The following is a 49,803-nucleotide window of genomic DNA, read 5'->3' as shown; positions in this document are numbered from 1 at the left end:
TGAATCATCTTCTGATAATAAACATAAATAACCGACATCCCGACAATAATAAGGGCCAACAAAATAGAAAGTGTTAAAATAATAACCCATGAATTTGTATCGATGGGGTGCTTATCCTCCAACTTATATTTAAGGACAAACTGAGTCATGGCATCTTGAAAACGTAGATAACTATCAAGATAAAGATAGTAACTAACTCCAAGGGCCACAATAGTAAGAATAAGAATAAATAACGGTCGGTTAAACCACTTTAATTTTTGCATGAAACCTCTTTCATTAAGCTATCACTAAATGGCCCTTTTCACAAAATTTGAACTTTGATATGGTTTTAGGCAGTTGGAGGAACAATGCAACAAATTAATAAAATGATCGACCATACTCTTTTAAAACCGGAAGCTTCGACAGAGCAAATTATTAAATTATGCGAAGAAGCAAAAAAATATGACTTTGCCTCTGTTTGTATCAACCCAGGACAGGTCAAGCTAGCAAAAGAACAACTTCAAGGCTCAACGGTTATGGTCTGTACAGTAATTGGTTTTCCTCTCGGCGCCAATACCTCTTCAGTAAAAGCATTTGAAACAACTGAGGCCATAAAAGATGGGGCCGATGAAATTGATATGGTCATCAATATTGGTGCATTGAAAGAAGGACTTGATGAGTTAGTCTTCAACGATATTTTGGCCGTTACAAAGGCCGCCGAGGGAAAAACAGTTAAAGTTATTTTTGAAACTTGCCTTTTAACAAAAGAAGAAATTGTCAAAGCGTGCCAGTTAAGTGAAAAAGCTGGTGCCCATTTTGTTAAAACATCAACAGGCTTCTCAACAGGTGGAGCAACTGTAGAAGATGTAAAGCTGATGAAAGAAAGTGTGAGTCGTCACATTGAAGTAAAGGCCTCTGGTGGAGTTCGTTCACTAAATGACGCTCAACAGATGATCAGTGTTGGGGCCACACGTCTTGGAACAAGTAGTGGTGTGGCCATTATGAATGGTCTCGTCTCTAATAGCTCTTATTAATTACTAAAAAATGCTAAGGGCAGACCACCAGCTTTATGGAGTCTGTCCATTTTCTGAGGAGAAAGTCCTGTCATCGCAAGCTTACCATCTTCGTAGCGTCCTATGACTTGGCTTGTGATATTTTCTCCTTCCATCCCAGTGATTTCTCTAATTTCGCCAACAACTCGATTGCCTTCGCGATCACGAGTAAGCTGAATAACAAAATCAACTGCGCTAACAAGCTGTCTTCTGATTACGGGAATAGGAACTTCAAATCCGGCCATTAGAAATAGTGTTTCTACTCGTTGAAAGCATTCAGCAGGAGAGCTTGCGTGAATAGAAGTCATAGAACCGTCGTGACCAGTATTCATGGCCTGCATAAGATCGAATAATTCGCCACCGCGAACCTCTCCGATAATGACGCGATCAGGGCGCATTCTCAAAGTGTTTTTAACGAGATCTCGTGTGGAGATATTAGCAGAAGAGCCGACTCTTGAGCCCGCTTCTAAACGGACAACATTAGGCCTATTAATCGATAACTCTAATGTATCTTCAATTGTTACCACACGCTCGGCCGTATTCAACTCACCCAGAAGAAGATTCATAAATGTTGTCTTTCCAACCCCTGTTCCTCCAGAGATAAGAAGATTCATTTTTGAAGAAATAATGGCCTTCATAAACTCAACCCATTTTGGACCTAGGCCAAAAACATTGGGATCATTTTGAAATGAAGCGATATGCTTTAAATACTTTCTAATAGAAATCGCAGGAGCACCATAGCTAAAAGGTTCAACAATGGCATTTATCCTACTTCCATCAGGTAGGTTTCCATCGAGAATAGGATTGTCTTGATTGCATTGTCTTTTGTTAAATCTTGCGACTTCGTCAATGAAGTCGTACATGTCTTTCTTGGTTAAGCGAACATTTAATTGAATAAACTGCCCTGCTCTTTCGACAAAAACAGTAGAGGGTCCGTTGATGACAATCTCTGTGATTCCTTTTTTATTTTCTAAATCTTTAACCAACTGCCACACAGAGTTTTGCGCTTCCATAATGCCTCATACATTAAGTGGAGATAGAAAATCCACTTCGTTAATTGAAGAACTATAAGACAATAAACTGTCTACCAGATTCTTTCTTTGATTAAGTTCTAAATGTGTGTAAATCTCGATGAGATCATGACCTTGATCGAGAAGAAACCCAAGTTTGTCTGATCCGATAAATGAAATCAGATGTTGCAATGTAATGAATAAATAATCTATTTGTAGTACGCGTGAGCGCACCTTTTTAATTAAAACCAATGTTTCATCTAAATTAGTAAGAGCATTACCATTCATCGAAATATGTGATCTCGCGGCCTCAATACTCCACATTTTATAATAAAACCCCAGCAAGAAAGCACGACCATGACCAGCTATAAAAAAGCTGCTTAAATGATCTTCAAAAGCTTGAATTTCTCCAGTTAACTTAACATCACCATTAAGCGGATACTCTCCCCTAAGAGCTCTTTCTATATACATTGAAGCAAGTTTTGAAATATAGACTTTCCATCCTTGGGCCTTAATCTCACGCTCTAAAATAAATTGATTATCATCTTTACCACTCATTCTCTTTGCAAGGGCCAAGAGTCCTGGTCTGTCATAAAAAAACTTTTGAACTATTCCCAAGTCTTTTTGTGACATTTGAAAATTTAGCTTTAAAAGATAACTAAATTCATCGGGTAAATTTATAAACGGATAAGATATCACGACTGTCCTTGGTTTTTAAAACTTCTTTAATTTTAATGAATTTCGCCACTAGGAACAAGTAGATAGAATTGGTGCTACAGGAAAATCGTATTATAATTAAGCTATGAAAGTACCAAGTATAGAAGAACTGAAAATTGAAAAATTTGAACTAACTGACCTTATAGCTCAACTAAAAAAGAAAGTGGGGACAGGTCCTTTATTCATCAAGCTCGATAGAAAAACTTATAATGAAGCGACTAAGATTGTAGATCAACTCTCAAAGGCCTTAAGTGCCCTGCGAGTAGACCCACACTTTCCTTATCCAATATACATCATTACGGAACATGATATTATCATGAGCCCTTTTTCAATTTTCTCTGATGAAGAGCAATTACCCAATCACTTTAAGATCAAAAGTAATCGCCTAAAAAATAAAGAAATTTCACTGCTTCAAAAAAGTACGATTCTTGCAAAAAGAGTGAGTAATCACAATATTGAAGACATAACAAATGATCTCAATATCGCCGTAAATAATCAAAGGGCATTAAGAGATCTGGTAAAAGAAAATCTCTACTATGAAAAGATGTTAAAGAACCTCGAAAAAGAGAAAAGAAAATGAATAAAAAAGTTGTTAAAAGACTTGATTCAGACAAAATGGCAGAACTCAAAGGCTTTGAAGATGTAATGGATCTCATTCTTGATGAAAATGAAAAAGTCGAAGAGAAAAAAAGAAAAAGAGAAAGCGACAAACTTGGCGAAGACCATGAGATTTTCAACTTTCTCGAATTTGAAGTAGAAAGACAAAAAAGAATTGATCGCTTTTATGCAGTCAAGGCCCCCAATAAAATTAAACATGATCAAAGTGATAAGATGGTAGAAAAGGAAGTGGAGCATCGCTTTCACTTAAAAAATAAACTCGTACTTGCCATGATGGAAACAGACTCAAATCTTATCCAAAATTTATCTCTACTTTTCAAGCACGGGTTTGGGCTAAAAAAATAATATTAGTCCCATCCAATAACATCTAGCCCTTTTTCTCTTAAACACCTATTCACATAGGCCTGTTTTAGACGATCAGGGGCCACAGCTCCAGAAGCAGCACCAGCTGCACCACCAATGGCAGCACCACTTAATAAACCTTCTAACCAATCTCCCCTAATAATCCCAGAAACGACACCAACGGCGCCTCCAACAGCAGCTCCTTTGGAAGCAGTTCCTAAAATCTTTTTAGCTTTAGGGGATTCCATAAAGTCATCTCCTTCTTTCATACAATTTTCAATTTGCTGATTCGCACTCTCTTTGCCCATGGCCTTGTAGCGTGCATTTGGATAGAGCACTGGTTTTGAAGAACAGCCACTCAAATGGAAAAGTGTCATCAATAAAAGAAGTTTTTTCATTCTTTTATTATGATGACACTTTGAATTTTAATCAATCTTAAAGGACATTCAATATAATTGGACCACCTACGTGACGGTACTCATTTTGGTCAAGTTCATGATAATCATAGCCCTCTAAGTGATCCTTAAGGATATCTTTTAGATAAAGATCAAATCCCTCAACAGTATCAAGGCCATATGTTTTTGAGAAAGTCACTATAGTCTGCCCAAGCTTATCAGTAAGCATCAGCTCACCTTCTTTAGAGATAACTTCATTAACAAATTTTTTGAATTCATCAATAGTCAGCCCCATTTTTTGACCTGAAGTTTTTTCGTAAGTACCTAAAAGGTGATTTGCAAAACTTGAAATAATCACGGCCTCAAAGTCGATACTATCAACAGTGTAATTTAGATAGAACCCATCTGATAACTTCCCTTCGTTTACGAGAATTTTGAAGGCCTCATTAAATTTGGAGATAAAAGGTGCCATTGCGCAGAATAACTTTGCCGTATGATGCCATTTATCAAAACTATCATAAGTTGTTAGGGCCACAGGTTTTTCATTTCTTCCGTATTTTGAAAAAAGAATTTGTTCCCCAAAAGTATTGTCAAGGAAATCAGAAAAAAATGGTCCAACGAAATTTTCATTATCGTTTTCAAGATTATTTCTATGAAGGGACTTTTTAATTTCTTTTAGGACAAGAGATTGAAGTGAATTACCAATTTTATAGATATCTGTGAATTCAAAATAATCAAATAAAGACTCTTCACCTGAAACACTTAAAAGGCCATTAGGCTTGGCAAAGTCTTGAAGATAAGAAAATCCAAGAAGAATCTTATTGCGAGTTTTAGTTCCAACCTTTGACATGGCCACAGAACCATTTTTGAGAGCATTATCAAGAGTTGTCGTAGCATTCACTAGTTTTACAAAGTTGAAGTGTAAAAATTGAAATCTCTTATCTGAAACAACTTTATTAAGCTCACTTTGTAAGCTCTCCATACCTTTTTCAAAGGCCACAATTGAAGTGCTGTGAAGAGTTTGCTCTTTTGCAACTGAGTCAACTTCACCAGTAAATGATTTTTTTGATTTTACGTAATGTTCAATGTGAGAATAGCTTGGAAAGGCGTTTTCAACTTCTAGAGCATCGTAGTAATCGACAAAACCATAATCAATGAGAAATTGTTTTTTGAAGTTGTACTCTTCTTCTTGCAATACAAGATAATCTTCTGAAATAAATTTCAGAAGATGCGCATAGGCCTTCTCTACTCCATAATCAGTATAAAGGTCGCGTACGAGTTTTCTCACTTCATTTACATAAGTGCACTCATCATCAAATTCAAACAATAGAAGATTATCTTCAGTTAAAAAGTAATTATCGTGATCAGGATATTGAGGGTCTTCAGTATCAAAAGTCCAAACATTGAACCTTGCCTTTAGAAAAAGTCCAAACTCCATGCTTTTTGCGAATTCAAAACGAATCTCATCATCTTCACTAAGCGCGTGCGCCACAACCCATTGGGGAAAGTGTGCAAGATCGATATCATCTTTTTGCCACAGATCGATGTCGCAAAAGACTTTGCGCTGCTCACTTGAGAGTAGAGATAAACTCGTTGAAACTTTATCGAGGGGAAGTCCCTTCATAACAAGATACAGAGGCTGTAAAGGAAAGTGCTTCAGATCTTGACCTGTCGTAAGCGCATTCTCGATTAGCTCAATAGAGGTATACGCCTTAGACTCAGCGAGTATATTTTCAATAACATTTAATGCTTTCTTATTCATTATATCCCTTTTGCAGAAACCGATTATTTATCACTTTTTACTAGGTAATAAAATGGGGTCATTTTTTGAAATGACAACCCTAAAGTAATTTCAAACACTTAAAAACACACACAAGATTCATTTACTTCACGGTGCAGCAATGATAAATACCCCGCACAACACAAACAGGAAACAATTCATGAAACTTTCAACTCTTGCGGCCGTAGCAATGATCTACGCTTCACAATCCTTAGCTTTTTGGAATTCGCATAAAGTTAAACTCTCTTGCGAACAACTGGCCCTAAGTGCCCAATGCATTATCGAAAATTTAGTGGAAAAAGAAGTCCAGTGCGAAATTCAATTGAGGGTAACGACAGTCCTTGGTCATAAACTCGTTAAGAAAAAAACTATGCAGCTTGAGTCATTAGGATCGCAGTCGATATCAATTCTCTCTGATCATGCAGATCCCATTCTCACTATAAGAACTAAAGTGAACTGCCAATAGAATTTCTCAAAAATTAGTTTTGACCCATTTTCTTTGCGAATGAGTCCGAATATCATAGAGAAATCTTAATAATTATAATAATCTTCATAAGAAGGTGACATAGGTCATGTTTTATTCAATGACCTATGTTACATTGATAGTACGTAAAATTTAGAATATCTTGGGCCAATTGCCCTTATATTTAGGAACAAAAGAGTATGAAACATTCTAGAGAGAGTAATGCTTGTCAAAATTGTCCTTCTCGTGGAGAGGGGATCTTCTGTGATCTTGAGAATATGGAACTTCAAGATATTTCAGAGCACAAAGTAACGAACCTTTATAAAAAAGGACAAACTCTCTTCGTGCAAGGTAACCACCCATTTGGTCTTTATTGCATCAGTAGTGGGAATATCAAAGTCACAAAAACAGGACCTGATGGAAAAGAATCAATCGTTCGTATTGTTACGGGCGGAGATGTGCTTGGGCACAGAAGTCTTTTCACAAATGAATACTACACTGCAACTGCGACTGCTTTAGAAGACAGTAGAGTTTGCTTTATCGACAAGAAGTATATTCTTAAAGTCATTCAAGATAAGCCTTCAGTTGCTTTAAACGTCATCAACAAACTAAGCCGAGACATGGGTGCTGCTGAATCAAAGTTAACTTCACTACACCAAAAAAATGTTCGTGAAAGACTGGCCGAACTTCTCCTTCTTCTTAAAGAAAGCCATGGCATCGATCTTGGTGGTGGACGCTTTAAGCTAGATATCAAACTAACTCGTGAAGAAATGGCCACAATGATCGGAACGGCCAACGAGACTCTCATTCGCTTTATTTCAGAGTTCAAAGATGAGCAAATGATTGAACAAGATGGTAAAACTATTATCATTTCAGACGAAGAAAAGCTTATCGAATGGGCCAATCTCAACTACTAATATCTAAGAAAAAATTTTAAAAAAGCTTACTTAGATCATATTTGTATTAGAACATTTCCATTAAATTGAAAGCATGAGAAAGCTTGAAAATGGAAATGTTCTTACCCTTGATAAAAACACCGTTGATGAAATTTCATCACATGCGGATGTTCATACCTACCCTCTTCAATCGAACCTCTACTATGAAGGCCAGATTCCAGTTGTAGGATATCTCTTACTAGAGGGTCACATTCAACTTCTAAAAAATAAAAAAGTTAAATCAGTTCTAAGCAAAGGAACATTGCTAGGTGTTCACGAGCTTATGACAAATTCACCTGCACAGTATAGCGCTCAGATTCTTCCAAATACTAAAGTTTGCTTCCTAGACAAGTCGACTATTCTTGAGTTTATCCACGAACATGACACTGAAGACGTAGGAGACCTCTTTAAGAAATTAATGATATCTTAAGAGCTTCTTAACCAATATCTCTGAGAAAATTGATCTAAGTCATGTTTTTTCGACTCCCGAAATTCTAAAATAAACACATATTTATTAACAAAGGAATGTGCCATGAAAAACATTGTAATCTGTGCCTCTTTGAACGATGACAGTTTAAATTTATTAAAACTATTAAAAGGAAATGATCTCTTAAAAGATGCGAAACTCCATTTCGTACATTGCTTTGAAATTCAAATTTATACTTCAGACTTTTCTCCCTATATTTTTCCAACAGAAGATACTTACCCTGAAATTGAAAAATCAACTGAAGCTATTTTGAAAAATGTTGCAAAAGAAGTTTGTACTGAAACTCAGTTTAAAAATGCTGACTTCAAGTGCTTTTTCTCTCACTCTCCAAAAGAAAAAATTAGAGAATATTTAAAAGAAGAAAAGGCCGATCTTGTCGTTGTTGCGACAAGAGGAAAACATGGAATCGAAGGACTTTTCTCAAGCTCTTTCGCAGAACATTTACTAAAATATTCTCCATGTGACATTCACGTTCTAAGACCTGTGGAGAAGTAATTGGAAAAGACAATGGCCTTGCAAAAAATTCACTGTACTCACTGTGATGAATTGACTGCTAACCCTATCTTCAATGTTGAAGATTCCGAGCGAGGCACACCATTTTGCTGTAATGGGTGCAAGGCCGTGTATAATCTTTTGAACGAAAAAGGATTAGAAGAGTATTATGAAATAAAAGATAATTCTGATTCTAAAAAACGCTCATCTCCGGTCAAAGAAGTAGATGATAAGTTTACTTACTTAGATGATCCGGAATTTCAAAAAGATTTTTGTAAAAATGAAAATGGCCAAGTCAGTGCTTCTTTCTACCTAGAAGGAGTTCACTGCTTGGCCTGTCTTTGGCTCGTAGAAAAAACACCAGAATTTATTGATGGAGTAAATAAGGCCCGACTCGATCTAGGAAAAAGTGTTGCCGACTTTGTTGTAAGCGACAAAGTTAAACTCTCTCAAGTGGCCAGTGAAATTTCACGTTTTGGCTATACTCCTCACCCACTAAAAAAAGGTGAAGAAGTCGAAAAACTAAAACAAAAAGAAGAAAGAACAAATCTATTAAAAATTGGGATTGCAGGAGCGTGTGCAGGGAACACGATGCTCTACTCAGTAGGCTTATATGCTGGTGCAGATGGACTTTTCGCAAAATCTTTCGAATATATTGCCTTTATTTTTACTATCCCTGTGATGTTTTATAGTGCATCTCCATTTTATAAAGGAACAATCCACTCTTTAAAACGTAAACTCTTATCAATTGATGTCCCCATTGCATTTGCCTTGTGGGTTGCATTTGTTGCAAGTGTTTATCACCTCATTATTGGCTCGGGAAAAGTATATTTTGATCTCATCAATACTCTTGTATTTCTAATGCTCCTTTCACGCTATTTTATGAAAAAAGCATCTGAGAGTGGTTTGTCATCTGATGGACTTTCACACTTTTTTCAAAGCACTAATGTCCTTAGAAAAAAAGAAAGCGGTGAATTTGAAACTATTCATGCCAAGTATATTAAAAAAGGCGACATTCTAAAAATTATGCCTGGTGAAACATTCTGTGTTGATGGAGAAATTATTGAAGGCTCTAGCTATATCAACACATCTGTCTTAACTGGTGAGTCCCACCCCGTAAAGGCCAATATTTCACATAAAGTCTACTCAGGCTCTGTAAATCAAGAGCACCCCCTTCTGATAAAAGTCGAAAAAATGGGCAATGAAACTCGTATGGGAGAAATTCTTAATAATGTAGAAAAATCTCGCAATGAGCGTGCCCCTATCGTGACAAAAGTCGATTTACTTACTAAGTACTTTGTTGGAATCGTACTAGTCCTTGCCATTGCAGTACTTGTCTATTTTGCCATTGCAGGTGAGCTGACTACGGGCTTTAATCGTGCTCTTGCTCTAATTATTATCAGTTGCCCTTGTGCCCTAGGACTAGCCACTCCTTTGGCCATGACAAGATCACTTTCTAAGGCCACAAAGCTTGGGGTAATTGTTAAAAACGAAGCAATTCTAGAGAGCATGTCGCATTTGAACAACCTCGTTATAGATAAAACAGGGACTTTGACTCATGGTCAATTTGAAGTGATTGATGCCAAAGAACTCTCTCAGAAGAGGGCCAGTATTGTTCACTCTCTTGAAAAGAAATCCCACCATCCCATTGCCCAGGCCCTGTGCCGCTATTTGGAAGGTCAATACAATCTCGTAGAAATCGCTTTTGATGATTTCAAAGAACAATTAGGAAAAGGCGTTGTAGGTCAAGTAAACGGCTTTAAATACGAAGTTTGCACAATCAAAGATGAAGATCGCAACAGTAACCAAAAAGTTTTCACCCAAATAGGTCTGTATGAAAATGATGAACTCATTGGCCATTTTATCCTAAGAGATACTCTCAGAGAAGATGCTAAGGCTTCATTAACTGCCCTTCAAAAAATGGGTCTAAGAACAATTATGGCCTCAGGTGACAATCAAGATGTTGTGGCCTATGTGGCCCAAGAATTATCACTTTCGCACGATAATGCTCTAAGTAATATGACTCCAGAAAAAAAGGCCGAACTCATTAATTCATTGGATTCAACAATAATGATTGGTGATGGAGCAAATGATGCCTTGGCCATCAGTCGTGCAGATCTTGGAATTGCTGTAAAAGGAAGCGTTACAGTGAGCCTTAGAGCGGCGGAAGCCTATCTTACGATTTCTGGACTAAAACCTGTTGTTAATCTTGTTGAACTTTCGAAAGAGACCATTAAACTAGTACACAGAAATCTCTTCTTTTCATTGTTGTACAACTTAATCGGAGCTTACGCTGCGGTATTTGGTTACGTCACTCCACTATGGGCGGCGATCTTTATGCCAGCGAGTTCCGTGACGGTATTAATATCGACATTAATTGCAACTAGAAAGATGAGAAAAATGGGTGGAGAGAACTGATGGAGATCATATATTTATTGCTCCCAATTGCATTAATCTTAGGGTGTGTTTTCATAGGGATGTTTGTTTGGGCGACCAAAGAAGGACAGTATGATGACCTTGAAACTCCTGCTCACAGAATGTTGTTAGAAGATAAAAAGTTAGTTGTTAATAAGAACGTAAAATCAGTTAACCGCAAAAAGGAAGATCTATGAGTACTGATGCCTTAGAACAAACAAAGATGGAGAAATTCTCTTACGATGACTCCCTTGTTAAAATGTTTCTAGGTGCGACTGTATTGTGGGGAATCGTTGCACTACTTCTTGGTGTAACTATTGCTTTTCAATTAGCGTACTGGAAACTGAACCTCGACTTGCCGTGGACGACATTCGGTCGACTTCGCCCACTGCACACAAACGCCGCAATTTTCGCCTTTGTTGGGAACGCGATCTTTGCTGGTATTTACTACTCGACTCAAAGACTATGTAAAGCACGTCTTTGGAGTCACATCCTTGGTCGTTTCCATTTTTGGGGATGGCAATTAATTATCGTGGCCGCAGCGCTTACACTTCCATTGGGTTTCACTCAAGGTAAAGAGTATGCCGAACTAATCTGGCCAATTGACGTAGCGATTGCTCTAGTATGGGTTGCCTTTGGTGCAAACTTTCTAGGAACAGTGCTTAAGAGAAGAGAGAAGCATATTTATGTTGCTCTTTGGTTCTACATTGCAACTATCGTTACAGTAGCTGTTCTACACATTGTGAACTCAATTTCACTTCCAGTAGACTTTATGCAATCTTACCCAGTTTATGCTGGTGTTCAAGATGCTCTAGTTCAGTGGTGGTATGGTCACAACGCAGTAGCCTTTTTCCTAACAACTCCATTTCTTGGAATTATGTATTACTTCATTCCAAAAGCGGCCAATAGACCAGTATATTCATATAGACTATCTATCATCCACTTTTGGTCACTAGTATTCATCTATATCTGGGCCGGACCTCACCACTTATTATACTCAGCAGTGCCTGAATGGGTTCAAACAACAGGGATGGTTTTCTCTGTAATGCTTTGGATGCCTTCTTGGGGTGGTATGATCAACGGTCTTCTAACTCTTCGTGGAGTTTGGGATAAAGTTAGAAAAGATCCAGTTCTTAAATTCTTTGCTACTTCTGTAACTTTCTACGGGATGGCAACTTTTGAAGGTCCGCTTCTATCTGTTAAATCAGTAAACTATCTTGGTCACTTCACAGACTGGATTGTTGGACACGTTCACGCAGGAACTATCGGTTGGAACTATATGATGATCGCCGGTATGCTTTATTACCTAGTTCCAAAAATGTACAAGACTGAACTTTACTCGAACAAACTTGCCAATATGCAATTTTGGTCAGCAACAATCGGTCTTCTTCTTTATATGATGTCAATGTGGGTTGCAGGGATCACTCAAGGTCTTATGTGGCGTGCAATTGATGAGACAGGAAAGCTAGTTTACCCGAATTTCATTGAAACAGTTATCAGAATTGTTCCTATGTACTGGGTAAGAGCGATCGGTGGTACATTTGTTCTACTTGGTTTCTTTATCATGGTTTATAACCTTTATAAGACAATCAAGAATGCACCTAAAAATGTAGAAGAAGATGTTTATTTAGCTCCTGTTGCAAATCACGCAGAAGAGCCAAATGCAACAGCTCACAGAAAACTAGAAGGACTACCAGTTCTTTTCACAATCCTAACTACACTTGCAATTCTTGTTGGTGGTGCTGTAGAGATTATCCCTTCACTTGTTTCTAACAAGTTTGTTGAGGCGAATCCTGACATTAAACCATACACTTCTCTAGAAATTGCTGGTCGTGATATTTATATCAAAGAAGGATGTTATGTATGTCACTCACAACATATTCGTCCAACTCCTGAAGAATATCTACGTTATGGTAAACCATCTGAAGCAGCTGATTCAGTTTACGACCGTCCATTCCAGTGGGGTTCAAGAAGAATTGGTCCAGATTTAGCTCGCGTAGGTGGAAAATATAATAATATGTGGCACTACCGTCACATGATTAATCCGCGCGACGTAACTGCTGGCTCAATTATGCCTAACTACCCATGGTTAGTAGCTAATAAAACTCAGTACGACACTCTGACTCGTAAACTTAAAGTAATGAAGGCCCTAGGTGTTCCTTACTCTGAAGAAGAAATTAACAACGCTGCTGAAAACGCAATGAAACAGGCCAATGTTATCGCAAAAGACCTGTCAGCATCTGGTGTTGATATGAGTGTTGAGAATAAAGAAATCGTAGCATTGATTGCTTATCTCCAACGTCTTGGTGTTGATTCTGCACAGAAAAAAGACGACAGCGTTGCTAAGGAGTAATTATGTTTAAGGAAATAATGGGAAATATCGGGGCCATCTGGCCAACACTTGGACTCTTTCTTTTCTTTGGCGTCTTTTTAGGCGCCCTCTTCTGGACTCTTAGAAAAGGAAGCTCTGAGATTTACTCCGAGGCCCAGGCTTTACCTTTAGAAGATGGAAAAACTGAAAAAGTAAGTAGCAAGGGAGCATAGTTTTATGAGTGACAGCAAAAAAGATCTTCATCTTCTTGAAGATGAAAAACATCTGGTTCTTGACCACGATTACGATGGTATCCATGAACTAAACCACCCCCTACCAAGCTGGTGGGTTGGTATTTGGATCATCTCAATCGTTTTTAGTATTCCTTATTTCATGTACTACCACATTGCTGGTGGAGATGGATTAAGAGCAACTTATGTAAAAGATATGGATAAACTAAGTGTCATTAAAGCTGAACAGGCCAAACTTCTTGGAGTTTTTGATGTGGAAGACTACAAGACTTGGCTATCAAACAATGATGGTGTGAAGCTAGGTGCAACAGTTTATGAAGAAAACTGTCTATCATGCCACGCTGAAGGCGGAGGTGGTGATATTGGTCCAAACTTAACAGATAAATTCTGGATCAATGCTAAAGACAGAACTCCAGAAGAGATTTACCCAGTAATCAACAAAGGTGTTGAAGAAAATGGTATGCCTGCCTGGGGAGAGGTTCTTTCGAAAGAAGATATGTACGCTGCCATGGCATATGTTATTTCACTTAAGGGGTCTACTCCTCCTAAGGCCAAAGAACCACAAGGTGAAAATATAGAACACGAGTAGAAGTTAAAGCCAAAAAAAAGGGAAGATTAAAAATGGCCAGTAATAAATTTGAACTACACGAATCCAGACTTGCAACGACTGGAGAACACGGAGAGAGGGTTTATATACACCCTGAAGATGTAAAAGGTGTATGGAGAAATCGCAGAACTGTTTTTTACTGGTTTTTAATCTTCCTCTATATGGTACTGCCATGGATTAATATCGGGGGGAAACAATCAATTCTCCTCGATATACCAGGAAGAGAATTCACTTTCTTTGGAAATACATTCCTTGCCCACAATGCCCCACTACTTATCTTTGTCTTCTTGGGCTTTGTTTTCACAATTGGATTTATCACTAGTATCTGGGGTCGAGTATGGTGTGGTTGGGCCTGCCCGCAAACTGTATTCATCGATACTATTTACAGAAAAATTGAGAGCTTCATCGAAGGGAATGCCAGACAAAGACAAAAGTTGTCTGCAGCTCCAATGTCATTTGAAAAACTCTGGAAAAAATCTATTAAATGGGTTCTTTTCCTAATTGTTTCCCTTCATATTACACACTCATTCTTAGGATATTTTGTAGGGGCCAGAAAATTATTTTGGATCACAATGGGTCCTCCTACTGAACATATGACACTCTTTATTTTCATGTGTCTAATCACTCTCCTATTCCTTCTTGATTTTGGATGGTTTAGAGAACAATTTTGTATCATTGCTTGTCCTTATGGCAGAATCCAATCAGTTATGATGGATGAACACTCTAAGGCCATTATTTATGATGAAAAACGTGGTGAACCTCGTCGTCAGCCAGGTATGAAAAAAGACGAGCACGGGGCCTGTATTAATTGTTATGCATGTGTTAAGGCCTGTCCAACAGGAATTGACATTAGACGTGGTGTTCAACTTGAATGTATTGCTTGTACAAATTGTATTGATGCTTGTGATGAAATAATGGATCACGTTGGTAGCCCACGCGGACTTATCCGCTACGACACTCAATCAAACCTTGAGGGAAAACCAACAAAATACTTGCGTCCACGCAACCTCATTTACTTAGCAGCAATGATTGGTATTTTCGTTACATTCATCTTCTCTCTAAAACTTTCGCAAGAATTTAGAGCAACACTAGTGCGTGGGTCTAACACAACTTTTAGTGAAGCTGTAAAAAGTGATGGTTCTATTGAAGTCGTTAACCACTACAAAGTTAACATGGAAAATGAATCGTTAACAAATTACAACATCAGCTTAAGATTTAAAGACAAGTCACTTGAAGATAAGATCACTATCGTTATGCCAAGAAATCCTGTAACTGTGGATAAGGCGTATTTTAAAACGAATGTCTTCTTCAAATTTGAACCTTCTGTTTTAACAAATGGTTCTAAATCAATAATCATTGAATTTTTTGATACTAATTCAAATAATGTAGTACTTGAAAAGGAGGTTAAGCTTGCAGGACCTCTCAAATAGCATTGCTACAACATCGATCTATCTTCTCCCATGGGTTGCCCTACTTGCAGGGCTTGGGGGCTCCGTTCACTGTGTGGGTATGTGTGGTGGCCTAGTCACAGCATGTGCCCCAACTAAAAAAAGTGTTTTCACTTATCAGTTAGGACGCCTTGGGGGTTATTCTCTTCTTGCTCTACTTGGCGGATTCATTGGTGAGTTTTTACGACTGCGCTTAAGCACAGGGGCCTTATCTATTGTTCCGGCCTTGATGATTGGAACTATTCTGATTTTCTTTGGACTACAATCCCTTAGAGGAAAATCGGCCCATGTCAAATTGCCGAATTTTGTAGAATCAACTCACAGAAGTTTATGGAAAAAGGCCATGGTTGTTTTCAAAGATCAATATTCTGCCAAATCATTCACAGTGGGTCTTCTTTCAATCATGCTACCTTGTGGTCTTTTATATGGTGTGGTGATTAGCTTGAGTGCCCTTCAAAACCCTCTTCTGAGTGTTTTGATGATGTTCTTTTTCTGGTTAGGTACATTGCCGGCCATGGGCGTAGCACCAACCCTATTTAAAAAATTAATTTCTCCAATGCTACAGAAAATGCCAAAAGCTGGCGCCATTTTATTAATTTGCATAGGACTTATGACTATTTCATATCGTGTCTATGCCCTCTATCAAGTGCATAGTTGCCATTAGGATTGAACATGAGTGAAAAGAAAAAAGAAGAACGTGATCTCGATGGTTTTATGTTTGATGCATTATTAGTAACTGTAATCATCATCTTTCCTGCACTACTATTTTTTCTAACTTGGAAATTTTGGTAAAAAAAAGGCCACTATAAAGTGGCCATTTTTTTATTATCTCAAAGTCAGAAGATTTGCGGCCGAAAATTTATTCAAAAAACTAGTAAATGATCCTTCGAATACACCCTTAAGACCTTCTCTTTCTTTAGCAGCAGCAACAATCAATTCAACACCCTTATCCTCAGAGTACTGTAGGAAATCTTGCTTTGCATTTGGAGAGATCATACATTTAAGCTTAACGTTTTTGAAATCACCCAATCCGATATCTTTTTGAAGTTTAGCTAACTCATCTTGTACATTTTTTTCAATTTGTGAAATCTCATCAGCTGAAGGACGAAGAGAAGGTACAAAGTGCTCGGCCAAACTCATTTCAACAACATGAACTAAATGAATTTCAGTATCTGTTGGAAGAGAAAGTTTGCTTATTTTAGATAGAAGCGGCAGGGCCTTTTTATCAAAATCCACTGCAATCATAACCTTTTTAAAACTCATAAAAACCTCACTGGTGTTAAATACATTGTGATTATAGGCCGTAAATATTAAAAATGACATGATCTGCATCATTTTCCTGTGGATTTTCATCCAGAATTTCAATCACTTAGCACTGCACAATGACTAGACGGTCCACGTATTTATTTCACGCCAAGGGGCGCTCTCTTAAGAAATCTAATAAAATTGCCTGAAATGAAAATAATTAAATCCCTGCTCTTCATTCTCGCGCTCTCGTTTAATTCGCTCACATTTGCCAATGAGTGCTTTACCCTTATTAGTAAGGTCTTCAAAGAAACTGAACAAATGACCAAAGTTCTCACATTTAAACCAGGCCAAACTCTTGGAATGGAGTTTGAGGGTACGGTTAGCGAAGGACTATCAAATTTCGATATCGCAATCATCATCAAAGACCTTTATAGAAACTCAGGTTTAGATGCCATTGTTGTTAAAGATACAGAAGAAGAATCAGCTTACAAAGTAGTCTTCACTCAAAATAATAGGGAAAGAAGTTTAACTGTTTTAGATGATGTCTCACTAAATAACACGAAGTCTGGAAAAGGCATTGAGATCACTTCCCCCGTCATGACAAGTGAAGAAGATGTTCTTTTGTATACCTCTACACTACAGCAATTGAAACACGCTAATATTTTAAAAACAGAAGATGAGCTCGGCGGTATTCATCTGCACTATGGTGTTCCGAATTTAACAATAGGCCAATTAAAAACAGTGATGAAATTCTTCTATCTCAACTCACAAACAGTGAAGAGTGCCTTTAAAATGAAACCATCTAGAATGCAAATCGATGCGATGAGTATGGTGGCGCCAATTGATAATTTAGAAAATTATCAATCGAAAAATCTTGTAAGCGAAACAGATTTAAAAGTCTTTTTCCCAAAAAGTATTATTCGCTATAAAGAAGAAATTGGCACACTTGAACTTCGTGTGTTCAATAGTTCTCTCGATCTAAATGAGCAGTTAAAAGATATTAATTTTACCTTAAGAGTCTTTGATACAATACTTGCTGCCGATGAAGAATTGTCGCAAAAAATCACTGAAGTTTATAAGTATGCGCGCCTTAGAATGGACCCAGAGCAAGTAAAGTTCTATTCAGGACTTCATGATAATGAAATTGATAGTGAGGGCGATCCCTACTTACAATCACTCTTTGCGTTAATTTCAGAACAATGACAAAGAGCAAATAACAAGTTATGATTTTCATGTTGGAGATAACATGAGACATGACTTTACTTACACAACAGAAAGTAACCCCCATGGCATTCGTTCAAAGGCCATATTAAAAAAGTACCCGCATATTAGGGACCTCATTCGGCCATACCCTCTTTCTGCTCTTTATATCATTCTTATCACCTTAGGGCAGATTACCATTGCTTATTATGTTAATGATAAAAGTATTTGGGTCATGCTTAGTTTCGCATTTATTGTTGGCGCTATTGCAAACCACGCTCTTTTTGTCATGATTCACGAGGCCTGTCACAATGCAATTTTCAAGGGAAATACCGCAAATAAAGTCATTGGTATCGTATGCAATTTAGCACAAGGATTTCCAAGTGCTATTGGTTTTAGAACATTCCATCTTGTTCATCATTCCAATTTAAATGAACTTGATTATGATGCCGATCTTGCTTTTCATTTTGAGGCCAAGCTCGTTAAAAATATTTGGTGGCGTAAAGTTATTTGGTATCTCCTTTTTATGTTCATTGAGGCAGTAAGGCCTATGAAACTTAAAAACACGAAACTTTTTGATGGCTGGGTGTTTTTAAATATTGTCATCGTCATTGCTTTTAATATTCTGATTTATCTAATGATTGGACCCATGGCGCTTTATTACATTCTAATTTCGACCTTCTTCAGTGTTGGTCTTCATCCTGTTGGTGCAAGATGGATACAAGAACACTACACATACAAAGAAGGACAAGAGACCTACAGCTACTATGGACCTTTAAATAAACTTAGCTTTAATATTGGCTACCATAATGAACACCATGATTTCTTAAAAATACCATGGGTCTACTTACCAAAGGTTCGTGCTATTGCACCTGAGTACTACAACGACCTCTACTATCATACATCATGGACAAAAGTTCTTTTTGACTTTATCTTTAATAAGAATATTGATTTATACATGAGAATTGTAAGAAAAAAGAGAAGTCACGCGTAATATGGATACTAAATTAACTCTAGAAAATTTTGATGCTCAAATAAGCTCCCAACGAAAACCCTTTGCCATAAAATTTGGTTCAACAACATGTGGACCATGTAATACAATGGCGCCAGTTCTCGACAAAGTCAGAACTGAAAATCCTCATTTCATGGTTTTTGAAGTTGATACCGATGAAGAACCAGAGCTTGCTTCTCACTTTGGAATCAGGGCAGTTCCAACGATTCATATTTGTGAGGACAGAGAGATTCTCTATAGTTTCCATGGAATTACGCCGTATCGTGATATTCAATACCTAATAGATAATATCAATGATCCACATTTCAGAACTCATGGATCATTTAAAACTAGCGATCAAAAAAAGAGTTATACATTCGAACTTATTGTTCTTGTACTTATTGCTCTTTTTGCATCTTTATTTATTTTCCTATGATTTAGGCCACGAGGCGCTCAATTCTATTGCGATAGAAAAGAGCGACATTTTTCATTTTCAATTTATTATAGGCAAATTCTAAAACTTCATAATAAGCACGTGGAGCACTCGTAACTTTTGATGCACGGCTTATGTGCCATATGGCCTTCTCAACCTCTCCTAGGGCCGCTTGATAAAGTGTGTGGTATAAATCCGTAATTTCTTTTGCATCAAAATATAAAGAAGCTTCGTGTAAATAATGTTCTGCAATTTTTAATTCTTTTCTTTGTTTTGAAATATCTCCCGACTCAAGAGAGCTTTCAAAATGGCAAATAGAAAGGCCTAAATAGGCCAAGTAGATCTGATCTTGCTTATCTTTTTTATGTTCATTTTGAACAATACAATTGTAAAAATACTTAGAAATTTTTTTAGTATTTTCAATCTGAGAAAAGTCATTTTTTCGTCCTAGCGAAATGGCAACGGCCAGACATTCGAGGCCAGAGAGAAATTCTATATTTGTATGAACCCAAAGTTCGCAATCACGTGCAGAGAATTTTTCGAGTAGATTAAATGCTTCTATGTCAAAAAGACTAAAAGCAGGTAGTTTTGATAAATAACGATGAAGATTCTTAGTGTAAAAACTTAAAAAAACATTAACTGGTTTTTTTGTCATAGACAACCCTCTTATATTCTTCCCCTTTTAGATCCTTGCCTATTATCTCTATCTGAAGAGTAGGATCAAATTCAAAGAAATAAGAAAAAATTAAAACGAATCTTTAAGTACTTAAAGAATTCACGCCAACAAAAAACGCCAATTTTGAATAATTACTTCGGGCAATCGCGCATTAAGCGCAAAAGCTCAGGATCTTCTTTTTCGATAAGTGGTCGCAAAAAACGCACAACGGACCCATTTTGACTAATGATACTTACCAAACGACATAGGCCCTGATTATCATCACCTACGGGGTTAACAATCTTTGCACTAAGAATATCGAATTTAGTATTATAAAAGAATTTGAATAAAATCTCTCTATACTCTACTGAGACATATTTTCCAGACATGGATTCAACCTGATTTCCTAGCTCATCATCATGAATTGAAAATTCCCAAGTCAAATTTTCACCACTACCAAGATCAAGGATCCCTTCGTAAGTTTTGAATAGATAACCTTTTCTCTTAAGCTCGACAATCTTACCTGAGCGCATTCCACTAGAGATAGGATAATGAAGAACGCCGTATCCTAGTCCCACGAAAATAACGACAAGAATGAGTAAGTAAAAAAAGATTTTCTTTTTCATGAATTCCCCAATGTATTGATCAAGTTAAGTCTAATGAACTTCACATGAAATGAGTATAAAAAAGATGACTCACAGGGCATTTTTGGTAAAATAATGGCAACCAAGGTGAAAACATGACAGTAACTCCCAGGCAACTTGACTTAATTGTTCCAGCATTAGGTGTGGCACTTTTTCTGTGTCTCGTCGGTAGAAATTTTGCAAAGCAATTTCATATTCCAAAAGTATCTGTTTTCATACTTATTGGCCTACTCTTAGGCCCAACTGGTCTCAATCTTATAAAAGAAGAAATGGTCTCCTCGTTGAATATCTTCTCAGAGGCCGCACTGGGGATGATTTTATTCAATATTGGTGGAGCATTTAATAAAGATTTAGTTGCAAAAATAGATCGCCATAGACTGACCTATACAGTGCTTATGGCCCACCTTGTTTTCTTCTTTGTCTTTATCTTCTTCTTTTTATTAAGTTCATTCGTTCCAAGCTTGGCGCTTGTTGATAGACTTATTATAGGCGTATTTCTCTCAGTCATCTCAATTGAAGCAGCACCTCCGACAACACTGTTAGTGATGAAAGAATTTAATGCCAAAGGGCCTGTAACAGAGATTATTATGTCCTACCTGGCCATTGGAACCTTCATGGCCATCATTGGAGCAAAGGTCCTCACATTTATACTTGAAGCTTCGGGCCTTTGGGCAAGTACTGGGAATGATCTTTGGTTGCAATTTATATCTGTTGTTTGGAGTATCTTTGGGTCACTAATTTCTGGTGTAATCATGGGAATTGCTATTAGCTATTGGGAAAGAAAAGAAAACAACTTTGGTGATATCTTTTTTGTAATTGTGACTGCCATTGTCTTTGGTCAAAGCTTGGCGCATTTTCTAAAATTTGACCCCCTACTGATTTCTTTAACTCTTGGATTCACTCTCGTAAACACAAGTAATGTTGGCCAAAAGATACATGCTTCTTTCCAAAATATGGGACTATCCATTTATGCGCTTTTTTTCGTAATTGCTGGTGCCCATATTCATTTACAAGAACAAATCCCGCAGATGGGAATCATTGGAGTCAGCTACATTATTGCAAGAGTACTTGCAGTACAAATTTCAGCAAGATTAAGTAATAAAATAGCCTTGAAAGAATTGAATATAGGAAAATATGTTGGAACAAGTGTACTCTCCCATGCAGGGGCGGCCATTGCCATTGTAACAGCACTGGCGCCAAGAGAAGAGAAAACGGCAAATTCAATTGTTCTCATAATTATGACATCAATCTTTGTTTTTGAAATCATTGGTCCCCTTCTATTAAGGAAATCACTGTTTGAGGCAAAAGAAGCTATTCCAGAAAATACAGGAGACAATAAACAAACTCTTAAAACAAGTATTTCAGTACGTGGACTCATTAAAAATCTTCTTACAAACACGGGTTTGATTACACAGGCGCAAAAAGAAGAAACATTCAATACCATAAAATCTCTTGTGGCCACAGATGTCGTGGCCATCAAAAAAAATGCTCCTCTCCAAACAGTAAAGAAATACGTCGATCAAAACTATAACTTCTATCCAGTCGTCGATGATGACCAACGCTTTATAGGGCTCATTAGTATTGATGTTTTAAAAAGCTATTTGAATGAAGAAAACACAAGTTTTATTTTGGCCGAAACACTTGTAAAGGAAACTTTCGCATTGAACGATAATACAACCTTCAATGAGGCCCTTCAGGCCTTTGAAAATGAGAAGGCCTCTCGCTTACCTGTTATTCATAATGCGACGAAAAAGTTTCTCGGAATCCTTTACTATAAAGACTTATTACTCCATATTGATAAAATGAAAAAAGACCCTAAACTCATAGGAAATTAAAATGGATGAAGGAAAAAAAGTAGTTGCCACAAGAAGCGACCTCCATCTGCCAAGACGCATGTTTCACCTTACGATGGGTGTATCGTGTGGGACAATATATGCCCTTTTTCTGACACATAATCAGGCCGTTTATATTCTAGGTATCTGCGCCTCTTTACTTTATATCTTTGAACAAGTTCGATTGAATTACCCAGAATATAGTGGTCAATTTGCAAAAGTAACTCACTACTTTTTAAGAGCAGAAGAACAACTAAAAGAATCTGCCAGCGTTCCCTTTGTTATGGGTATGCTTCTTACAATCCTTACTTTTCCTAAGGCCGTATCACTAATTGCGATTTACACCTTGGCCATCTCTGATCCTTTATCAGCAATTGTGGGAATTAAGTATGGGCGAACAAAAATAGTCCCCCACAAGTCTCTTGAAGGTTCTGCCGCCTTTTTCATTTCATGTTTTATAATTATTTGTGCCGTCTATAGCGAAGAGTTCAACAATGGCCCTATCACAGTATTATTTGTGGCCTTTGCTGTATCATTTTGTGTGACCGTTTTTGAGATGCTACCTATCAAGCTAGATGATAATTTAACAATTCCTATTTTCACAGCAATAGCAACTTGGATTGCCTCTGCACTATTTGTTATATGAGTAGAGAAATTGATCAAAAAATAACAATGGAAATCCCTATGAAAATACAACTTCATGGGAATGAAAAGAATCCAAAGAGAGTCTATCTCCTGTTGCATGGTTTTTCTTTAACTGGAAAATTCATGTTGGATTTTTTCAAATCAATTGCCCATGAAGACGATTTAATCATTTCTCCCAATGCTCCCTTTCCTTCTCCCGTTCGATCAAAAGGTGAATTCCTAGAGGGCTACTCTTGGTTTTTCTATGATGTAAAAAAAGATCAATTCTTTATTGAATACGAAACAGCTGCGAAGGCCGTTGTTGATGGCGTTGAAAAATACATACCAAAAAATAGCGAAGTCATTATTGTTGGCTACTCACAAGGTGGATACCTTAGTCCATTTGTTGCTAACAAATTAGCACAGACCAAAGCGATAATCTGCGTGGCGTCCTCATCACGTGTAGAGCTTCTTGAGAAAAAACTGAATTTTGAGATTTATACGATAAATGGAAGTTTAGATACCATTGTCGATTTTGAAAAGGCCATTAAACGTATGGAAGAACTCGTTTCCAGAGGTACTAAAGGCCAAAGTTACATCATCGAAAATAATCATCGCCTAGACCCTGAATACTTAAGAACTGTCAAAAACATCCTGAAAGAGCATCTTTCATAGGAAATTTCATTGCTCATATTAGGCAGTTACAAAGCTGTGCCACTGCATTTGGGCGGAAATTAAAAACACCCCCTCTCTAAACAAATTCACAATTACCTGACATTTTAGGGTATTTAACTAGCGAAAAATAAAAAGATTGTTAGAGATTTTTAAAAAACAATTTTGCCAATTCGTTTACTTAAATTACAGATTTGCTAATCTTGCCTTGAAGTAGAAAAGGATTTCAAACTGCTCTGATTTTGTTGTTGTCCGTAAGTGGTAATTGTACGTCCGTCGTTCACAAAATCTGAGAGTTGCCGGAAAGTGTGAATTAAATTTCACCAAGCCGCGTAAAGAGGAAGATCCTCATGAACGGCAATAAAGTAAACTCTCTTGTCTTAGGCCTATGTGCCACTTTTGTATTAGCTTCTTGTAATCAACAAGAGTTTTATGAAAAAGAAATTTTAAATGGTGCTGCTGTTGAAAAACCATCAGTAAATCTTCCAACAGACAATGGAAACATTGATGTGCCGGAAACTAATGGTTCAACTGGAGACAATGGCACAATTGATAACGGTGGTACTAACGGTGACGGTAGTATCAACGGAGATGGTGGAACTAACGGAGACGGTAGTACAAACGGTAGCGGTGGGACTAACGGCGATGGTAGTTCAAATGGTGATGGTGGCTCTAATGGCGACGGTAGTTCTAACGGTGACGGTGGAACAAACGGCGATGGTAGTACAAACGGCAACGGTGGTACTAACGGCGACGGTGGTTCAATTGGTGACAGTGGTTCTAACGGTGGCAACGGATCGATTGGAGACAATGGCTCTAATGGTGACGATGGAGGCAGCAATGGTGGTACTGATGGTGGTTCTGAAACTGATCCAGATGAAGGCGAAGAAAACCCAACAACACCAACTGTTGAGTACAAAACGCTTACAGACAGATTCGTTCAAAATGTAGAAGAACAAAACAAAGTTGATATCTTATGGGTTATCGATGATTCAGGTTCTATGGCAGATGAACAAGCGAGTCTGGGACGTAATTTCAACTCTTTTATTAGCGATTTCATCCAAAAAGATGTTGATTTCCAAATGGGAATCACAACTACAGATGCGACTTCTCGTCAAAACGGGAAATGGGTTTGTAATGATAAATTACTAGACTCACAATCAGCTAAAAAAGATGAAACTAAATTCTTACGTGACTTCGAAAGATGTGTAAATGTTGGAATTAAAGGAAGTGGATACGAAAAAGGTCTACATACTTCAGAATCATTTTTCAAAAAGTATGAGCTTCCTTCAAATAAAAAATTCTTGAGAGATGATGCATACCTTGTAATCGTTTACTTAAGTGATGAAGAAGACCAATCTTCTAAGTCAGTAGATGAATACCTGTCATTCTATAGAAGTCTTAAAAAGGATGAAGGTAAAGTAAAAATTTACAGTATCGTAACTAAAGAGAAAAACAGAAGTAATGAATCTCTAGGTCTACGCTACGTTGAGGCCTCTGAAAAAACAGGTGGTATGTCAGCAGATATCGAAGATGACTTCTACACTATCCTTGGAGACATGGGTGGGAAAATCGTAGACCTTCTTTCGAAATTTGCACTAGCACGTGTTCCTGCAACACAAGACATTAAAGTAAAAGTAAATGGAGAACTAGTTACATCAGGTTATGAACTTGATGCGCAAAGTGGTGCCGTGTCTTTCCTTGAAGGATATGTACCAGCTCCAGGATCGAATATTGAGATTGAGTATAAAGTATTAAAGGACAACTAACCATGAGCAAGCTTTTATCGACCTTCCTTCTTCTCACCATAATAAATGCCATGGTTATTGGCGAGGCCAGAGCTGAAGAAAAAGACCTGTATAAGTTTCTTTGGCTCGACCCCGACAAGTCGGTATATGTCTTACAAAATAAGGCATATCCTAAGAGAGGAACCACTTACATGGAGTTGGGGTTCCTCTCTCATTTATCTAATGAATATCAAGATACTATTGGTGGGCAAGCGAAGATTGGGCACTTTCTAAATGAAGAATGGGCCCTAGAAATCGATTATAAGTTGTACTCAAACAGTGACAATGATGCTGTAAAAAATATTAGACAAATTAACCAAACTGAACCGTTTATAAGAAAACCATTATCTACAACTTCTTTGTATGTAACATGGTCACCTTTCTACGGGAAGATTAATACTTTTAATAAAATTTTCTACTTTGATTGGCATTTCTCAGGTGGTTTATCACTAATCAACACTGAAAGTAATGCTGAAACAGTTGCTGATCCAAATAGACCTTCAGAATTTAAAAAAGAAAATTATGTAGGTCCATCAGCAAAAACAGGAGTGAGATTTCACTTAAAAAAGGGATTACATATCAACATTGATTACTCAAAAGACTTCTATAGAGCAAAAGGACCTATCGTCAATGGTCGTGAAGCAACACAGAAGTGGCGTAATCAATCAGATATCGTATTTTCAATTGGTTTCTCATTCTAATTAAGGCGGAAAGTGTGAAAGTATTGTTAACATTTCTTTTCATCATGGGTTCACAATCATTTGCTTCGTACAACAAAGCAAAAATGATTTATATCCAAGATCAATCAGTTGAAAAGAATTTGAAAATATTCAAAGAGCTCTTTCAATCTAAGTATTACTTAGCAAGTGCAACTTTTTTGAGAGAGTACATTGAAGCTGGAAATAATATTCCAGAAGAATTAACTGAATGGGTAGATACACTTGTTATTAAAACAGGACATGAAGTATTCGATTCAGTTAAAGCAGAGAGATTAATGGCACAACAAAGTTGGGCCCTTAAATTCGTTGCTTCAGAAAGACTATTTAAGGCCAATAGATTTAAAGAAGTGGTTCATTTACTCGCTCCATTTCCTGAAAATCATAAATTTGCACCTGAGGCAATTTTAACAAGAGGAATTGCTCAAAGTGCAATGAACAATATGACTGAAGGTAATAAATCTCTAGAAAGATGTGAAATCCTTGCTAAAGATCTTGCAAAAGATAATAAAAAAGAAAAGCTAGAAAGATACTACACAATTATCGCAGAAAAATGTTTGATCAATCGTGCTAGAAATTACTTTCAAGAAAAAAGTTACCAAAAGGCGATCTCACTTTACCATGAGATCCCAAAGACATCCTACACATGGCCATACACACTTATGGAAATGGCCTGGTCTCATTTTTACCTAGAAGACTACAACAGAGTTTTAGGACTTCTCGTAACTTACAAGGCCCCTCTCCTATCAAGCTACTTCTTTCCAGAAGCAGAATATTTGAGCGCCTTGAGTTATTTAAAAATGTGTCTTTATGATGATGCTGGTGTTGTTGTGGATAAATATGATTCATACTACCGCGAACAAACCAATGAACTTAAAAAGATATTAGCTGCAAATAAAAATTCGGATACTTACTTTTTAAAATTAACACTCGGTGAACTAAAAGAAAAAGAAGAAATGAATCCGTACATTAGAAACCTTGTGACTCAAGTACGTAAAAGAATTCGTTATTCACTTGATCTTATTAACTTAAAAAGATCAATTCTTGAAGAAATGGCTATCAAAAAACTAAAGCAAGATGCCTTTTCAAAAGAATTAGATGAAAGAATGTCGGCCGTAATCAACTGGAAGAGAAGAAAAATCAACCACTTCATCAAAAAAGAAATGTTTGATTTTATAAATGAAGTACACAGATTTAGCTATGAGCTCTTTAACGTATCACTTGAAGTTATAAGTAACAAAAAAGATCTTCTTTATAAGGGGCAATCATTAGCAAAAGAAAGAACAAGAGGTAGTGAGAAGAATATAAAAAGAAATGAATTACAACATTTCTGGACATTCCAAGGGTCATTTTGGGCAGACGAACTTGGAGACTACTCATTTGGACTTGAATCTAACTGTAAGTTACAAAAAGTCACAAGAGTAAGAAGGTAAAAAATGAAATACGCACTAATTGCAGCAATTTTATTCGTCACTTTTAAAATTGCCCTCGTTGAAGCTAAAGACAACGTCATCATTAAATATAAAAAATATGATGAGATTGACTTAGGAAACTTAGAAATTAAAGGAAATCTTCTAGCACCGGGAGATCTCTCAGTGCAAGAAAGAGAAAGAGTGAGATTTTCGAGAAAGCTTTATTTAAGAACAACATATAAAGATGAACAAGACAGGGATGTTTACTATCTAAGATAGAAGGAGAAGAAGTATGGAAAACGAAATTGCACAAGTCGCAACAGATAAATCATTCTTACAATCCCTTGCCCTTTTTATGGATGAGGGTGGAATATTCATGTGGATCATTTTTGTAGTATGGGCATTAGGTATTGCTGTAGCAGTAGAAAGACTAAAAAGCCTTATTTCATATGATCTAGATGGAAATAAGTTAATGGGATTAATTAAGAAAAATGTTCTAAGTAATAACGTGAAAGAGGCCATTCAAGTATGTTCAAACTCTAATGCCCTACTACCACAAGTTCTTAGATCAGGACTTAAAAGAGCAAACCAGGATAAAGACCAAATTCGTGATGCTATCGATGCCACAATTATGGAAATGGCCCCAAAAGTAGAAAAAAGAATGAACTATTTATCTTTAGCGGCAAACGTATCAACCCTAATAGGTCTTCTAGGTACGATTCAAGGTCTAATCGAATCATTTGCTGCGGTTGCTGGTGCAGATCCGTCAATGAAAGCAAAACTACTTGCACTAGGGATTTCGAAGGCCATGAATACAACAGCACTTGGTCTTATTTCAGCGATTAGTATCCTTGTTATTCACTCTTTTTTAACTAGTAAGGGTGAAAAGATTCTTAATGATATGGAACAGTATTCAATCAAGATCGTAGATCTTCTTGGTACTCAGAAAAAAGCATCTTAAGAGTTTTTGGGCGGGGTAAATATGAAAAGACAAATGAAGAAGGCCGAAAAATTGAACTTGATTCCCATCCTTGATGCGGTATTCATTTTCATTTTCTTCCTTCTTATGTCTGCCCAGTTCGTTGAAATCCATGAAATCAGAACAGACAGACCATTAGTGAAAGATGTGTCTGAAAAGAAAGATGATAAGCCACCATTGAATTTAACACTTAAAGTGACTAAGAATAATATCGATGTCATTACAGGTTTAGACGAAAAAGTGGTTAAAACAATCAAAATTGCTGAAGACGATAAATCACTGGAAGAACTAGGACAGACGTTAGGAAAAATTAAAGAGAAACACCCTGATGAGAAAACGATCATAATTAAACCGGCAAAAACCGTTAAATATGCTCAGATTATCAAGGTTGTAGATCATAGCAAATGGATTATTGCTGAAAATGGTATGGCCAAAGAGCTCTTTGAAAATGTCATTTTTGAATCAAATTAATTGAGGCAATAATTATGAGAAAGAGTAAAAAGAAATTTAACAAGAAAATGGCCGAAGCAGAGATTGATATTACATCACTCTTAGATATTCTTGTTATATTACTAGTATTCCTACTTAAAAATTATAATCCAAGTGATTTAAAGCTTGATCTTGTAAAGGATCTAAGTCTTGCAAGATCAAATTCAAAAGAACTTGGTGTGAAAACTCTTATTTTACAAGTCGATAAGAAGAACAATGTTTTTATTAACAACGAGATGGCCACAAATATCGTCTCTGAAGGAAATTGGAGAGGTATTTTAAGCTCAAAGCTAGCGAAATTATCAGAAGATAGCAAAAGAGAAATTGCTCAAATAAAAGGTGGAGACACTTCGAATATTCTAGGTAAAGAGCTATTGGCCAAAAAAGAAGAAAACTTAGAGAGAGTGAACATCGTATTACATGAGGAACTACCTTATGAAACGTTGGATAAAGTTATGCAAGTGGCTGCCACGTCAGGTTACCACAAGTTTAGCTTCATCGTTCAATCTAAGGCAAACTAAGAGTATTTATGAAAAGCATAACAACTACACTACTATTGATTTTTTGTGTTAGTAGCTTTTCACTGGATGAAAAAACTAAGAGAATTTGGAATCTCCTACTAAAAGAAGAAAAAACGATAAAGTCGCTTGGTCGTCTTGATACAGGACTTCGTTACCGTCTCCTTGAAATTGAGTCGGAAAAGCTTGCTATCATCAGAGAAGATGAAAATGCGAGAGTTTTAAAAACGGGAAAAAGATCAAAAGACTACTATGCTAAAACAAAACTAAGAGCGGCAAAAATTGAAAAAGAAGCAAAGTACTTAATTAGTAAAAATCCTTACTTTGTTGGTATCCCTAATATCTATTATACAATAGGAATGAATGCACGTGATCTTGGTCAGGAAAAGAAAAGTGCATTCTATCTTGAAAAAGCTCTTTCTTTATCAAAAGAAAAAGGTGACCTTTTATACAAAATTCACGTAGCACTTGCAGAACATTACTATAACGGAAAGAAATATAAGAAAGCGATCTTCCATTACACATATGTTATCAACAATATGGCCGATGAATGGACATCTAAAAACTTCTATAACTATGCATGGTGCTTACTCTTAGAGAAAAGATTTGATGAGGCAATTACTGCTCTTGTGAAGTCATATGAACTGTCAAATGATAAAAGATTCGTTGATGTTACCGGTCAAATACTTGATAGTGCAGCTTCGTTTTTTGTGAAGGGAAAAAGAGTTGCTGAAGGTGCTGAATTCTACGCCAAAGCGGCGCCTAAAGAACCAGACTATTTTACAAAATTAGCAAGAAGAGCAAACACTCATAATGGTGTTGACGATGCTCTTTTTACTTATAATTTTGCAATTAAGCACTTTTTGGAACAAAAACTTGATAAAGAACAAATTATTGTAGAAGTTGATCTTTTCAACTTTTATCTTGAAGCAAAGATTTTCGACAAATTCGAAGGACTAGGACATGACCTGGTTGCAAAAAGAGAAAAACTAAATGAGGATCAAAAGAAGAATATTATTGATCTATTAACTCAAAGAGTTGGTTTCTTACAAGCAACTGTATCAAAAGACGGTATTGAAAAGTACAGCGAAGCTAACCTAACAAGTATTGTAAATATCTTTGATGAACTAGCTCTGATCAACCCAACTCTTAATTACAAATACGAATTCTTAGAAGGTGAAACATTCTTCGGTCTTGCGATGTTCGACAAAGCACTTAAGAATTACCTTTCATCACTTGAATTCTCTAAAAAAGAAATGGGAATCGATGATTTTAAGAAAAAACTATATAATTCGATTCTAGCGACAATTTCAGAAGGTCAATTTACAAAGAAGGTAAAAGAAAACAATCTTATCTTTGTATATTCAAGCTATATTGTAGATTTTCCAAAATCAGAAGAAGCTCCGATCATTTACAAAGATCTATTCCGTATTTTTCTTGATAACAATGAAACAGCTAAGGCATTTGATACTCTTGTAACATACAACAAGAATATTAACAAAGACCTTGGGACTCAAAAAGAGTTGTATAAAAATCTTTTAGATAATCTATTTAAGAGAAATCAAATTAATGATCTAACTTTACATGTTAATAAAATTAATGCTGGTCAATTCTCACTTCAAATGGAGTACAGAAACAAAGTTACAATGGCACTTGGGGAGTTGTTGTTTAAGCAATACGATACAAATCAAAAGAATGGTCTATTTAAAGACGCTGAAGAAGGTTATGCAAAAATCTACAAAGATGAAACTCTTCCAAAAGTTCTTCGCGGGATTTCTGCACACAACCTGGCCATCATGAAAATCAAACTCAATGACACGAACTCAACATGGGCATGGAACTCTAATTCAATGCCACTTTTAACAATGAAAGAGATCAAAGAGCGTGAAAATAACTATATTTCATTAGTTAAGGCCTTTTATGACAGAGAAGAATATATCAAGGCCCAAAAACTTGGTCTTTGGTATATGAGAAAATTCTGCAAAATAGGTAAAGGCCTTGATGATGCTTACTTCCAAACAACGACAGCGCTCTATTTTAATAAGAAAACACATCTAACAGCTAAATTAGTTGATATGGGTGAAAAATGTGGTGTTTCAGCAAAAATGAGATCTGAATCAATTGTATTTATTGCTAGAAATCTCTACCTATTTGATAAAGATGCTTTTATCACTTTTTATCAAAAAAATAAGTTAAATCATCTAGTAGAACTAGCTCCATTTATCAATGATCTAGTGACATTTGCGATTGATAACTACGACAACCCTCTTTTGTCAAAAGTAATGCCTTTAACAAATAGTATTCAAAGAGAAAAAATCACAGTTTTTCAAAAGAAGATGAATGAATTTGAACTAAGTAAACAAAATGTACAAGCATTCACAATCCAAGCATGGAATAATCGTGAGTTTAAAGAAGATATATTCAATAACTGGCTTGAAACCTCACTTGCATCATTGGATAAGTTCTTTAATGAAAATACTGCTTATATGAAGACTCTATCACCTTCAATGGCCCTAGAGTTCAATATTAACTTTCAGAAGAAATTTGCCAACGAAAATGCAAAACTAACAGCACTAAACTTTCCAAATCTTAAAGAAGAAGAAATCAAAATGGTTGTTAGTGAAATTGCAAAGATCCAAAAGAAACTTGGTCAAAAGAGTCAAAAAGTCTCTTTTAATATCGAAAAAACTTTGGATGAACGTAAACCTCTTGATTTCCACAACTTTGCTAATTCGAAGCTTCAAAATGAAATCGAATTTTCTAAATTCCCTATTTACTCTCACCACCTAGCTGGTGCAATCGACATGCCTTGGGAAGAGTTAGCAAAAGGAGAAAAATAATGAAAGTACTACAAACCCTTCTATTTCTTATTTTTACTTCTTGTGCAAATTCTCCACTAAGAATTTATACAAGTACAAACAAAGAGTCTGTGTTCCATAAAGATGGTCTTTGGAAGTTATCAGATGAAAAAATAGAAGTTATGCTTGAATCAGATCGCGATTTAATTACAAGAGCATTACTTAAATGTCACCAAAAAGAAAGTAAAGTTGGTCTTGGTATTATCAATGACAATTACACAAAACTTTCTAAAGATGATCAAGTTTGGAATATTCGTACAGTTTGTCATATCTTAGCAAAAAACTATGATGAGGCCTTACTCTCTGTCGACAGAGGTCTACTCACAGTTAAAAATAATGAATCCTTGAAGATTAAACTTCTTCATAACAAGGCGCTAATTTTTCATAAGATTGAACATTTTACTGAAGCTGAAATTTTGTACAAAGAAGTCCTTAAACTATCTCCAACCCTTTATAGTACTCAGTACAATTTAGGATTACTCTATCTTCAGTACAATTTGCTATCAGAAGCGAAGTCTTACTTAATCCCTCTACTAAAAGTAGCACCAAACGACATTGATCTACTGAGTTCTATTGGAATTACATTTGCCCTTGAAGGTCAATATATTAAAGGGATTCAATATTTCGAACAAATCCCATCAGTGAATAGAAAGCGTGAAGATATCGCTCTTTACTATTCATTGGCCTTAATTGGAGCAAAAAGATTTGATGAAGCAAAAATAGTATTAAAGGATCAGGACGTTCCTTTTATTTCTGGAATTCGCCAAATGAGCAGAAGCCTTCAAAAGATGGTTGAAGAACATTTGAAGACGATCGCAGCGAAATAGAAAAAAAGGATAAGTTATGATGAATAAATCAGAAGAAAAGAAATTCCTACGTCTCGTTCAATATATTGATGGTTCTGAATATCTCAACTTTCTCATGGACAGAGATAAGGCCATCGTTGGTAGTGGTCATGGTTGTGACTTTATCATTGAAGATACATTCACTTCACACTATCACGCTCTTTTTCACGTGGAAGAAGATGGGCTAAACGTGCAAGACCTTGGTAGTAAAAATGGACTTTATTTAAATGGTGAAAGAGTCACCCAAGGTTTTGTACTTCCAGGAGATGTTTTAGAAATTGCTGATAAAAAGTTTCTGTTGGAGGAAGTTTATCTTGAACAAACACCTTTTGTCGTGCTTGATGACAAAATTACAAAATTCATTAAAGATTCCATGACGGATCTTCCTCCAGTTCCACCAAAAGAAGGGCTCGAAGTCATTGATGGCGAGTACTGTGACATTGTTTTCGATCAAGATCACTTTACACCATCAAACGTTCACACTCTTTCTGAGTATCAATACGAAAAGGAATTTATTGACTATGATGAGTCAAACCACAAGAATTCCCACGACATCGTAATTGGAAAATCAGGGGAGTCTTTAGAAGTAACGATTACTTCAATGGGTGTAGTACTTGCAATGGACTATGTGAGTATTAAAAATAAGGAAATTTATCTTTCAGGGAAAGAAAGTTCTGGAAATAGTGTGAACTGCCCTCTTTTTTCTCATGATGAGAAAGTTCAATTGGCCACAATTAACGGTAAGAATCTTCACTTTAGTGATTTAGCAGGATTTCACAGCACAAGATTAGATGAATTTCAAATTTACACAAAAGGAACTGTGCAAATTTTCACTCGCATTTCATCTCACCCACCAACACTGAAAATGGGGCCATTATTTGATGCTGACAAAAACTTCTATAAGCAATCGGGAACAGTTTTTGGGGCCATGCTTTCAGTAATGTTATTATTACTTTTTGTAAGATTACCAGAACCTCCAAAACCAGAAGAAAAAAGAATCGTTATCTTCAAGCAAACTGTATTAAAAGGGCCAGAAGTCACGGATAAGGCCTCGCAAGAAGTTTCAAAGGTGGATCAAGATCAAGGTGTTCAGAAACAAGATATTTCTGAGAAACAGCCAAAGATGGCCGCAGCTAAACAACAGGTTCAAAAACAAGAGACTAAAAAAGCTAAGAGTGAACCTCAAAAAGTGGCCCAGGCAGCACCAAAAGCACAAGCAAAACCTGTTGAGAAAAAGTTTGAATTCAAAGTTACAAAAGGACTTACAAAGTTTCTTAACAAAAAAGTTGATATGAAATTTAATGAATCACAAGAATCAAGTGATTCTAGCGCCAGAAGCTTGGCCGCAACGCTACCAAGCTCAGCAAGTGCTAATTCAAATAACAACTTCAAAACAAATCTTTCAAACGGAACAGCCAGTTTAGGAAGTAACTCAGTTGGAAGTGACTCTTCATCTGAAGGTCTAAGAGGAATGGCCTCAAAGAAAGGGATCAATACCGCCTACCAAGCTCCAAAAACGATTGTTCTAGGCTCTATTGACCCAGAACTTTTAAGAAAAATACTACGTGAATACTTGCCACAGTTTCATTACTGCTACCAAAATGAACTTGATGCTAAACAAGATTTAATCAAAGGTGTTGTAGATTTAAAATTTAGAATCAATGGAAATGGAAAAGTATCAAATATCGATATCATTTCTAAAGGGGCAAAATTCTCGAATAAGGGTGTAAATTGTATGGCCCAAGTTCTTAATATGATCGACTTCCCTGTACCAAAAGGTGGTGGGATTGTTGATGTTAAACAACCTCTAAACTTTCAATCAGAAAGAAGTAGAATTTAATCAGATAAGATTATGGACAATCTTTGATAGCTCGGGATCTTTTTCGATCTCGAGCTTCATACGAGAAATACCATATATGATAGAACTATGATCACGACCAAATAAATCCGCAATCCTCATTATATTCAGACCATTTTTCTCTTTAAGGATGAACATGGCCATATGGCGAGCATAAACCACTTCTTTTCTTCTCACTGGAGAGAGAATATCGTCCTTGTCGACATGGAAATAGCTTGCAACACGTCCAATAATTTTCTGGCAATTATCGTCTCTATCAAGAACACGGCCTAGACTCTTTAGTTCGTGAAGTGCAATCTCAAGATCGATTTCTTTTTTATAGATATCGCTATAGCTTTTTAATTTATAAAGAGCACTTTCAAGTCCGTAAACATTGAAATCGAAACTATGGGCAACTAAATCTTTTGCTGTTTGAGCTAAATTTAAGTTCATACTCTGGCATTTTGCTTCAACAATTGAGAAGGCCAGATCAGAATTCATTTTGCATATTTTATGTATTAGCGCACCAGATAACTTTCCTTTAAAACGGTCATCACAAAACGACAAGTTTCTAGGTAGTACGGCACCAGTGACAATAATTTTAATGCGACCCATCTTTGCGTAATCAAAAAGTCGACAAAACTCTTGTTGCAAATAGGCCAACTGTGCGATTTCTTCCATATCGTCGATAAGAAGAAAATCATACATTTTCAATTCATTAAATGGATCTTTTAAATCCTGAAGCATTGAAGGTGAAGTTATATAAAAAGACTTCCCCATCTCCATCAGCTCATTGGCCGCGGCATGAAGAAGGTGTGATTTACCCAGGCCACTCATTGCCATGAGATAAATCACACCAAAGTCACATTTTTCTTGTCCTAGAAAGCGCTTAGTTGCTTCAAGCGCTGCCTTATTGGATTCCCCCAAGCAAAATGTGTCAAAAGTTTTATTTTTATCGACGTGACCGTAGTAGCGATGACCTTTACCTAAGGCCTTTGCTTGCTTTTCACGACCCGTAACAAAACGAGTGCGTCTTTTTCTTTCGGTAATGTCTGTTGGAACAATTTTATCAGAAATAAAACTTAGCAGATCAAGTTGAATCATCTCTTCACTTGCCGCGCTGATTACTTGTGATTTTTGAATTCCTATGGCCTTATTTTTATTCATAATCCCTTACGATCTTTGCCAATTAGAGCTACGAGTTTAAGGACAAAAAACAAAAGGTCAAATTTTTTTTTCCGAAGAATAAATATACTGATATGATGGTTTTATGAGCGATAATAAAAATAAAAAAATTGTGATCTTGACTGGAGCTGGAATATCTGCCGAATCAGGAATTAAGACCTTCAGAGACCAAAATGGACTTTGGGAAGATCATAATATTTTAGAAGTCGCCTCACCTCAGGGCTTTGAAAGAGACCCTGAACTTGTCCACCGTTTTTACAACATGAGAAGAAAACAACTCCTAAGCTCTGAAGTGGCACCGAACGAAGCACATTTGGCCGTAGCGAGACTTCAAAGAGAGCTGCCAAACTCTGAAATTTTTCTTATTACTCAGAATGTTGACAATCTTCATGAGCGCGCAGGTTCCCCTCAGGTTCTTCATATGCATGGTGAGCTTACAAAAATGCGTTGCATAGAGTCTAAAAAAGTCTTCGAAATAAAAGAAAATATCTCTGCGCACAGAGCATGCCCTTGTTGCTTAAAAGAAGGAAACCTCAGACCACATATTGTTTGGTTTGGAGAAACTCCATTTTCAATGGATGAAATTTATCATCATACGGCCCAATGCGATCTTTTCATTGCCATCGGAACTTCAGGTGTCGTTTATCCTGCGGCCATGCTCGTTGATTTGGCCCGAGAAAATGGGGCGCATACGTTAGAATTTAATCTCAATGACACTCAAGTTAGCGATAGCTTTCACCAACATATAGTCGGCCCTGCATCACAAACTGTGCCAAAATATGTCGAAGAACTCTTAAATTCGACCCCACATATAACCTAAACGAATAGCAAAGGTATATTGTTCGAATTGTTCTTTGTAGTACCGAGGCCCCATTAAGATATAAAACCTCTTTGATATAAACGCTACCCAGGCGAAGTCAATTTTTCTAATCTCTGTAGTAGTCGTTGAATCCATTCCCCCCAGTGTCGTCATATTTTTTAAGGCCCCACCAAATCCCCCTGTGAGTACAAAGGCACCAATTGGAGTATGAGTGGTTAGCTTTAAATTTCCAAGAATAGATAAACGCCGAAGTTTAATATCCGCGCAATCTACCATGACCCCACTTTCGTTTGGACAAAGTTCATTTGTTACAAATGTTGTTTTATCGTAATGAATAGAAGGCGTTAAACGCAAATTCATATTCCAGCGACCATAGCGTCTAGGGTGCTGGATATTGCGAATTGAAATGGAGCCATCACTTAATCGCTCTCTATTTTGGTACTTCACTCCATCAATTTCAGCTTCTGAAACTGTATACTTTAAATTGACACTAGCACTATTTAGTAGCGAGCATGAGGCCGATAAAAGGCAGAAAAGTAATGGAATGATTTTTTTAGCGACTGTCACAAAATGTATTATACTCTAGAAATGAAAATGTTCACTTTATTAAGTAAATTCAACTTTATTTCCCTATTTGCGACTATTTTAGTCGGTCTATGTATGCCAACAACATTTGCCTCTGAAGATATTGAGACGAAAAAAATTGAATACCTTCTCAATAGCATTGAAAAATCAGGGGCCACTTTTGAAAGAAACGGGTCAACACATAAGGCCAGTGAAGCCAAGGGCCATTTGGCATTCAAGCTCCAAAAGGCCACAAGTATGTTTTTATTTTTTGGGCCGAAAAAAGAAATAAAGGCATCAGAATTTATTGAAAAGATTGCCTCTAAATCATCAACAACAGGCGAGCCCTACTACATAATAACCGCTGAAGGTAAAAAAGAGCTTGGACCTTGGCTGACTGAAAAACTTAAAGAATATTCTAACTAAGTAAAAATTCTCTTTTCAAAACATACCCCATGGGGGTATGTTTTAATCATGAAAAAAGCATTAATTATTCTCATGGCCATCTATTCTGGAAATATATTTTCCCATGGTAGTGAAAAACACGATGAGCTCGAAACTAAAAAACAAAAAGAGAAGAACGATAATTCTCTAATAATTAATCTAGGTGAAGAGTATAAAGGCCAAATCAAACCTATCTTTGCGAGAAGTTGTTTTGATTGCCACTCCCAAAAAACGAATTACCCTTGGTACTACAATCTACCCTACATTAAAGATATGATCGATAAAGACATCTCTGATGCGCTTTCACATATCGATTTTACTAACGATTTCCCATTTGTTGGCCATGGCACCCCACAGAGTGACCTGACCTATATAAAAAAAAGTATCAATGAATTTAGAATGCCACCAAAGAGTTATCAATATCTCCATCCAAGCGCTAAGCTTTCTGAAAAAGAAATTGAAATAATAAACTCATGGATTGAGAGCGCAATGAAAAGGCTTAAGGATTAAAATGAAAGAAGAAGATTGTTGTCAAACGGGATGTCCAGACTGTCCATGGTACAAAAAACCAGAAGAAAAAAAAGAACAAGAAAAAGAATGAGGCCCAAAGTCTGGGCCTTTTTTATTAGAAATAGCGGCCGCTTGAATAAGTCGCATCAAACATTTTGGCCACACCGTAAACTTTTACATTTCCTTTTAGGCCAGCAAAACCAAAAATTCTAGCATTTCCATAGGCCTCAGCATTATCCCAAACCATCGCTGTATCATAAACCTCAGCATTGTCATAAACGCGAGCTTCACCAAAAACTTTTGCACGATCATAGACTCTAGCACTTCCACTGATGATGGCATTGCCAGTAATCTGGGCCTTATCTAATACCATTGCATTATCACAAATTTGTACATTCTCACCAAGATAAACAGTTGACTCAACCATCGCCGTATCAGCAACAAAGCCACCACGTTCACCATTAGCATTAATAAAATACTCTCCACTTTGACCATTGCAAGGAGCTGCCTTAAGAGCAAACGATAATAAGAAAAAGCATGATGCTATGAAATACTTCATGGGAATCCTCCGTGATAATGTTTTATAAATTATAAAAAGTTTTGAAACAGAATGTAAACTTAATGTGACTGGATAATATCCATGAACATGGCACCATATTTCTTGAGTTTGACTGGCCCTACGCCATTGAGTTCTAGAAACTCACGATCTGTTTGTGGCCTTCTCTCAACCATTTCAATCAAAGTAGCATCATGAAAAACTTTGTAAGCGGCCATTCGTCTTTTCTTTGCAATTTTTGCACGCAGATCTTTTAATTCATCAAATAAGGCACGTTCACCAACTTGAGCACGTTTACGCTTAATTTTCTTGGTCTTTGATTTTGTTTGACGAACAAATTTATCCGCCTTTTTACTTGTGGTTCCTGCCGCCTCACTAAAGGGATCATGAATAAAACGAAATTGTTCTTCTCCCTTAATATATGGCAAAGACATCTGAGTTATTTTCAATTTATGTCCATTTTCATAATCGGCCCTAACAAGTCCAGAGGCCCTAGTTAAGCGAAGAACATAACTCCAGCCACTATAATTTCTTTTTTCGTCGGGATGAATTTGATATTTATTGGCCAGGAAACTGAGCAGCGCATCCGCAGAAATTCCAGATTTTTGATCATAAATTTCAGTAAGTAATATCACGACATATTCAGTGCCATTAAAAATTTCTTCACCATCAAGTGAGCCAGCACAAATATCACAATTACCACAAAATTCTGGGGCCAGTTCATCAAAGTGGCCCAAGATAACTTGCCTGCGACAAAAAGTTGTCTGACAAAGTCCAAGCATAGAATCAATTTGCTCATTATTTATTTTTTCAATTTCCTTTGGCATGCGATTCTTACGTACCATCATTCGCAAAGTAACAGCATCTGCAGTGGAATAAGTGAGATAGGCCATTGCAGGTAGACCATCACGACCCGCACGTCCAATTTCTTGGTAATAAGATTCAACACTTTTTGGCATATCCAAATGACAAACAAAACGAACATCTGGTCTGTTAATCCCCATTCCAAAGGCAATAGTCGCAACCATAATGACACCTTCATCATTGGTGAACTTTTCTTGATAGCGAGATCTTAAATTTTGAGACAGCCCAGCATGATAAGGATAAGCACTAAGGCCCTGATCATTGAGAAAGTCCGCAACTTCTTCAACTTTTTTTCGCGATAAACAATAAATTATACCCGTTTCATCACCATCAAAACCATCTAGAAAATCGAGGAGTTGATTTTTCCAATCACTTCGTTTTTCTAACAGGATTTGAATATTGGGACGATCAAAAGATGATGAGAAAATAGAGGCCTTGTGAAGACCAAGGGACTTTACAATTTCTTTTTGTGTATTTTTATCTGCTGTTGCCGTCAGTGCCATGAGCGGAACATTTGGAAATTCTTTTTTTAATATTGAAAGCTTCAAATAATCAGGACGAAAATCATGGCCCCACTTAGACACACAATGGGCCTCATCTACGGCAAAAAGAGATATCTTCCCTCTTCTTAATAACTCAAGTGTTCGTTCATTTTGTAAACGTTCAGGGGAAATATAGAGAAAATCAATATTACCGCTAACAAATTCTCTTTCAACTTCTAAAACTTCTTTGAATGAAAGTGTAGAGTTTAAAAATCGTGCTTCAAGCCCCATTTCATTTAAGGCCTCAACTTGGTCTTGCATAAGAGAAATTAATGGAGAAATGACAACGCCGACACCGCTTCTTGCAACTGAAGGGATTTGGAAACAAAGGGATTTCCCTCCCCCCGTAGGCATTAAAACAAGAGAGTCTCCCCCACCAATGGCGTGAGAGACTATTTGTTCTTGGCCCGAGCGAAATTTTTGTAAACCAAAAACTTCACGTAAAATTTCATGGGCCTTGTATGAGATGTGTTCACTATTAATTGTTGTCACATCTCATTTTAGAATTTTCTACACTACTTTTCAACAATTGCCGTCACGCCCATACCACCTGCAGTACAGATCGAAATAAGTGCACGACCACTACCTTTTTCATTTAAAAGTTTTGCAATTCCTCCAAGAATCCTTGAACCCGTCGCAGCAAAAGGGTGTCCAAGAGCAAGAGAGCCACCCTTTACATTCATTTTATTACGATCGATTGATCCTAGCGCTTTATCTAGGCCAAGTTTAGATTTGCAAAATTCCTCTGACTCCCATGCTTTAAGTGTACAAAGAACTTGAGCAGCAAAGGCCTCATGAATTTCATAGTAATCAAAATCTTGAAGAGTAATTCCCGCTTGTTTCAAAAGTTTTGGAACGGCATAGGCCGGTGCCATAAGAAGACCCTCGTCGTTGATATAATCAACTGCAGCAGACTGGGCAAAAGTTAAATAAGCAAGAACTGTAAGGTTGTGCTCTTTGGCATATTCTTCTGAGCAAAGGAAGACACAACTTGCACCATCTGTAAGTGGCGTTGAATTCCCTGCTGTTAATGTCCCTTGTCCAGACGTTTTATCGAAGGCCGGTTTTAATTTCGCTAATTTTTCAACTGTCGTTTCTTTTCTTAAAATATTATCAACTTTTACGCCTTTATATTCATAAACCATATTGTCATAGAAACCAGCTTCATAAGCAGCTGCGGCATTCTTGTGAGAAATTGCCGCCAACTCATCTTGTTCTTCACGCGTAACATTCCAAGTCTTGGCCATAATTTCACAAGACTCACCCATAGAAAGTCCTGTTCTTGGTTCTTTTACTGCAGGAAATTTTGGAAGAAGTTCTTTGAATGAAAAACCTTTTAGCGCCTTAAGCTTATCCCCTGTAGATCTTGCATAATTCATACGGGCCATACGATCAGAAAATTTTTGAGAGAATTCTACTGGGATATCACTATTTGTATCAACTCCACCGGCAATTCCACAATCAATTTGTCCAAGCGCAATTTTATTACCAATATTGATTGCAGCTTCTAGTGAAGTTCCACATGCTTTTTGAATATCATAAGCTGGAGTTTTTAGAGAAAGACCACTTTCTACCACACATTCTCTTGCAAGACCAAAGTCAGCAGCGTGTTTTGAAACTGCACCAATGGCAAGCTCTCCGACTTCTTTGTCAGTTAAATTCAACTTTTTTACTAACTCTTTCACTGCGTGAGAAACAAGTTGTAAATTTGAAACTTTCATATAATTTGATCCCGAACGACAAAACGGCGTGCGTGCAGAATCAATAATGCAGACTTTTCTAGTCATATAATCTCCTTAAGTTAATGAAACTGCTTATATAATAGGCCGTGACTTTTATTAAAGAAAGAGGGAACTGATATATATCAATTATTAAGATGAAATTACCTAGTGATCTTATTATTTTGTAGTGTAAACTGACTGTGCAAATCACATGGAGGATATGAAATGAAATGCACAATCTCTTTTAGAAATATTGAACACACTCCTGCTCTTGACGAGAAGATTAGACAGAAATCTGAAAAACTGAAAAAGTATTTAACATCAAATGCTGAAGTGAATTGGGTTTGTTGGGTAGAAAATAGTGATCAAATTGCTGAACTAAAAATCCATGATAAGAAAAATGACTTTATCGCCAAAGCAAGTTCTGATGATTTATACAAGAGTTTAGATCTCGTTATCTCAAAAATATCTAATCAAATCCAACACTTACATTAGTAACACTAAAAGAGCGCTTCGCCGCTCTTTTTTTATAGCTTTTCATATTAAAATATTATAATATGTTTATATGAAAGGACTAAATATTGAAAACATTGTTGAAAAATCTGAAGAAGTTGCAAATTTACTAAAGCTTCTCTCCCACCCCCTAAGACTAAGAATTGTTTGTTTCTTAGCAGAAGAAGCTAAAACGGTTGGAGAACTTGAAAGCTTATGCGATTGTTCTCAATCACAAATGTCCCAATATTTAAAGGCCTTAGAAAAAGAAAATATTTTGACGAAAACGCGTGATGGAAAATATGTCTATTATGAATTGTCGTCTCCACAAATAAAAAGTCTCATGAAAAGTATGTATAAAATTTTCTGTTCATAAGTGAGGATATATGACTATAAGTTCAGAATTTACGCCCCTACTCTCCCTTAGTGGAGGAATTGTAATTGGATTAGCAACAACACTCTTTCTCTTATTTCTTGGAAAAATCGCAGGAATTAGTGGAATTGTCCGCGGTCTTTTGACTGGTAAAAAGCAAGATCGATCTTGGCGATCTTTTTTTATCGGAGGCATGGTTTTAGGTGGATTATTAATATCTTTCTTAAAACCAGAACTAACAGCAAAAGTTTATGAGTTTGATACTTTTAAACTCATTGCGGCCGCACTCTTTGTTGGTGTGGGAACAACTCTTGGTAGTGGTTGCACAAGCGGTCATGGTATCTGTGGTTTAAGTCGTTTTTCTAAGCGATCAATTGTCGCCACAATTACTTTTATGGCCTTTGGAATGTTAACTGTATTTGTGATGGGAGCTTAAGATGAAAAACTTTATGGCCTTAATTAGTGGGATTCTTTTTTCATTGGGTCTTGGTCTTTCGGGAATGATGGACCCTAAAAAAGTATTAGGATTTTTAGATGTCACGAGAACTTGGGACCCGTCTCTTGCCTTTGTAATGGGTGGAGCACTCGTCATCACAGTAGTTACTTTTAGATTTATTCTTAAGAGAAAAGCTCCTGTTTGTGAACAAAACTTTGCATTACCAACAGCTAAAGATATTACGTCAAGATTAGTTATTGGCTCTGCTCTTTTTGGAATTGGTTGGGGTCTTGCCGGTCTTTGTCCAGGACCGGCCATTGCCAATATCTTTACAGGCAATGTGCAGATGATTCTCTTTGTCGCCATTATGGTGGTTTCAATGATTATCACGGAAAAACTTGTCGACTAGTTTTGTCAGGATTTATTTAACACAATCTTAAACAAGACTTGATTATTCAATCCATCAATCCTGTCTATAATGAAGTGGCATCTTCATTTAGGGAGGATTGATGCAAATCATACTAAAAACAATCTATCTTTGTGTTGATATAATTAGTGCGATCTTCTTCGCAATTATTAAAAGATTTCACCTCCTAAAAGATGAATGTCATATATTGGAATGCGAGTGCGATAGGCATATCGAACTCGAGCATTTGTCTCATTGAAATCTTCTAAATTAATGTTATGATCTTTAGATGAAGTTAAGAAACGCACTAATCACTGCCTTTTTTCTTTTAAGTATTCAAGCTGTTGCTCAACAACAAGGTGAGAAACAATTTTTAAACTTCACTTTAGGGGCCGGTGTTGCACTTAAAACAAATATCCGTTTCGATAATCAAAAAGATGATAGCGACAAGCCTACAATTATCCGACCAATCCCATTTGCAACTCTACAAATCGGCCCTGTAAGAATAACTGGCCCAGCTGTTACTGTTTCTTTATGGTCCCCGACTCCATGGGTACGCCCCTATTTAACATTGACTCGCTTTGGTGAGCGCTACTATGGTCCAGGTATGGAAAGACGACTTGACTCTTGGTTTGCAGGTGGTGGTGTTTCAGTTTTATTTTTTGATTTTAATTATATTTCTGATGTCCAAGGCAGAAGTCATGGAGATATCTTCTCCGCTTCTATTGCCCACAGAATTATGGCCGGACCAATATTTTTTAGACCCGCCTTTACCGTAATATATCACGACGAAAACTATACAGATTACCACTATGGAGTACTTCCAAGTGAAGTCACAGCAACAAGAGCTGAATACAATCCAGGATCAAGCTTATCTTATCGCCTAGGTTTCATTTCAACATATTCTTTAAATGACAACTGGAAGATCTTCACAAATATGGGCTACACAATATTAGGATCCCCTGTAAAAAACTCTCCAACTGTTAGAACGGATAAGGTATTTAACCTAATTAGTGCCATCTATTATCAATTCTAAACACAGTATCTGAGTCTTTCACTATTATTTGCAAAATTAAAGGATTCGCAGAAATGATCGACAAGTCATATACAATCTACCAACTAAGGAATGTATATGAAAAAGATCATTACTGCATTAATGCTTTTTCCTCTGCTTGTTAGTGCCGAAGAAGTACACAAAGAAGCATATCCAAAATCAATGGGTGCTCTAGGTGATTCAATCACAAGGGCCGCAAATGCTGGGCTTAGAAGACAAAGATCTATATTTCCATGGGTCATGGCCAATTTCTTTTGGCGTTCATATTTAAGAACTGTGCGTGATCAAAACGGCAGTTTTGATAGGCCTATTTACAGTTGGACAACAGGTTCAAGTAAGAAAGTAATGAGTCACAGAAGAAGACTGGAAGAACTTTCTGGTAAAAAAATTAAGTATTACAATTCAGGAATCACAGGGGCGAAAATTGGACTCGTTTGGCAAAAAGAACTTCCAAGATTAAAAAAATGGAGTCAGGACAATTTAAAGCAAGATTATCCAGATTATGTGACTTTAATGATTGGGGCGAACGATTTATGTACAGGTAGTGCTGATAACATTACCGAGCCTGAAAAATTTGAAGAGCATTTGACAAAAATATTAGATGAAATATTGGAAAACTCAGACAAGACCAAAATTCTTGTTTCTGCATTTCCAAACGTTAATCTTCTGCCTGAAATCCTATTTGATAGTCGATGGGGCGCAAGAAAGAAATGTGCTGATCTGTGGAGAAAGTTCCCTATTTGTCCTGCAATTACCAGAGCAAAAAATCAGGATCAAATTAATAAAGTTCGCGACTATTATGAACGCTATCATGAAGTTATAGCGAATAAAATTACAGATCTTAGAGATGTTTATGGAGATAGAATCCGCTTTGCACCTAACGTGAAAGAAGAAACGTTTACGGACGACGATATTGCGGTTGATTGTTTCCACCCAAATTATTATGGGCAAAGAAAAATAGCAAACAAAAGTTTTGAATCAACATGGTGGGCCGATTAGGCCTACCTTGCTTTTACTATTCTTTTTAAAATTGTAACGACTTTTTTATAATTCACCAGCTTATACTTGGCCTCTAGACTTACAAAAAGATCACTTGTACTAATCTTCCCACTCTCTAATTGCATTAACAATTGATGCACAAAATCTTCAATAACAACAAAAACTAGTGCCATTGGAGAAATATTATTTGATGGTCCTTCCGAAAAACCTACGCCGTTTAATGTCCCATGGTGTTGACGAATAATAACATCTGCTCCGGGAGGGGCCTTTGGAAATCTCTGTACCATCGTAGATACTTTATTAGCATGCTCATTAATAAGTGTTTGTTGAAAACCTGGAAGATCGGCATCCTTTAAATCACTTTGAGACATAATTTTTAAATGAGTTTCTTCTTTTAGTAAAATATCGTGAAAGAAGCTAACAAATACCATTTTTTCGAAGTTCTGATTAATCTGTTTTTCACTTTGTCCCCAATCCATACGAGGAATCACTTGATAAGAAAAAAGTGAAATCAAATAACTTCTTTTATAGGAAAAGCTGTTTTTATTTTTTAGCAGATCTCTAAGCATCGCACCAAAGCCAGTATCAGAAATATTTTTCATCATACTTCCAATGGCCGCGTTTGACATGGTTACAACCTGCTTAGAAAAACCAAGATCATCAATCAAATTTTGACTTATACCGTAAGAATCTGCAATCACTTCAATATGGGCATCACGTTCTGTTGTTTCAACAACTTTTTGAACCGATTGATCTAAGAGTTGATCAAGAAATTCTTCATGATCTTCTTTTTGAACATAAAAAGATTCGAGCTTCATATCTTCATATTTCTTAATAACATCTTTATCAAAGACATCACCGCTCTTAATTCTTTTTACATAGTGATCTTTTCCATCCTTTTGAATGCGAATATAAACATCACAAAAGCAACTAGTCATAAGATAGAAATTATTCAATGGTACTGGTACAAAATCAGGAGTCTTAATACTCTCCATATCCTTACTCGATAGATTCAACACTTCCTTAACTGTCATAAAAAGATCGTTAACTTTAAATCTATCAGGTAATGATTTTAAATTTTGATAAGTGAAGTCCACATCACCAAAAGTTATTAGTGGAACTTCAGATTCAATATCATAGAGACAATTGAAGGCCAGTTTTGCAAATTCAATTTTCTCATTAACATCTTCGAAAATATTTCTAGCGAGAACAATAGAAAATTGATTCTCTTTTTTAAGAAGAAGAGAAACATCATCTGCACTACTGCCAACTTCAACATTGACGTTAAATTCTTTGGCCAAGGCCGGTTTCAAAATATCAATAACGCGCTGATTTTTTTCCAGCAAAATAAAAGTATTCATCACTTATAATTATACAAGAATTCAGATAGTTATGAACTCCTAAGAACCTTTTTCCTCATTTAAAATAAAAATAGAAGTAATTACAGGAAAGTAAAGTAGACTATAAACATGAAAGATGGATTAGATCGCCTAAAAAATCATGAAAAAGTGCTATTGGCACGTCGATTTCAGAATGAATTATTCTTCGTCTTAGGTTTTGTATTTGACTTATTTACTCTGGGAAGAATAGATGATGGCCTCAACCTGATATCTCAATTCATTTATTTATTTCTAAGCTCATTTATTGTCATTTACTTGGGTACACAACTACAAATACGCATAGTGGAAAAAGTTGGCCCTTACCTCAATGAGGCCCTCCACTTTTTTCTAGGATCACTGCTCAGCGCATACAGTATTTTCTATTTTAAATCATCATCATTATCAAATTCTCTCATTTTTATGTTAGTGATCGTTGCATTTCTCTTTCTCAATGAAACAAAAATGGCCAAAGAAAGAGGTCCTCTCTTTAAATCCTTTCTACTGGCCTTATGTACGCTAAGCTTTTTGAATTATCTTTTTCCGGTAATCATTGGCTCTACAGGTTTTTTTATTTTTTTACTATCTTCTCTCATTTGTTTAGGAATTGGTTTTGGGCTAAGTACTCTCGTGAAAAAATATTCAGATGAAAGTAACTTATCTAAGAATTTCTTCAAATCATGGGCATCTTTAATTGTTATTTTTAATATCTTCTATTTATTAAAAATCATCCCACCTGTTCCTTTGGCCATTAAAGAAATTGGAATTTTTTATAATATAGATAAAGATGAAAAATCATATATTTTAAAAGAAAGAGATGGCCTTTTCAATTTTCTAACTTTTGGCGAGACAACGTTCACCTATATTGAAAATGATAAGATCTATGTCTTTCTACGAATTTTTGCTCCTTCTGGATTTCAAGAAACTGTTTATACTAAATGGCAAACCCAAGTAAATGGCGATTGGACAACAAGTGATAAAATTCCATTAACGGTTAAGGGTGGAAGAGATGAAGGATTTAGAGGCTACGCCTATAAAAGTAATTACACTGAAGGCCAATGGCGAATACTTATTGAAACATCTGATGGACTTGAAATTGGACGGACTTACTTTTCAACGAAGAAGGCACCTACTGACGAAGAACGACAGTGGCACCTTATCGAGCGCTAGTTAATATCTTTTTTAGAAAAATAGAAATTGTATACAAAAACAATCAAACCTACGGTGATTAGACCATGACCAACATGGGCCATATTCATAGCGTAATCGACCACCTCACCTTGAAGTATTTCCCCAGCAAAATTAGAAAGACTTTGAAGGTGTGGAAATAAAGCATAGATGACAACACCTATTACCTTGAAAGGTGAAAATGTTGCAAACCACTCACCCATTGGAATAGAAGAAAAGTATTGATCACTCGAAGAAACGATTAAATAAGTAAAACAAATAATAAAAAACGATGTCAGTCTCGAGAAGTAGATTGAAATAAAAGAGGCCATTACAATCCACATCAACAAACCTAGTCCAGATATAAAAAAAGCATAAAGAAAGCTAATGTGGAAGATGATTTCCTTACTCATAATAGTCAGAGCAATGACTGAATAAAGAAAGGCCATTAAAAAATAAATCACTGACATAATAAACGCCCCACCTATACGTCCAAGGAAATACTCCAATCGACTAACAGGAAAAGACAGAATCAATGATAATGTTCCGTATGAAAGATCATTTCTGATACAGTTAATACCAAAATTTAGGCCAATTAAAAAAGTCCAAAACATGATAAAGCGATAGGAAACATAAAGTGCCGTATTGCCCGCAAGCTTGAATGTCCCTGGATCAACAAACTCTTTCATAACATAGTCCATAACAATGAAACCAACTGTCATAACTAAGAATGTCATCACACCCATAAAAATGAAGCCTCTATTGCGAAGTTCATTTCTAAAAGTATTTGTAGCAATCAAATTTATATTTCTAAAATTCATTTTTAGTTTCCTTTCACAGCATCATAAAAAAATTGCTCTAACCCTTTGGCAGCAACTTCACCTTCAATGGCACCAGAATATAAAATCTGACCTTTATTAATAAGAACAACCTTATCGCAAAGCTTCTCCATCTCAGAGAGAATATGTGTGTTCACAATAACTGTTGCCCCACTATTTTTAAGTGAAATAAAGAGCTCTTTTGCTTCTTTGATACCAATTGGGTCTAGACCAGAAAATGGCTCATCAAATATAAAGAAATCATTCTTAGTCAAAATCATCGAAGCAAGTCCAACTCGCTGTAATTGTCCTTTTGACAGTGACTTCACTTTTCTTTGGGCCAAATCTTCAATTGATAGCTGTGATAATGCTTGAGCAACTTGTTCATCAGAAACTTTTTCACCCTTTAATTCTGCAAAAAATCGAAGGGCCTC

Annotated in this window: 56 protein-coding genes; 40 read left to right on the top strand and 16 right to left on the bottom strand. The window is 36.5% G+C overall.

The features are described from left to right. Window positions 1-263 (bottom strand): hypothetical protein (locus tag M899_RS16560; protein ID WP_034730097.1); only part of this gene is annotated, 263 nt, incomplete at its 3' end. Window positions 264-347: 84 nt separating this feature from the next. Between M899_RS16560 and deoC the strand changes: the two genes are divergently transcribed. Beyond that, on the top strand, window positions 348-1,013 hold the full coding sequence (deoC, locus tag M899_RS16555; RefSeq protein WP_021272616.1) for a deoxyribose-phosphate aldolase: 666 nt from the start codon (window positions 348-350) through the stop codon (window positions 1,011-1,013). Here the strand turns inward: deoC and M899_RS16550 are convergent. After that, entirely contained in the window at window positions 1,010-2,044 is a 1,035-nt protein-coding gene (locus tag M899_RS16550) for a CpaF family protein (protein WP_021272633.1), read from the bottom strand. The genes deoC and M899_RS16550 overlap by 4 nt on opposite strands. 6 nt (window positions 2,045-2,050) lie before the next feature. Beyond that, window positions 2,051-2,674, bottom strand: coding sequence for a hypothetical protein (locus tag M899_RS16545; RefSeq protein WP_155897251.1), 624 nt, complete (start codon window positions 2,672-2,674; stop codon window positions 2,051-2,053). A gap of 169 nt (window positions 2,675-2,843) precedes the next feature. On the opposite strand from M899_RS16545, the gene M899_RS16540 reads away from it, so the two are divergent. Together M899_RS16540 and M899_RS16535 are read left to right on the top strand one after the other, a co-directional pair. Next, window positions 2,844-3,338 (top strand): hypothetical protein, encoded by a 495-nt coding sequence (locus tag M899_RS16540; RefSeq protein ID WP_021272605.1) that lies wholly within the window; start codon window positions 2,844-2,846, stop codon window positions 3,336-3,338. After that, window positions 3,335-3,721: a hypothetical protein gene (locus tag M899_RS16535; protein ID WP_021272641.1), complete on the top strand. Its 387-nt coding sequence runs from the start codon at window positions 3,335-3,337 to the stop codon at window positions 3,719-3,721. Before M899_RS16540 ends, M899_RS16535 begins: the two co-directional genes overlap by 4 nt. Window positions 3,722-3,723: 2 nt before the next feature. Here M899_RS16535 and M899_RS16530 read toward each other — a convergent pair whose 3' ends face one another. Further along, window positions 3,724-4,116: a hypothetical protein gene (locus M899_RS16530; protein ID WP_021272636.1), complete on the bottom strand. Its 393-nt coding sequence runs from the start codon at window positions 4,114-4,116 to the stop codon at window positions 3,724-3,726. Between the two features lie 37 nt (window positions 4,117-4,153). Next, window positions 4,154-5,875, bottom strand: a complete 1,722-nt coding sequence (locus tag M899_RS16525; RefSeq protein WP_021272599.1) for a DUF6178 family protein — start codon at window positions 5,873-5,875, stop codon at window positions 4,154-4,156. 178 nt (window positions 5,876-6,053) lie between these two features. On the opposite strand from M899_RS16525, the gene M899_RS16520 reads away from it, so the two are divergent. The 11 genes from M899_RS16520 (at window position 6,054) to M899_RS16470 (ending at window position 15,966) form a co-directional block, all read left to right on the top strand. After that, window positions 6,054-6,359 carry a hypothetical protein gene (locus tag M899_RS16520; RefSeq protein ID WP_021272621.1) on the top strand — a complete coding sequence of 102 codons (306 nt, stop codon included), beginning with the start codon at window positions 6,054-6,056 and terminating at the stop codon, window positions 6,357-6,359. Window positions 6,360-6,556: 197 nt separating this feature from the next. After that, window positions 6,557-7,273 carry a Crp/Fnr family transcriptional regulator gene (locus M899_RS16515; protein ID WP_021272632.1) on the top strand — a complete coding sequence of 239 codons (717 nt, stop codon included), beginning with the start codon at window positions 6,557-6,559 and terminating at the stop codon, window positions 7,271-7,273. 73 nt (window positions 7,274-7,346) lie between these two features. Next, window positions 7,347-7,721, top strand: a complete 375-nt coding sequence (locus M899_RS16510; protein ID WP_021272635.1) for a Crp/Fnr family transcriptional regulator — start codon at window positions 7,347-7,349, stop codon at window positions 7,719-7,721. A gap of 102 nt (window positions 7,722-7,823) precedes the next feature. Then, a complete protein-coding gene (locus tag M899_RS16505) occupies window positions 7,824-8,273 on the top strand; it encodes a universal stress protein (RefSeq protein WP_021272592.1) in 450 nt (149 codons plus the stop codon). Further along, a complete protein-coding gene (locus tag M899_RS16500; RefSeq protein WP_021272612.1) occupies window positions 8,274-10,688 on the top strand; it encodes a heavy metal translocating P-type ATPase in 2,415 nt (804 codons plus the stop codon). Further along, the gene (gene ccoS / locus M899_RS16495) at window positions 10,688-10,882 is read left to right on the top strand and encodes a cbb3-type cytochrome oxidase assembly protein CcoS (RefSeq protein ID WP_034730092.1); all 195 of its coding nucleotides are present in this window, start codon (window positions 10,688-10,690) and stop codon (window positions 10,880-10,882) included. Before M899_RS16500 ends, ccoS begins: the two co-directional genes overlap by 1 nt. Further along, on the top strand, window positions 10,879-13,038 hold the full coding sequence (gene ccoN, locus M899_RS16490; RefSeq protein ID WP_021272638.1) for a cytochrome-c oxidase, cbb3-type subunit I: 2,160 nt from the start codon (window positions 10,879-10,881) through the stop codon (window positions 13,036-13,038). The genes ccoS and ccoN overlap by 4 nt, the downstream gene beginning before the upstream one ends. A gap of 2 nt (window positions 13,039-13,040) precedes the next feature. Next, entirely contained in the window at window positions 13,041-13,229 is a 189-nt protein-coding gene (locus M899_RS16485; RefSeq protein WP_021272631.1) for a cbb3-type cytochrome oxidase subunit 3, read from the top strand. A gap of 4 nt (window positions 13,230-13,233) precedes the next feature. After that, window positions 13,234-13,836: a c-type cytochrome gene (locus M899_RS16480; protein WP_021272630.1), complete on the top strand. Its 603-nt coding sequence runs from the start codon at window positions 13,234-13,236 to the stop codon at window positions 13,834-13,836. 32 nt (window positions 13,837-13,868) lie between these two features. Beyond that, the gene (gene ccoG / locus M899_RS16475) at window positions 13,869-15,284 is read left to right on the top strand and encodes a cytochrome c oxidase accessory protein CcoG (RefSeq protein ID WP_021272610.1); all 1,416 of its coding nucleotides are present in this window, start codon (window positions 13,869-13,871) and stop codon (window positions 15,282-15,284) included. Continuing rightward, the gene (locus M899_RS16470) at window positions 15,265-15,966 is read left to right on the top strand and encodes a sulfite exporter TauE/SafE family protein (protein WP_021272614.1); all 702 of its coding nucleotides are present in this window, start codon (window positions 15,265-15,267) and stop codon (window positions 15,964-15,966) included. The genes ccoG and M899_RS16470 overlap by 20 nt, the downstream gene beginning before the upstream one ends. Window positions 15,967-16,127: 161 nt before the next feature. Here the strand turns inward: M899_RS16470 and M899_RS16465 are convergent, their stop codons facing one another. Further along, on the bottom strand, window positions 16,128-16,565 hold the full coding sequence (locus M899_RS16465) for a universal stress protein (protein ID WP_196801786.1): 438 nt from the start codon (window positions 16,563-16,565) through the stop codon (window positions 16,128-16,130). A 192-nt stretch (window positions 16,566-16,757) separates the two neighbouring features. On the opposite strand from M899_RS16465, the gene M899_RS16460 reads away from it, so the two are divergent. Genes M899_RS16460 through M899_RS16450 form a run of 3 tightly spaced genes read left to right on the top strand, consistent with a single transcriptional unit; the run spans window position 16,758 to window position 19,177 of the window. Further along, window positions 16,758-17,753: an amidoligase family protein gene (locus M899_RS16460; RefSeq protein WP_034730088.1), complete on the top strand. Its 996-nt coding sequence runs from the start codon at window positions 16,758-16,760 to the stop codon at window positions 17,751-17,753. 43 nt (window positions 17,754-17,796) lie between these two features. Then, complete coding sequence (locus tag M899_RS16455; protein WP_021272595.1) at window positions 17,797-18,744, top strand: fatty acid desaturase; 948 nt, start codon at window positions 17,797-17,799, stop codon at window positions 18,742-18,744. A 1-nt stretch (window position 18,745) separates the two neighbouring features. Continuing rightward, entirely contained in the window at window positions 18,746-19,177 is a 432-nt protein-coding gene (locus M899_RS16450) for a thioredoxin family protein (protein WP_021272602.1), read from the top strand. A gap of 1 nt (window position 19,178) precedes the next feature. Here M899_RS16450 and M899_RS16445 read toward each other — a convergent pair whose 3' ends face one another. Beyond that, window positions 19,179-19,829, bottom strand: coding sequence for a hypothetical protein (locus tag M899_RS16445; protein ID WP_021272618.1), 651 nt, complete (start codon window positions 19,827-19,829; stop codon window positions 19,179-19,181). Between the two features lie 152 nt (window positions 19,830-19,981). After that, on the bottom strand, window positions 19,982-20,455 hold the full coding sequence (locus M899_RS16440; protein WP_021272628.1) for a hypothetical protein: 474 nt from the start codon (window positions 20,453-20,455) through the stop codon (window positions 19,982-19,984). 113 nt (window positions 20,456-20,568) lie between these two features. Here M899_RS16440 and M899_RS16435 point away from each other — a divergent pair, with 113 nt between their 5' ends. The 13 genes from M899_RS16435 (at window position 20,569) to M899_RS16375 (ending at window position 35,045) form a co-directional block, all read left to right on the top strand. Next, on the top strand, window positions 20,569-22,308 hold the full coding sequence (locus tag M899_RS16435; protein WP_021272589.1) for a cation:proton antiporter domain-containing protein: 1,740 nt from the start codon (window positions 20,569-20,571) through the stop codon (window positions 22,306-22,308). 1 nt (window position 22,309) lies between these two features. After that, window positions 22,310-22,951, top strand: a complete 642-nt coding sequence (locus M899_RS16430) for a diacylglycerol/polyprenol kinase family protein (protein WP_021272600.1) — start codon at window positions 22,310-22,312, stop codon at window positions 22,949-22,951. A 38-nt stretch (window positions 22,952-22,989) separates the two neighbouring features. Continuing rightward, complete coding sequence (locus tag M899_RS16425; RefSeq protein WP_021272644.1) at window positions 22,990-23,604, top strand: alpha/beta hydrolase; 615 nt, start codon at window positions 22,990-22,992, stop codon at window positions 23,602-23,604. Between the two features lie 347 nt (window positions 23,605-23,951). Next, window positions 23,952-25,370 (top strand): vWA domain-containing protein, encoded by a 1,419-nt coding sequence (locus M899_RS18115; RefSeq protein ID WP_021272607.1) that lies wholly within the window; start codon window positions 23,952-23,954, stop codon window positions 25,368-25,370. Between the two features lie 2 nt (window positions 25,371-25,372). Next, complete coding sequence (locus tag M899_RS16415) at window positions 25,373-26,089, top strand: outer membrane beta-barrel domain-containing protein (RefSeq protein ID WP_021272634.1); 717 nt, start codon at window positions 25,373-25,375, stop codon at window positions 26,087-26,089. A 14-nt stretch (window positions 26,090-26,103) separates the two neighbouring features. Continuing rightward, window positions 26,104-27,537, top strand: coding sequence for a hypothetical protein (locus M899_RS16410; RefSeq protein WP_021272606.1), 1,434 nt, complete (start codon window positions 26,104-26,106; stop codon window positions 27,535-27,537). Between the two features lie 3 nt (window positions 27,538-27,540). Then, window positions 27,541-27,795, top strand: coding sequence for a hypothetical protein (locus M899_RS16405; protein WP_021272591.1), 255 nt, complete (start codon window positions 27,541-27,543; stop codon window positions 27,793-27,795). Window positions 27,796-27,808: 13 nt separating this feature from the next. Further along, on the top strand, window positions 27,809-28,477 hold the full coding sequence (locus M899_RS16400) for a MotA/TolQ/ExbB proton channel family protein (RefSeq protein ID WP_021272625.1): 669 nt from the start codon (window positions 27,809-27,811) through the stop codon (window positions 28,475-28,477). 21 nt (window positions 28,478-28,498) lie between these two features. Further along, window positions 28,499-28,966 (top strand): ExbD/TolR family protein, encoded by a 468-nt coding sequence (locus M899_RS16395; protein ID WP_021272629.1) that lies wholly within the window; start codon window positions 28,499-28,501, stop codon window positions 28,964-28,966. A 14-nt stretch (window positions 28,967-28,980) separates the two neighbouring features. Beyond that, on the top strand, window positions 28,981-29,505 hold the full coding sequence (locus M899_RS16390) for a biopolymer transporter ExbD (protein ID WP_021272640.1): 525 nt from the start codon (window positions 28,981-28,983) through the stop codon (window positions 29,503-29,505). Between the two features lie 8 nt (window positions 29,506-29,513). After that, window positions 29,514-32,342, top strand: coding sequence for a tetratricopeptide repeat protein (locus tag M899_RS16385; RefSeq protein ID WP_021272598.1), 2,829 nt, complete (start codon window positions 29,514-29,516; stop codon window positions 32,340-32,342). Continuing rightward, window positions 32,342-33,187 (top strand): tetratricopeptide repeat protein, encoded by an 846-nt coding sequence (locus M899_RS16380; protein WP_021272615.1) that lies wholly within the window; start codon window positions 32,342-32,344, stop codon window positions 33,185-33,187. Before M899_RS16385 ends, M899_RS16380 begins: the two co-directional genes overlap by 1 nt. A gap of 16 nt (window positions 33,188-33,203) precedes the next feature. After that, window positions 33,204-35,045 carry an AgmX/PglI C-terminal domain-containing protein gene (locus M899_RS16375; RefSeq protein ID WP_021272590.1) on the top strand — a complete coding sequence of 614 codons (1,842 nt, stop codon included), beginning with the start codon at window positions 33,204-33,206 and terminating at the stop codon, window positions 35,043-35,045. Here M899_RS16375 and M899_RS16370 read toward each other — a convergent pair whose 3' ends face one another. Further along, complete coding sequence (locus M899_RS16370) at window positions 35,046-36,209, bottom strand: DnaA ATPase domain-containing protein (protein ID WP_021272623.1); 1,164 nt, start codon at window positions 36,207-36,209, stop codon at window positions 35,046-35,048. 103 nt (window positions 36,210-36,312) lie between these two features. Here M899_RS16370 and cobB point away from each other — a divergent pair, with 103 nt between their 5' ends. Next, complete coding sequence (gene cobB / locus M899_RS16365) at window positions 36,313-37,047, top strand: Sir2 family NAD+-dependent deacetylase (RefSeq protein WP_021272594.1); 735 nt, start codon at window positions 36,313-36,315, stop codon at window positions 37,045-37,047. Here cobB and M899_RS16360 read toward each other — a convergent pair. After that, window positions 37,021-37,614: a hypothetical protein gene (locus tag M899_RS16360; protein ID WP_021272601.1), complete on the bottom strand. Its 594-nt coding sequence runs from the start codon at window positions 37,612-37,614 to the stop codon at window positions 37,021-37,023. The genes cobB and M899_RS16360 overlap by 27 nt on opposite strands. Before the next feature lie 21 nt (window positions 37,615-37,635). Between M899_RS16360 and M899_RS16355 the strand changes: the two genes are divergently transcribed. Together M899_RS16355 and M899_RS16350 are read left to right on the top strand one after the other, a co-directional pair. After that, the gene (locus M899_RS16355) at window positions 37,636-38,037 is read left to right on the top strand and encodes a DUF5329 family protein (protein WP_155897250.1); all 402 of its coding nucleotides are present in this window, start codon (window positions 37,636-37,638) and stop codon (window positions 38,035-38,037) included. Window positions 38,038-38,085: 48 nt separating this feature from the next. Continuing rightward, window positions 38,086-38,565 (top strand): heme-binding domain-containing protein, encoded by a 480-nt coding sequence (locus M899_RS16350; protein WP_021272613.1) that lies wholly within the window; start codon window positions 38,086-38,088, stop codon window positions 38,563-38,565. 115 nt (window positions 38,566-38,680) lie between these two features. On the opposite strand, the gene M899_RS18110 is transcribed toward M899_RS16350, so the two are convergent. Genes M899_RS18110 through M899_RS16335 form a run of 3 tightly spaced genes read right to left on the bottom strand, consistent with a single transcriptional unit; the run spans window position 38,681 to window position 42,314 of the window. Then, window positions 38,681-39,124, bottom strand: coding sequence for a transferase hexapeptide repeat protein (locus M899_RS18110; RefSeq protein WP_021272597.1), 444 nt, complete (start codon window positions 39,122-39,124; stop codon window positions 38,681-38,683). Window positions 39,125-39,183: 59 nt separating this feature from the next. Next, complete coding sequence (locus tag M899_RS16340) at window positions 39,184-41,019, bottom strand: RecQ family ATP-dependent DNA helicase (RefSeq protein ID WP_021272604.1); 1,836 nt, start codon at window positions 41,017-41,019, stop codon at window positions 39,184-39,186. Window positions 41,020-41,042: 23 nt separating this feature from the next. Then, window positions 41,043-42,314 (bottom strand): acetyl-CoA C-acetyltransferase, encoded by a 1,272-nt coding sequence (locus M899_RS16335; RefSeq protein ID WP_021272624.1) that lies wholly within the window; start codon window positions 42,312-42,314, stop codon window positions 41,043-41,045. A 159-nt stretch (window positions 42,315-42,473) separates the two neighbouring features. On the opposite strand from M899_RS16335, the gene hpf reads away from it, so the two are divergent. The 6 genes from hpf (at window position 42,474) to M899_RS16305 (ending at window position 46,008) form a co-directional block, all read left to right on the top strand. Further along, a complete protein-coding gene (gene hpf / locus M899_RS16330) occupies window positions 42,474-42,743 on the top strand; it encodes a ribosome hibernation-promoting factor, HPF/YfiA family (protein ID WP_021272627.1) in 270 nt (89 codons plus the stop codon). A gap of 70 nt (window positions 42,744-42,813) precedes the next feature. After that, on the top strand, window positions 42,814-43,116 hold the full coding sequence (locus M899_RS16325; RefSeq protein ID WP_021272611.1) for an ArsR/SmtB family transcription factor: 303 nt from the start codon (window positions 42,814-42,816) through the stop codon (window positions 43,114-43,116). 10 nt (window positions 43,117-43,126) lie between these two features. Further along, a complete protein-coding gene (locus M899_RS16320) occupies window positions 43,127-43,549 on the top strand; it encodes a YeeE/YedE family protein (protein WP_021272622.1) in 423 nt (140 codons plus the stop codon). Between the two features lies 1 nt (window position 43,550). After that, on the top strand, window positions 43,551-43,958 hold the full coding sequence (locus M899_RS16315) for a YeeE/YedE family protein (RefSeq protein WP_021272619.1): 408 nt from the start codon (window positions 43,551-43,553) through the stop codon (window positions 43,956-43,958). 286 nt (window positions 43,959-44,244) lie between these two features. Continuing rightward, complete coding sequence (locus M899_RS16310; protein WP_021272593.1) at window positions 44,245-44,991, top strand: MipA/OmpV family protein; 747 nt, start codon at window positions 44,245-44,247, stop codon at window positions 44,989-44,991. Between the two features lie 96 nt (window positions 44,992-45,087). Further along, the gene (locus M899_RS16305) at window positions 45,088-46,008 is read left to right on the top strand and encodes an SGNH/GDSL hydrolase family protein (RefSeq protein ID WP_021272643.1); all 921 of its coding nucleotides are present in this window, start codon (window positions 45,088-45,090) and stop codon (window positions 46,006-46,008) included. Window positions 46,009-46,010: 2 nt separating this feature from the next. On the opposite strand, the gene M899_RS16300 is transcribed toward M899_RS16305, so the two are convergent. Further along, the gene (locus M899_RS16300; RefSeq protein ID WP_021272626.1) at window positions 46,011-47,369 is read right to left on the bottom strand and encodes a hypothetical protein; all 1,359 of its coding nucleotides are present in this window, start codon (window positions 47,367-47,369) and stop codon (window positions 46,011-46,013) included. A 108-nt stretch (window positions 47,370-47,477) separates the two neighbouring features. On the opposite strand from M899_RS16300, the gene M899_RS16295 reads away from it, so the two are divergent. Continuing rightward, a complete protein-coding gene (locus tag M899_RS16295; RefSeq protein ID WP_034730075.1) occupies window positions 47,478-48,554 on the top strand; it encodes a DUF2914 domain-containing protein in 1,077 nt (358 codons plus the stop codon). Here M899_RS16295 and M899_RS16290 read toward each other — a convergent pair. Together M899_RS16290 and M899_RS16285 are read right to left on the bottom strand one after the other, a co-directional pair. Further along, complete coding sequence (locus tag M899_RS16290) at window positions 48,551-49,372, bottom strand: ABC transporter permease (RefSeq protein ID WP_021272639.1); 822 nt, start codon at window positions 49,370-49,372, stop codon at window positions 48,551-48,553. The two genes, M899_RS16295 and M899_RS16290, sit on opposite strands and share 4 nt — an antisense overlap. Window positions 49,373-49,374: 2 nt before the next feature. Then, a partial coding sequence (locus M899_RS16285; protein WP_021272609.1) for an ATP-binding cassette domain-containing protein occupies window positions 49,375-49,803 on the bottom strand: 429 nt, incomplete at its 5' end.

Origin of the sequence: Bacteriovorax sp. BSW11_IV (assembly GCF_000447755.1) — a bacterium.
Taxonomy (GTDB): Bacteria; Bdellovibrionota; Bacteriovoracia; order Bacteriovoracales; family Bacteriovoracaceae; genus BSW11-IV.
The sequence above is the reverse complement of the archived record's forward strand: the minus strand, read 5'-3'. Positions and strand labels throughout refer to the sequence as shown.

Coding starts and splice junctions, on each gene's coding strand:
- M899_RS16535 (WP_021272641.1), top strand. CDS start 3,335: ATGAATAAAAAAGTTGTTAAAAGACTTGATTCAGACAAAATGGCAGAA.
- M899_RS16300 (WP_021272626.1), bottom strand. CDS start 47,369: ATGAATACTTTTATTTTGCTGGAAAAAAATCAGCGCGTTATTGATATT.
- M899_RS16320 (WP_021272622.1), top strand. CDS start 43,127: ATGACTATAAGTTCAGAATTTACGCCCCTACTCTCCCTTAGTGGAGGA.
- M899_RS16395 (WP_021272629.1), top strand. CDS start 28,499: ATGAAAAGACAAATGAAGAAGGCCGAAAAATTGAACTTGATTCCCATC.
- M899_RS16520 (WP_021272621.1), top strand. CDS start 6,054: ATGAAACTTTCAACTCTTGCGGCCGTAGCAATGATCTACGCTTCACAA.
- M899_RS16540 (WP_021272605.1), top strand. CDS start 2,844: ATGAAAGTACCAAGTATAGAAGAACTGAAAATTGAAAAATTTGAACTA.
- M899_RS16485 (WP_021272631.1), top strand. CDS start 13,041: ATGTTTAAGGAAATAATGGGAAATATCGGGGCCATCTGGCCAACACTT.
- M899_RS16335 (WP_021272624.1), bottom strand. CDS start 42,314: ATGACTAGAAAAGTCTGCATTATTGATTCTGCACGCACGCCGTTTTGT.
- M899_RS16380 (WP_021272615.1), top strand. CDS start 32,342: ATGAAAGTACTACAAACCCTTCTATTTCTTATTTTTACTTCTTGTGCA.
- M899_RS18115 (WP_021272607.1), top strand. CDS start 23,952: ATGAACGGCAATAAAGTAAACTCTCTTGTCTTAGGCCTATGTGCCACT.
- M899_RS16480 (WP_021272630.1), top strand. CDS start 13,234: ATGAGTGACAGCAAAAAAGATCTTCATCTTCTTGAAGATGAAAAACAT.
- M899_RS16435 (WP_021272589.1), top strand. CDS start 20,569: ATGACAGTAACTCCCAGGCAACTTGACTTAATTGTTCCAGCATTAGGT.
- M899_RS16510 (WP_021272635.1), top strand. CDS start 7,347: ATGAGAAAGCTTGAAAATGGAAATGTTCTTACCCTTGATAAAAACACC.
- M899_RS16525 (WP_021272599.1), bottom strand. CDS start 5,875: ATGAATAAGAAAGCATTAAATGTTATTGAAAATATACTCGCTGAGTCT.
- M899_RS16370 (WP_021272623.1), bottom strand. CDS start 36,209: ATGAATAAAAATAAGGCCATAGGAATTCAAAAATCACAAGTAATCAGC.
- M899_RS16515 (WP_021272632.1), top strand. CDS start 6,557: ATGAAACATTCTAGAGAGAGTAATGCTTGTCAAAATTGTCCTTCTCGT.
- deoC (WP_021272616.1), top strand. CDS start 348: ATGCAACAAATTAATAAAATGATCGACCATACTCTTTTAAAACCGGAA.
- M899_RS16440 (WP_021272628.1), bottom strand. CDS start 20,455: ATGAAAAAGAAAATCTTTTTTTACTTACTCATTCTTGTCGTTATTTTC.
- M899_RS16445 (WP_021272618.1), bottom strand. CDS start 19,829: ATGACAAAAAAACCAGTTAATGTTTTTTTAAGTTTTTACACTAAGAAT.
- hpf (WP_021272627.1), top strand. CDS start 42,474: ATGAAATGCACAATCTCTTTTAGAAATATTGAACACACTCCTGCTCTT.
- cobB (WP_021272594.1), top strand. CDS start 36,313: ATGAGCGATAATAAAAATAAAAAAATTGTGATCTTGACTGGAGCTGGA.
- M899_RS16390 (WP_021272640.1), top strand. CDS start 28,981: ATGAGAAAGAGTAAAAAGAAATTTAACAAGAAAATGGCCGAAGCAGAG.
- M899_RS16305 (WP_021272643.1), top strand. CDS start 45,088: ATGAAAAAGATCATTACTGCATTAATGCTTTTTCCTCTGCTTGTTAGT.
- M899_RS16385 (WP_021272598.1), top strand. CDS start 29,514: ATGAAAAGCATAACAACTACACTACTATTGATTTTTTGTGTTAGTAGC.
- M899_RS16550 (WP_021272633.1), bottom strand. CDS start 2,044: ATGGAAGCGCAAAACTCTGTGTGGCAGTTGGTTAAAGATTTAGAAAAT.
- M899_RS16530 (WP_021272636.1), bottom strand. CDS start 4,116: ATGAAAAAACTTCTTTTATTGATGACACTTTTCCATTTGAGTGGCTGT.
- M899_RS16310 (WP_021272593.1), top strand. CDS start 44,245: ATGAAGTTAAGAAACGCACTAATCACTGCCTTTTTTCTTTTAAGTATT.
- M899_RS16295 (WP_034730075.1), top strand. CDS start 47,478: ATGAAAGATGGATTAGATCGCCTAAAAAATCATGAAAAAGTGCTATTG.
- ccoS (WP_034730092.1), top strand. CDS start 10,688: ATGGAGATCATATATTTATTGCTCCCAATTGCATTAATCTTAGGGTGT.
- M899_RS16455 (WP_021272595.1), top strand. CDS start 17,797: ATGAGACATGACTTTACTTACACAACAGAAAGTAACCCCCATGGCATT.
- M899_RS16325 (WP_021272611.1), top strand. CDS start 42,814: ATGAAAGGACTAAATATTGAAAACATTGTTGAAAAATCTGAAGAAGTT.
- M899_RS16425 (WP_021272644.1), top strand. CDS start 22,990: ATGAAAATACAACTTCATGGGAATGAAAAGAATCCAAAGAGAGTCTAT.
- M899_RS16465 (WP_196801786.1), bottom strand. CDS start 16,565: ATGAGTTTTAAAAAGGTTATGATTGCAGTGGATTTTGATAAAAAGGCC.
- M899_RS16350 (WP_021272613.1), top strand. CDS start 38,086: ATGAAAAAAGCATTAATTATTCTCATGGCCATCTATTCTGGAAATATA.
- M899_RS16355 (WP_155897250.1), top strand. CDS start 37,636: ATGAAAATGTTCACTTTATTAAGTAAATTCAACTTTATTTCCCTATTT.
- M899_RS16430 (WP_021272600.1), top strand. CDS start 22,310: ATGGATGAAGGAAAAAAAGTAGTTGCCACAAGAAGCGACCTCCATCTG.
- M899_RS16460 (WP_034730088.1), top strand. CDS start 16,758: ATGAAAATAATTAAATCCCTGCTCTTCATTCTCGCGCTCTCGTTTAAT.
- M899_RS18110 (WP_021272597.1), bottom strand. CDS start 39,124: ATGAAGTATTTCATAGCATCATGCTTTTTCTTATTATCGTTTGCTCTT.
- M899_RS16505 (WP_021272592.1), top strand. CDS start 7,824: ATGAAAAACATTGTAATCTGTGCCTCTTTGAACGATGACAGTTTAAAT.
- M899_RS16290 (WP_021272639.1), bottom strand. CDS start 49,372: ATGAATTTTAGAAATATAAATTTGATTGCTACAAATACTTTTAGAAAT.
- ccoG (WP_021272610.1), top strand. CDS start 13,869: ATGGCCAGTAATAAATTTGAACTACACGAATCCAGACTTGCAACGACT.
- M899_RS16400 (WP_021272625.1), top strand. CDS start 27,809: ATGGAAAACGAAATTGCACAAGTCGCAACAGATAAATCATTCTTACAA.
- M899_RS16315 (WP_021272619.1), top strand. CDS start 43,551: ATGAAAAACTTTATGGCCTTAATTAGTGGGATTCTTTTTTCATTGGGT.
- M899_RS16405 (WP_021272591.1), top strand. CDS start 27,541: ATGAAATACGCACTAATTGCAGCAATTTTATTCGTCACTTTTAAAATT.
- M899_RS16375 (WP_021272590.1), top strand. CDS start 33,204: ATGATGAATAAATCAGAAGAAAAGAAATTCCTACGTCTCGTTCAATAT.
- M899_RS16415 (WP_021272634.1), top strand. CDS start 25,373: ATGAGCAAGCTTTTATCGACCTTCCTTCTTCTCACCATAATAAATGCC.
- M899_RS16545 (WP_155897251.1), bottom strand. CDS start 2,674: ATGTCACAAAAAGACTTGGGAATAGTTCAAAAGTTTTTTTATGACAGA.
- M899_RS16450 (WP_021272602.1), top strand. CDS start 18,746: ATGGATACTAAATTAACTCTAGAAAATTTTGATGCTCAAATAAGCTCC.
- ccoN (WP_021272638.1), top strand. CDS start 10,879: ATGAGTACTGATGCCTTAGAACAAACAAAGATGGAGAAATTCTCTTAC.